Raw genomic sequence first — 43,642 nt, forward strand, 5'->3', positions numbered from 1 at the left:
AGGAAGACGGATCCGCAAACCAAACCGCCGTACCGTCGGCGGCGCTACTTCCGTGTTCAGTGGAAGCCGTCTGCGATTCGGGTTCGGGACGGGAAGCTCATCCTTTCCAATGGTCGCGGCAACGCCCCGCTGGTCGTACCGTGGCGCTGGGAAGCCCCTGTCTTGGTCGAACTGGGATGGACTGATTCCGCTTATGAACTACGGGCTGTATACTCCAGACCTGCGGCAGAACCCGTGTCGGAGGGAGGAACCGCCGGGGTGGACCTGGGAGAGGTTCACCTGGCGGTGGTTCACGACGGGGAGCGGACGCTGATTTACAATGGACGGGAACTTCGGGCCAAACGACAGTATCAGAACAAGCTCAAAGCCCGTCTTGCTGCGAAGCTGTCGCGATTGCAGAAAGGGTCCCGCCGCTGGCGAAAACTGCAGCGAAGCATGCGGAAGCAGTTGCGACAACTGGATCATCAGATTTGGGACATCCTGCATAAGCAGACCACAACACTGGTCTCCACCCTCCACGCGAGCAGGGTGCAGACGGTGGTCATTGGCGATGTACGGGATCTCCGAAAGCGAGTGGATTATGGACCTGCGGCCAATCAGCGAATCCATCAGATGGTCAGCGGTAAAGTTCGCTGGCTAATCACGTACAAGGCTGAGCGTCTCGGAATGCGGGTGGAGCTTCAGGATGAGGCGTATACGTCACAGGAGTGTCCACGATGTGGCTGCCGCCATAAACCGAAAGGACGAGTGTATACCTGTCCGGCCTGTGAGTTCCGCTTTCACCGGGATGGCGTTGGGGCGATCAACATTCGGCGCAGGTATCTGGGCCGAGGCCCAGTAGTTGGGGTGATGGCGTCCCCCACGGGTGTGCGGTGGCATCCGCATCAGTGCACCCGCGTAGCTCGCGATGAGCGAGAAAGAATCCCCGCCGTTTAGGGCTGGGGAGAACGTCAACGCCCTCACAGACTACGAAAAGACGAGTGTTGACTTTCCGGACGCCTATCTGGCCGCAAAGGCAAAGCTCTCCGGGAGACCGGTCTTAACATGGAATCTCAAAGATTTTCGGAAAGTCGGATGTCCGTACGAGCAACCTTAACACTTCCGCTGCCTGTACCTCGGCGTCGCGCCGGATGGGTCCCATTCCGGCGCGTCCGCTGCCATTTTAGGTCCGCGAGGCCTCCCCGGCACCCGGCACCTTCGCGACGCCTCCCGGACCGGCACCCGCGCCTCGCGCATCCGCGAACCCCTGCCACCGCTCGGCGCCGAGCCAGAAGACGAAGACAAAGGCCAGCGCCGCCAACAGGATCGCCCACAAGAAGGTGTGCGTGATGGACGCCGACAGGGCCGAGGTCAGCCGGTCCAGCACCGGCGCCGGGATGTGGGCGCGGACCTCCGGGGCGAGGATGACGTGCGGATCGATCCCGCCGGATCCGCCCACACCCGCACCGCCGCCGAATCCCGTGCCTGCGCCAGCCCCGGCCCCCGCGCCAAATCCATTCCCCGCTCCGGGCATCCCCGCGAACGCCTGCTTCAGGCGTGCGGCGAAGTCGTCCCGCTGGAGGGCGCCGAACACCGTGATCCCGACCGTCATCCCCAACTCGCGGATGAACGAGACCGTGGAGCTGGCCGCACCCCGCTGGTGCGCGTAGAAGTGGTGCATGCTCGCCATGCCCAGCACGGAGAAGGACGGTCCGATGCCGAGACCCACCAAAATCATGTACACCGTCAGCAGCCAGCGCGGCGTCTGTGGCGTCAAGGTCGAGAGCCCGGCGACGCCCGCCAACAGGATGGCGCAGGCGACCCACATGATGGTCCGGTAACGGAAGCGGCTCGCCAACTGTCCGCCGATGGGCGCCGCGAAGGAGCTGCCGAGCATCATCGGCAGCAGCACCAGGCCCGAGTTCGTGGCCGTCCCCCCGCGCACCCCCTGCACGTAGATCGGGATGTACACCACCGCCACGATGAACGCCGCGCTCGCGAACAGGCCTACCCAGATGCTCCCCGCGAACAACCGGTACCGGAACATCCCGTAGTCCACAATCGGCGCCCGGGCCCGCGCCTCCGCCAGGAAGAAGGCGGCGAAGCAGACCAATGCGCCGGCGAACAGCGCCAACTCCGGCCCGTCCGTCCAGCCGTACCGGTTCCCGCCGAACTCCATCGCGAACATCAGGCAGGCCACCGCCGGCACCAAGGTAAGGATACCCATCCAGTCGATGGTTTCCTTCGGGTGGCGGCGCGACTCGTGGTACGCCAGGGCGACCAGTGCGCACGCCACGAGCCCCAGCGGCACGTTGACGTAAAAGACCCAGCGCCAGCCCAGGTGGTCCGTGATGAAGCTGCCCAGCAGCGGGCCCGCGATGCTCGAGACGCCGAACACCGCCCCGATGAGGCCCGAGAACTTGCCCATCAGCTCGGCCGGCGCCACGTCAAAGAGGATGGTGAAAGCAATGGGCATCAGCGCCCCGCCGCCAATCCCCTGGATGGCCCGGTACACCGCCAACTCTGTGATGCTGTGGGCCGTGCCGCACAACACCGAACCCACCAGAAAAGTGAGGATGCCGAACAGGAAAAATCGCTTGCGCCCGTACATGTCAGACAGCTTGCCGAAGATGGGCATCCCCGCCATCTCCGTCGCCATGTACGCCGACGTCACCCACACGAACTGATCCAGCCCGCCCAACTGGCCCACGATGGTGCCGATGGCGGTCGACACGATGGTCTGATCCAGCGCGGAGACGAACGTCCCCAGCAACAACCCGGCCAGGATGAGCCCCAGCCTCTGCTTCTGCTCTTCCATTCATGCTCCTCCTTCGCATTCGATCCCGATGCCACAACGCCCGCATTCGCCCTACACCTTGCGCACCTCGCCCACCTCCGCGCGCAGATCCGCCTCGTACGACTCCCGGTACTCCACCACATCCACGCGGCAGCCCCGGCCAATCGTCACCCGGCCGCCCCGCACCACCTTCGCGGTGGTCCGGTACAACGACACCTGGTCGCCTTCCACCACATCCACCATCAGCTCTCCATCGCCCGCGAACGGCACCCGGTTCGGCCGCACAGTCACCGTTCCGCCGCCAATCTCGCCGGCTCTCGACGGCCCGAACAGCACCAGCTCCAGCGTCTCGGCGTTGACGAGACCGTCCACCGTGATGACCCCCCACACCTCGCACGTCTCGGCCGTCAGATCGCCCTCGACGGTCAGCTCCCCGCGGACATCCAGCCTGTCCACCCGGCATGCCCCGTGCACCGTCAACACCCCGCGGTAGCGGACCAACTCCCACTCGCACGCATCGTGCACCGTGATGACCCCGCGCCCGAGGACCCGGCCTCCGCGCGCACCGCCCGCGACCTCGAGCGTCCCCGTCACGTCCACCACGCGCGCGTCCACGCGTCCCTCCGCCCGGCAGTTGCCGAGCACACACAGCGCCTCGCAGTCCACGTCTCCGTGCAACTCGCCCTCGCCGCGGATGCGCACGCGTCCGTACGCCCCGCCTCCGAGGCTCCCCTCGCCCGTGATGGTCAGGTCGCGCCGCACGCCGTGTTCATTCCTCGTTCCATCCCGCTGTTCCATATTCATCACCCCTCCTCATCATCAGCCCGCCCGGGCCGTCACACCTGCAGCCGTCACACCTGCACGTGCTCGTTCACGCGGGCCCCGTCGTCCTGGCGGAATTCGCTGCGGTACTCCACCCGTTCAATCTCGCACCCCGGCCCGATGTGCACCTTATCGCCGCGCACCACCCGGGCCCGCGTCGCCTCCAGCCGGATGTCGTCGCCCTCCACCGTGTCCACCGTCAGCCGCCGGTAGCGGGAGAAGAAACCCCATCGCCAACTCCGGTGCACCCGGATGCGCGAGCCGCCCAGCTCCCGCACCTTCGATCCGCCGTACAACCGGATCGTCACCTCATCCGCACTGACCAGTCCGTCAATCTCAATGGCCCCCGACACCTCCACCACCTCGGCCGAGCAGTCCCCGTCCACGTGGATCTGCCCGGACAACCGGAGGGTGTGCCCTCGAAGCGCCCCTTCCACCTTCGTCTTCCCGTTTGCCACCAACTCCTTGGCCTCCAGCGTCCCGCGCACCGTCATCACGCCGTCGATGCGGGCGGTCTCGCACACCACGTCGCCCACCACACGGCCCACGCCGCTGATGTGCACCCGCCGGTAGACGCCTCCACCTGCCGTCGCCACCCCGGACATCACCAGGTCCCTTACCGGGTCCGGCCGCTTGCCTTCGTCCGCCGGATGCCGCTTGTCTTCGTTCACCGTTCTCCCTCCTCAGGCCAGTTTCAATTTCAACTGCTCCACACACGCAGGGATGTTGATCCGCGCCACCACCCGCGCACCCTGCTCAAACCGCAGCTCTCCGGGCAGCGTCGCCAGCAGGCACGTCGCGATGCCGAGCTTGCGCACAAACACCAACTCCACCGCCCGCCCCTGCTCGGCCCCGCGCTGCAACTGCGGATACTCGTTCTCCATCAACTGCAGCGCCATCCGGCCCTCGTCCAGGCTCACCTCGCCCGTCTGGAGCGCCGCATCCAGCACGTACAGGCACAGCAGCTCATCGAACGACAGCACCCGCGCCTCCGGGTGCCGCTCCCGGTACACCCGCTGCGCCACCTCCGTAACAATGTGACGTTCCGACACCTCATCCCAGCGCACCGACACCCCCGCCGGGCTCGGCGAGAACACGTCCGCCAGCTCGTCAAGGGACAGGTCGTCCTTCATGTTCTTGATCCGCTCGATGCGCGCCAGGATCTTGTCGCGCGGGAAGAACGTCTCCTGCCCAGTGAACGTAGACTTGCGGATGAACCACTCCTCCGGGATCAGGCGCTTGCGCTTCCACCGGTACAGTTGCCCGTACGAAATGCCGGTGACCTCCAACAGCTCCTTCTTGGAGATCAGGTCTTCCTCCACCAGTGCCATCCCCCTTCGATGGGGAGAGTGTAACATAACAATGTTTCGTTACGCAAGATGCGCAGACGAAAATGGGAAGAAAGAACCAGAGCGAGTTGTGAGGCGGGTACCGCGCTTGTGGAGGCTGGTGTTGGGGCTGGACATGGGAGTGTTACCACATCATTGTTGAGGAGACCAGCATCTAGTCCAGATTTTCGGATAATCTCACTGGTTTCGAGGGCCTTCAGCCAAGTGATCCCCGGGTCTTAGCCAGGTTGTCGGACTAACTCGCCCGCTTCGAACCCCACGAGTGGCATTTTTGTACGAAATCCCGGCTTAACACCCGCACCCGAACGCACCGAACCGCCTCCGATCCAGGAACTTAACCGGTATTTTGCGGCCTATGGGCACGCGGAAACATGACTCGGCTTCAAACAACTCAGACTTGTGTGGAGCGGATGAAGATGGTCGAGCGGAACCATTCGTAGATGCCACGGAATTGGATTGAGACAAATACGAAAGGCGACCCTACGAACGCTTTGGATCATCCTTCGGATGAATCCACGGCCCGCCCAACTGACGAAAATGCTTGTCTCTCGTCAGCACAGGGTAACCTGTCAGTTTGGCCCATGCCGACAAATAAGCGTCCGCAAATTCTTCGATGGGAACGAGTCCTTGTTCAATCGCGTCCAGCGCGATGCGAACCGATTCAATGTCCTGCGTCACGATGTCCTCGTTCTCAACGACCTGTTTCAGCGCTTGCACCACATCCGATGGCGCGTACTGATAGGATTTCGTCAGCACCCATATCGTCTCGGAGATCACCAGCACGGGCAAGTGCCAAATGATTTCACCGCGTTCAACCGCTTCGATCCAGGGAGCGAGTTCTGCCACGTGCTCTTCGGGATAATTTGTAAGCAGGCAAACCAAAATGTTGGTGTCAAGAATTTGATGGCTTGCTCCCATAACATCATTCCTTGTTTAGCTGGTCTTGGTATTCCTCCACCACGCGCCTGGCCCACGCCTCCCGTACAGCCGCCATGTCCAATGGCCTGTTCGGTTTGGGCAAAACCCCAATGATCGACGACAATTTCCGCTTTGGCGCACCCTTTACGACCACTTGATCCCCTTCCACATAAAACAGAATCGCATCCCCCTCTTTCACGCCCAGCGCACTGCGCACCTTCGCCGGCACCGTGATCTGTCCCTGTTTGGAGATTCTCGCTTCCATGACCATCATTTCCATCGCCTCTTTCCATACCCTTCAATTCTCATCGAGTCGCCTTTCAGGACCGTAATCCACGGGCGGTTTACGCGCTACAGGCGGTTTACGCGGCAGCGACAGCCAGTAAGGTACACTTTCATGATACCATGATAAATGATGACTTCAACAAATGCATTCAAAGTAAAGAATTTATCCTAATTCTTTATTCTCCACTCCGACGATATGCTTTATACCCCGGGATTGTGCGGACGTGTACAGATGCCTCCCCACACCCATAGCAGGAACCCCCGCCCCCGCTCGCGAATTCCCTCCCTCGGAGGGGTTCGTCCGTGAAACCTCAACATGAAGCGTATGCCCAGTGGGACCGCCTGCGCCGGGAAGAGACGGTGCGCGAGCACCTGCCGCTCGTGTACCGTCTCGCCCGCCGCGTGGCGAACAGCGTCGAATTGCGCGGCCTCGAGCTGAACGACCTCGTCCACGCAGGCGTCATCGGCCTCTACCAGGCGATGGATCGTTACGATGCCTCCCGCGGCGTCCCGTTCGGCGCCTTCGCCATGCGCCACGTGCGCGGGCGGATGCTCGACGAGATCGCCCGGCATCACCAATTGCCGCGCGGCCTGCGCGAGCGGCAGAACCGCTTGCACGCCGCATACGACCGCCTGTCCCAGCAACTGATGCGGGAGCCCAGCGATGAGGAGCTGGCGGCCGAGCTCCGTATCCCGCTAGACCAGCTCCACGAATGGTGGGTCGATCTCGGTTGGACCGCCGCCTTCTCCCTCGAGGAGCTGGAAACCCAGGGGCAGGCGGACGTGCCCGCTCCCGAAGATACGTTCGATCCCGCCCGGCGCCTCGACCGCCAGGCGGCCCGCGCCCAGCTGGTCCAGGCCCTGCACCGGCTCACGCCGCGTGAGCAGCAGGTGCTGTGGCTGTATTATGAGGAAGAGTTGACCCTGAAGGAGATCGGCGAGGTCCTGGACCTGAGCGAATCGCAGGTGTCGCGTATCCGGTCGAAAGCCATCCTCCGCCTGCGCGGCATGCTGACCGGTCACACCCGGGACGGGTGATCGCGAAACCGCACCGGCAGGTCCGAGATCCACACACACCGCATGTGGCCGCGTCCGCGCGCGCAAACCGGACAATTACGGGTGAAAATCGACGCCTGTTCTGCCCCATCACGTACTACGCCCGAAAATCGTCCATTTCCGGGCGCACGCCGAAAACGCGGATCGCCGATATATTGTTACAGGAGCCTGTCGGCCGCACCAGGTGCTGCCCATGTGTGAGGTGAAACCAGGCCATGCGTATCGACGACCTGAACCGATATACATTCAATCCCGCCAATCCCGCGGATCGCCTCCGCGTCGCCAACCAGACGGCTGCGGCCCAGCCGAATCCGCCTGCGGAGGAAACGCGGCGGCCGAGCGAGTCTGAACGGATTGCGAAACTGAAGGAGGCCATTCGCTCCGGCCAGACCCCTGATCTGCAGAAGCTCGCCGATACCCTGCTCAACACCGGCATCTTCTTCGACGAACGGGCATAGGCGGTGGAGGAAGCGGGTGTACAAAGGAGGACGGGACGTGCACCAGCCGTTGCAGCATTTGGCCACAGTGCTCGACAAGCTGCTCGCCGAGCACGAGCGGTTGCTTCGTCTGAGCCAACGGCAGAAACAGGTCCTCGTCGCGCGGCGGATGAACGAGATTCAGCGCGTCACCGCGGAAATGCAAGCATCCATCACCCGTGTGCACGAGCTGGAAGCCTCGCGACAGGAGATCACCGAAGCTCTGGCTGAATCGTGGGGCCTGTCGGTCGACACCTTGACTCTCACGACGATTGAAGATCGCGTCGGGCGTACGGACCCGCGCCTCGCAGGGCGCTTGGCGCACACCGGCCGGCGCCTGCGCGACACGCTTTCGCTCCTAGCGCAGCAGAACCGTGAAAACCAGCGCCTGACGGAGCAGTGGACACAATACACGACCCAGATGTTCGAGTGGGTGGCCCGCCACACCGGCACCGCCGGATATCATCCGGCACAATCGCCGGACGGGACGCCGCGAAACCTGGTCTTTGATCTGAAGGCATAGAAAGAGCGCCACCTCGGCGAATGGATGAGCCAAGTCCGTCCATCTCGCCTCAGACAAGGAGGACACCTGCGTGCTCGGGACGTTTCTCGGATTGGAAATCGCCAAGCGCGGATTGCAGACGCAACAGGCGGCCATCGAAGTCACCGCCCACAACATCAGCAACGCCAACACCCCCGGCTACACCCGGCAGCGCGTGGACTTGGTGGCCACCCAGCCTTTGGAGGTCCCCGGTCTGACCAGCGCCATCCCGGGACAGGTTGGCACCGGAGTCCAGGTGGACAAAATCGAGCGGCTGCGCGACGACTACTTGGACACGCAGTACCGCCAACAGAATTCATACCTCGGCTCCTGGCAGGCGCAGCAGGACGCCCTGCAGAAAGTGACGGCCATTCTCAATGAGCCGTCCGACACCGGCTTGTCCACAGTGATGCAGAACTTTTGGAACGCGTGGGACAAACTTTCGTCCAACCCGAACGATCTCGCCGCCCGCAACCTGGTCGTGCAGACCTCCGTCACGGTGGCGCAGACACTCAACCAGACCGCGAACCAGCTCTCTCAGTTGCAGGATGATCTCAATGCAAGCCTGTCTGCCACGGTGGACCAAGTCAACTCTTACCTGACGCAAATTGCCCGCCTCAATCAGCAGATTGACAGCGTGCTGGATGACGGCAAGCAGCCGAACGACCTCATGGACCAGCGTGACTACCTGATTGACCAACTCTCCAATCTGGCCGATGTGTCGGTGCAGACGGATACCGCCGGACGCATAACGCTGTCCATCGGCGGCCAGGTGGTGTTGGACGACCAGACCGTCACTCCGGACCCGTCTGACAGCAGCAAGCCGCTGCTCCAAGTGACCACCGATACGACGAATCCAAACTACCCGCTCACCATTGGCGTGACCAGCGGCAAACTTCAGGGTCTGGTCGCGGCGTTGAACACGGTGAAATCCTACCAGTCCGATCTCGACGCATTCGCATACAGCCTTGCAGACGGACCAATCACCGTAACGCTTGCCGGGAACTGGACCATTTACGCCGACGCCACAGGCACCGCGACCCTGCCGGTGGACATCCAGATTGGCAGCGACAAGTACCCGGCAAGCACCCGTCTGGCCGACGTGGCCAAAGACCACCCCGAGCTCGGGATTGCTATCGACCCAGTCAGTGGCGACGCCACAATTCCGCAAGGCAAATCCATCACCGTGTTCGGCCTCAACGGCCTGCTCCAGATGGGATACGATCAAAACGGCTCCCAAGGCAAGCCGCTGTTCGTCATCAATCCGGCCACGACGGACAGCAACGTCACGGCCGCGAACATCACCGTCAACCCAGCCATCAGTCAGGACGTCACGACCCTCGCGGCGTCCTTCACCAAGACCGCGGGCGACGGGACACTCGCCATGACCGTCAGCAGCGTCAAGCTGGCCCAGGTGCAGTTCTCCGACCCAAACGACGCCACCGCATCCATGCCTCTTCGCCAGGGCACCTTCGACAGCTTTTTACAGGCGGTGGTCGGACAGCTCGGCATTCAGGGCCAACAGGCGGACCAACAGGTCTCCAACCAGCAGGCACTGGTCCAGCAGATCGACATGCAGCGCCAGTCCGTCACCGGCGTGTCGCTCAATGAGGAGATGTCCAACCTGATTCAGTACCAGCAGGCGTTCAACGCCTCTGCAAAGGTTGTCCAGGCCGTGAACGACTTGCTGACCACGCTCATCAACAGCGTCCGCTAACGCCGAAAGCGAGGGATATTGTCGTGCGCGTCACGCAGGGCATGCTCAATCAACAGATGTTGTTCGATCTCGAGGCCAATACGGACCGCCTGTTGCGCCTGCAAAACCAGGTGGCAACCGGGAAGCGCATCAACAAGCCAGCCGACGACCCCGTCGGCGTCGGCTTTGTCATGCGCTACAAGAGCGAGATCGCCTACTATCAGCAGTACCAGGACAACGCCAACGCCGCCCAGGGCTGGCTGAATTACACCGATACCGTGATGAGCCAGGCCTACCAGGTCGTGCAGCGGGCGCGCGATCTCGCGGTCCAAGGCGCCTCCGACACGATGTCCCCGGACGACCGCCAAGCGCTCGCCTCCGAGGTGGATCAGCTCTACCAGCAGTTGGTCACCATCGGCAACTCCCAGTACAACGGGCAGTACATTTTCAACGGTCAGCAGACCCAGCAAGCACCCTACGGATCCACCGGCGCAGAAACAGTCACGACCGACAGCGGTGACATTCTGTACGACGTCGGCGACGGCATCCACCTCACGGTGAACACGCCGGGCAACCAGTTCTTCGGAGACGCGAGTGATTCCGACAACGCGTTCGCCCTGCTCAAGAACTTGAGCGACGCCTTGAAGAGCGACGACGGCCAGGCGGTGAACCAACTGCTCGGCCAGTTCGATTCCCGCCTCAATCAGATGTCGGCCGCGCAGGCGGACGTCGGAGCCCGTCTGAACCGCGTTCAGTTCGAGCAGTCCCGCCTCTCGGACCTGTTGAACAATTTCCAAACCCTGCTGGCGGGCGTCCAGGACGCCGACATGGCGAAGGCCATCACGGACCTTACCACCTCCCAATCGGTGCAACAGGCGGCCCTCCAGGTGGGCGCACGCGTCATCGTGCCGACGCTGGTGGATTTCTTGAAGTGAGTGTGTCAGTGCGGTGATTTGGACGTGCGAGGTAAAGAGATCGGATCCTGCCAAGACAGTGATCGGATCTCTTCTTACTTTCACGGTCCGTTGAGCATTTCTATTCGTCAACCAGAAAGGGGTGCCCCTATGGTGATGCCGCAGATCCAGATTGAGCAGAGGTTCGGCCAAATTGGCCTCTCCTACACGCCGCCCCACTTTGACATCCGCACACGGCAGGCGGATCTCACCATCGAGGCACCCGCTGCCGAGTTGTCCATCCACACCACGCCGGGTCGGCTCGACATTGACCAGACCGAGGCCTTCGCAGACGAGGATCTGCGCACTCCGCTCGATTTCTCCAAGCACCAAGCGGCGCTCGCCCGCCAAACCGCCGCCCAAGGCGTGGCCGAGGCTGCACAATGGGGCCAGCGCTTGCTGCACATCGAGCGCGGCGACGCCTTCCCCGCCTGGGTCATGCGCTACCGGGACCACATGCGGCAGTTCGCCCCCGCCCTGGTTCCACGCCCATTTTCGGTACATATCCATTATGAGCCAGGCCGCGTGGACATCCAGGCGCAGGTGCAGCCGGTGCGTGTCCATGCACAGCCCCACCCGGCCGAGATTGAGTTTGTGCCGGGACAGGTGCACACGTACCTCGAACAAAGGCCGGAGATCCGCATCATCCCGCCGCCCGTGGAACACCTGGTGGAAATGCAAGCATGAGGAAGGGTTTCTGAATCAGGAGACGAGAAGGGGGCAACACACACGCGACTCCATGAACAACCGTGACTAGGTTGATGCTTTACACAGCTGAATTCCAAGAGCACCTGGCTTATGTGAGTTATTTCATGATGCTGATGCAAGACCATATTTGTGGAAACGCGTTAGAGAACTTCCGGATAAGAGAATACATATGGAATGGCTCTTGGAAGCAAGTGTACGCCGTCCCGTGCAGCAAACTGTAGCACGCGGATTGTACATGCCACCTGCTTAAAGTCACAATCTCCTCCGTATGCGGACCTCCGTCCGCCAGAACGGAGTACTTGGAGGAAGAACTCCGTATGAAGATCAGCCTGTGTACCATAGTGAAGAATGATGCGATCCTCCTGCCTCGTTTACTGAGCAGTGTGCTTGGGGTCGTGGACGAGATCGTTATCGCGGATACGGGATCGACGGACGCAACCATTGACGTTATTAAGTCGTTTGCAGTGGAACATGAGGGATTGGTGAATTTCCTCCACTACGAGTGGAAGGACGACTTCTCCGCCGCCCGAAATTTTGTCTTAGACCACGCATCCGGCGATTGGGTATTGGTCCTAGATGGTGATGAGTTCTTGGAACCGTGCAACGTTACAGATCTTCGAAGCACTTTAAAGGAGACCCGTCACGATGGTCTGCTCGTCAAAATCCGCAATTATACAGGTAGCATGGCGGACATTCGCGGCGAAGTGGAACTGGATGCGGTCCGCCTGTTCCGCTCCCATTACCGATACGTCGGAATGATACATGAGCAAATTGTCGAGCCGATTCGCCGTGCTGGGGGAACCATCGGACAGTCAAACTTGCTTGTTCACCATCTCGGGTATCTCGATGAATACCGCAAAATAAAGAGGAAAAATGAACGTAATACAGAACTCTTGAAACGACAGATACAGTCCATTCGCCAGCAAGACAAAATTCACCGATGGCATGCTATTACGAACCTCCTGGCAGAATACCAGGTCGCCGGCCGCTGGGAAGAGGTAGCATCTCAATCAAGACTGTTACTTGAGGAAATCCGCGCCAATAAGGCACAGAGGAAACTTCCGTTTCTCAAAAGGATTTACCATCAATGCGTAACCAGCCTACAACGCCTCGGCCGGTTGGAAGAGGCGCTGCGCACGGCCCGCGAGGCAGTTTCGCTCTTTCCCGCGCACACGGATACTCAGTTATTACTGGCGGAAACCTACGTCACGATGCGCCAGTACGCGGAAGCAATGGATGTACTGAAGATCTGTCGCGAGATAGGCGATGTACAGATGGACACAAGCAATTACCTAGTGGGGGCGGGTACATACATCTCTGCTAGGTTGATGGCCTATTGTTGGCTTCAGCTCGGAGATGACCTCTCCGCCCGGGAATGGTTTATGACGTCGTTCTCTGAAAATATGTCCCAGGCTGGGGTGATTGCATGGCTCGTAAGATTGACGCCTGAGCCGCAAGTAGCTCACGAGTTGGAGAGACTCATCCACACTCCACAAAGATACGAAGAGTTCTTGTTACCCTACGTTATCGCTGGACACGATGATGCGCAAGTGTTTATTGAGAGGGCACGTCAACAGTGGGGGGACCAAGCATTTGTTCGTCGTGCTGAGTTCGCATACGCAATCCGTCATGAAAGCAAACCATGTTTACCGAACGTACCTCGGCCAGGGGATTATGTCCGCTGGGGTCTCTGGTTGTTCGAACAAGGTGACGTTTCAATGGCCATCCATGCCTGGCAACAGGCCGGACCGCAAGGAACGTACCTAATCCGGTTAGTCCAAACTGGGGAAGAACATATGAAGTGGGAGGTCGCGACACTGTTGGACGATCTACTGGCAACACGTTCCACTCGCCTACTGTCCCAGTACAGTGCCAGCGCGACAGACTTGTCCCACCATTTCAGCCTTTTTCTTCATACAGACCTTAAAGGTGCGTTCACCACTGAAGCGTTTCTAAACGGCCCAAGTGGCTCCCACCAGGAATGGGAATGGCGCGCCATGCTTCATCTGCACCAGGGTTCTGTGGAACGCGCAAGTGACGCGTTATCGCAAGCTGTTCTGCCGGATGGCCATCTGTCCGTGCGAGGATACCTTCTCGCTGGCGACGTTGAACCCAAGCAAAGAACACGTCGGCTGCAAGACGCGCTCAAGCGATATCCTGACTCCAAACTCCTGCAATACGTGCGCAAACAGCATTTCTCGCACCTTTGACTATGCACAATGGCACACCGTAAACCACCGTCCGCAGCTTATCAGCAAAAATGAATGCAAGTTTTCTCTTCACCTTTCAGATAGTCATAGTGAATCCACTCACACCAGCGGTGAGTTGGATCATCTGCCTAACGGCAAATCTGAAAGAAAGGGTGTATCATCGTGAGCTTCGGTCTCATCATCAACCACAACCTGGGTTCGATGAACGCGCTGTCGGCTCTCAACCAGAACCAGAACAGCTTGCAGAAGGTGTTGCAACAGCTGTCTACGGGCAAGCGGATCAACGGCGCTGCGGACGATGCGGCTGGGTTGGCGATCTCCCAGAAGATGCAGGCCCAGATCAACGGCTTGGACCAGGCCTCCCGCAATGCGCAGGACGGAATTTCGTTGATTCAGACTGCAGAGGGTGCCCTGAACGAGACGCAAAGCATCCTGCAGAGAATGCGTGAATTGGCCGTCCAATCGGCAAACGATACGAACACCGATGCGGATCGTGCGCAGATTCAAAAGGAAGTTGACCAACTTTCTCAGGAAATCTCTCGCATTGGCAATACGACGCAGTTTAACACCAAGAACCTGTTAGACGGTTCTTTCAGCGGTACATTCCAGATTGGGGCGAACCAGGATCAGAACCTGTCTCTCACCATCGGTGATATGCGTGGGTTTGCGCTGGGGGTTGCCGGTGCGGTTGGCGAACAGGTCAGCGCGACAGTTACGAATACCTACGGCACTCTGACGGATGGAACCTACATCGTGGTACAGAGCGGAGCGAATTACAATTTGGTGGACAGCAGCGGGAAAGTGGTTGCCACCAGCACGGATGGTGGTATTACCTACGTTTCAACGGCCGATCCGTCCGGCACCGATCAGTTGGCGTTCAGCGGTGCAACTGAAGCCGTCACCTCTGGCGAAATTACGATCTCGAGCTCGGGTGGCAGCACGACCGCTATTGGGTACCACGACGTTGCCAACACCGGCCTGCAGGCTGGTACGTACACGTTGGATAGCACAAACCAATACTTAAAAGATCTGAACGGTAACATAGTTGCTACATCCACCGATGGAACGACTTACAAAGATGCTGCCGGGAATACACTCTTCAAATTGGATGCTGCACCAGCCAGTGACACAACCATCCAGGTCGGCGGCATCGACGTGTCGAGTCAGTCAGCTGCAAATGCAGCCATAACGACCATCGACAAAGCGATTCAAACGGTGTCAACACAGCGGGACCAGCTGGGCGCATATCAGAATCGCCTCGAGCATACCATCAACAACCTGGACGCTTCGTCCCAAAACCTAACCTCCGCAGAATCCGGCATCACCGACACAGACATGGCCTCTGCGATGGCCGAGTTCACGAAGGACAACGTGCTGCAGCAGGCGGCCGTGGCAATGCTGGCACAGGCGAACCAGCAGCCGCAGTTGGTGCTCAAGCTGCTCGGCTGATTGCTCATCATTCTTCGGGAGGGCCGGCCCCACAGGCCGGTCTTCCGTCTCTTCTACACTGGCGTGTAACTTGTCCAGAACTATGTCAGTCGCGCAATCTGCGCACATCCGCATCCATCCATGACAAGGAGGCATTGTCATGACTTACATCGGAGCCCTGTCGGGGGGTTATTCGGGTGGCGGAAGCTCCGCCAACGGAATAAACCAGATGACGTATACGCCCGGGTCGGGACTCTCAGGCCTGGCATCCGGCATCGACACCGACAGCATAGTCAACGCCATGGTCCAGGCGGCTCAGGTGCCGTTGGTGCAACTTCTGCAGCAGCGGCAGATCCTGCAATGGCAAGAGATGCGCTACCAGCAGGTCAACGCCTCCCTGTCCGACCTGAATAATACCGTCCTTACTATGAAACTGCAGTCGACCTTCATGGCGCACCAGGTCAGTTCCTCCAACAGCGCGGTGGTGACCGGGACGGCATCCACCCTCGCGCCCAACGGCACGTACAGTATCACCGTGCAACAGCTTGCCCAAGGCGCTACCGTGTACTCGTCGAGCCGCCTGTCCACAGATCCGAACTGGGCGACCAACACCACACTCTCCAATCTGGGCTATCCCGACGGAGTGACACTCACCATCAACGGGCAATCCATCACCCTCGGCGGATCGACAACTGTGGCGAGCGTCTTGGCCGCCATCACCTCGAACACGAAGACTGGAGTGGCTGCCTTCTACGACTCCGCATCCGGCAAGGTGGTTATGCAGACCACCAGCACGGGCGCAGGGGCCAAGATCCAGGTGGACGACGCCACCCAGTCATTCCTGTCCACGCTCGGCATCCAAACCGCAGCAGAGGTGACGTCGACCGCCGACCTGTCAGGGGGTCTCGCATCCTCCGCCGTGATCATCATCAACGGTGTACGTATCCCGCTCAATGGTACACCGTCCTCACCGTTGCCGCTCAGTGCACCGGTAGGATCGGACTCCATCGAGGCAGAGATCAACAAGTACAGCGCGCAAACGGGCGTCACGGCCACCGACGACGGGATGGGTCACCTCGTGCTGCAGCCGTCTTACATCGACGGAGACGGGAAGCAATGGGATCTCCTGTCTCCCATCAGCGTCACCACCGAAGACCCGAGCAATGTCCTCGGGCTGGCCGACCCGTACGCCGACACCCCGACGGCCAGTCAGGTGGCGCGGGACGCGGTCTTCACCATCAACGGCTACACGACGACCAGCAGCACCAACCAGGCCAACTACAACGGCCTGACGCTCAATCTGTTGTCGACGACGAGCAGTCCGGTGACGGTGAGCGTCTCCACCGACGTGGACGCCATCGTTAACACCATCACCAACTTCGTTCAGCAATACAACCAGACCTTGCAACTGATGCAGGGGTTATATAATGAACAACGCAACTACGACTACGCGCCGCTGACGCAGCAGCAGGCGTCACAGATGACGCAGGACCAGATTGAGAAGTGGTATCAGAAGGCACAGAGCGGGGTGCTCGCCAACGACTCGCTGTTGGGCAGCATCATGTCGACGATGCAGAGTGACATGAGTATGCGGGTGAGCGGCCAGGCCGCCTCCACCGTAAACGGGCAGAATGTCACGCTCAACTCGCTCGCTGCTATCGGCATCACGCCTATTGATCCCATGACCGGCGTCTCCGCCGGGGCCATCGCCCCGGGCGTCACGACCACCGGATGGAACTCGTACGGGCTGCTGCAGATTGACACGGATAAACTCCGGGCCGCCCTCCAGGCGGATCCACAGGCGGTGATGCGCCTGTTCACCAACGACCCGACCATAGGTGGAAACTCGTCGATGGGCACCGGCATTGCGGTGCAATTGTCGAATGACCTGTACGATAAGATTCAGCAACTCACGGATGAAGCGGGATCGAACCCAGACATCAACAGCCAGATCATCACCAAGTTCTCAAACGGGACGTCTGTGGGCGGGGCAGGACTGCTACCGTACACGCCAATTGACCCGAATGCCGATCTCTCAACCTTGTTCGGTACGGACCCGCTGAATATCAGTTTCTTAGGCCAACAGATCCAAGATATGGACACCCGCGCCGACGATATGCAGCAGCAGATCTCCGACTTGCGTCAACGCTACCTGAATGAGTTCAGCCAGATGGAGCAGGCGATCGCGCAGTTGAGCAGCCAGAGCGGGTTCTTGGCGGGTCTGCTGTCCTCATCCCAAGGAGGTTGATGACACGTGAATCCGGCTTACGCCGCCTACCGTCACACGTCCATCCAAACCGCGTCTCCGGACAGGCTGCTGATCATGCTCTACGATGGCCTCATCAGCGCGCTCGAGCGTGCAAAGGCTGCCATCGAACGAGGGGATGCGGCGGAAGCGCACGGGCAACTCGTGAAGGCGCAGGACATCATCCGCGAGGGCCTGCTGGCGCCGCTCGACATGCGGTACGAGGTTTCCCATTCGCTCGCTCAGCTGTATGAGTATTACCACCGCCGCCTCGTGGAGGCCAATCTGCGCAAGGACGTGGAACCCGTCAACGAGGTGTTGACGCACGTGCGAGGCTGGCGTGAAACCTGGCTGCAGGCGGCGGCGAAGGCTCGCGAAGAGCAAGCGATGTCGGCGGCCAATTCGAGTACTGGCTCCAGCCCGGGTACACAGGTGCAGGACCGTGGATGACGAAGAGATTCTGGCGACCCTTCGCGCCTGCTCCCAGCTGCTGGACCACGTGCTGGCCCTCGGCGACACCTTGCTCCAACACCCGACGTTTTGCGACCCCTACGCCGATGCTTGGCCCGCGTGGTGGACGCTGTGGAAACAGCGGAATGACGCCTTTGACCGGCTTCAAACCGCTCTCCGGGACAGCGAAATGTGGTTCACGGGATCCGCGCCGGGTTGCACAGCCCTGGATGCCAGCGGTCATCCTCTGCAATCGGGTACATCTGCGCGACAATCGGCGTCACAAGCGTTGTCCGCTGATGAAGCGTCATCCGGAGTCAGCGCGGCCCTGCACGAGGTCGCCACAGAAATAGAAGCGAAGGCGCAGCGGGTACTGGCCCAAAACAAGGCGCTGGAAGACAGCCTGTGCCAACGCATGGGAGTGGTACAAAAAGCGCTCCGGCACCTGCGCCACGCCCAGGCGTTTGAGCATACCTACAAGGCGTCGCAGAGCCGCCCGCGGCCTGCCATGCCGCTGATTGACCGGCGCGGCTGAACGAATACCTGCGCAGAGAGGAGTTTGAACCCACGGTGAGCATCGAAGGTGTACATCCCGTCGCCCCCCCGCACGCGGCGCAGCCCAGCGGCGCTCGAATCCCCGCAACCCCCGATGTCGTAACCGCCATCTCCCCAAAGGGGCATGGTGCTCAGGCCAGCGGAGAAACTTCCGGGAACATGTTGGATGCGGATAAACGCGCGAAGGCACTGGAAGACATCAACCGCCGTTTGGCCGAGTCCTCGTTGCGCGTGGAGTTCGACACCACCGCCCCGCCCAACCAACTGTGGTTGAACGTCATTGATCAGGACACCGGCGAAGTCATCCAGAAGATCCCGCCGGAAGGGACGCGGCGGCTGTTGGAGGATCCTGGTGCAAAGGGCATCGTGATCGACAAACCCCGGTGAACCCGTGCCGCTGAAACCTCCTCGCCTCCACCGCGGTGGTGCAGTCTCTTACTCGCCGGCGCCTTCCACCTCCAGCAACGACGTGCAGTGCGGGCAGCGGATGGCCGCCAACGGGATGTCGCTGCAACAGTAGGGACACGGTTTTGTCGTCGGCGCCGCCTCCTTCGGCCGGCGCAGGCGGTTCACCTGCTTGACCACCACGAACAGGACGGCCGTCACGATGAGAAAGTTGATGAGGTTATTGAGAAAGACACCGTAATTGATGGTGGGGACGCCCGCCGCCTGGGCCGCCTGCAAGCTCGGGTAGCGAGTGCGGGACAGGTTGATGTACAGGTCGCTGAAGTGAATGCCCTTCACCAGCAGCCCGATGGGCGGCATGAGGATGTCCTTGACGAGCGAGTTGACGATGCCCGTGAAGGCGCTGCCGAGGATGAGGCCGATGGCAAGATCGAGGACGTTCCCGCGGGCGATGAATTGACGAAGCTGGGGCGTCCACCTCGAACAACGGACCCGCGCCCGAGCGCCCTCCCCCTACGCCCGCTCGCGCAATTCGCGCCGCAACACCTTGCCACTCGGGGTGCGCGGGAAGTCGTCGACGAACAGGTAGCGGCGCGGGCGCTTGTAATCCGCCAGGTGCTGCCGGCACAGCGCCTCCAGCTCCGGCTGCACCGCCTTGGCGTCCGAACCTGAGTCGAGCCGGACGAACGCCACCGGCACCTCGCCCTTGAGCGGATCGGACGCGCCGACCACGTACGCCTCCTCCACGGCCGGGTGCTGGTAGAGGACGGACTCCACCTCCTTCGGATAGATATTGTAGCCGCCGTAGATGATGACGTCCTTCAGGCGATCCACCATGTACAGATACCCATCCGCATCCTGGCGGAACACGTCTCCGGTGTGCAGCCAGCCGTCCGGTTCGATGGCGGCCGCGGTCTCTTCCGGCTGCTTCCAATAGCCTTTCATCACATTGAACCCGCGTACCAACAGTTCTCCCGTCTCGCCGACGGGGACGTCGTGGCCGGCGCGATCGACAATTCGCACCTCAGTGCCCGGGATGGGTACCCCGCACGACCCCAGGCGGCGCTTGTCCGGGTGCGGCGGCTGCAGGCTCGCCAGCGGCGACAGCTCCGTCTGCCCGTAGCCTTCGACGATGATGATGCCGGTCTTCCCCTCGAACTCGCGCACCGTCTCCACCGGCACCGGTGCCCCGCCAACCAGCCCCACGCGCAGCGATGAGACGTCGAACTCACGGCGATCCAAGGCCTCGTTGAGGACCATGAAGATGCTCGGCACCCCACAGATGAACGTGATTCGGTGCCGGGCGATCTCCCCCAGCACCGCCCTCGGAGCGAACCGGCCTGAGCGCAGGTACAGCGTCCCGCCGCTGAGCAGCGCGTGCAGGATCTCGACGCAGATGGAGAAGCAGTGGGTCATCGGCAGGAGATTCAGGATGCGCTCCTCAGGCGTCGATCCGAGAAAGTCACAGATGGCCTGCCCGGTCCGCAGCACGCCTTGGTGGCTAAGCATCGCCCCCTTCGGGCGCCCGGTCGTGCCGGACGTGTACAGGATCATCGCCGTCGTCTCCGGGTCGGCCCCTGGTGGCAGGTCATCGTCCAATTCGTTCCGCTCGATCACGGTGCGGATGGCATTAGTGAGGCCTGCGCCTTCGGGCGACTCATGCGGGCAGCCTCCGGCCGGCCCGGCACCCGCCTCCGCGTCACGGAGGATCTCCGCCTCGGCTCCCGCCTCCACGACCACCTCCGTATCGTCGACCGCCGGGATCCAGTACGCCATCCGCGGCAATCCCCCGCGCTGCCGGAGCGCCCGCAGCACCACCGGGTCCGCGACGACCACCTTTGCTTCAGCGTGATCGATCACATACCGCATTTCCTCCGGCGCCAGGCCGGGATTGACGGGCACGACCACCGCGCCCAGGTACGTGACTGCGCCGTAGAGGACCACCATCTCCGGCGAATTGGATACCGCTGCAACCACGTGATCACCCTGCTGTACGCCCAGCCGGTGCAGGAAAGTCGCGACCACCCCGGCCGCCCGGTGGAACCCCGCGAACGACAGGGATCGCGGCGCATCCTGGCCGATGTCCCACACCAGATAGGGCTTGTCCCCGAACCGATTGGCCTGTGCGGCCATCACATCCGCAAACGTGTAGCGCATGATGTTCCCTCCCCGACTTTCACGGCTCCTGCAAGGAGTGGATGAGTTCATTATACGATTTTGTGAAAGATTGGAGCTGGAGGGGCGGCTGGGCTTTCGGGGGCCGATGGCCGGGGAGGCGCATTGGGCGGTGCCGAGGGCGTGAAGGCACGCCGATTTCCGGTGGTCACTAAGCCTCAACGGTTCGCTGGGATGCCCCATAAGCGCTGTTTTCTGACCATCACTCGTTCTCCAACATCGCTTCAATGCTTGGGTTCAGGCGACGGGGCAATGCCTTCCAACAACGACTATCTCGTCTCTTCCGTAATTCGAATCAACCCATCGCGAAAAGCGCAGAAACTGGTCGACCGGTTCTTCCAAGGATCCATATACCGCGCCACCATCGCTGCGGTTTCCGTTTTTCGCAATCCCTCCGGGTACCCCGATTGACGTAGCAGCCGGTCCAGATGCTCCCATGTTCCTCCCGGAATCCGATCCGGATTGCGGTAGCGTGCCTGTGTGTGAAGCGAAGCGGATAGTTTCGGGTAGACTTTGCGCAAAGCTCCCAGATCGCCAAAAAACCAGGCTTCCAATTCTTCGACCACAATGCGACAGAGCACCTTATCATCAATTCCAGCTCTCTTCGCCATGTCCATAATTTCATTCTTCAGCGCACGGCAGTCTTGACGATCCTCGTCCACCAATACCACGATGCGCGCATCCCAGTCGGACATCATCTTTGCGTAACCACGCAAGCGGCTCTCCAATTTCTTCATGAGTTCATACTTGCTTCCAAAGTCACGGATCGCAAACGTGTGGTCAGGACCGACGATTTTGGGTATGAGTTGTTCGAGGGCGAACTTGGCAGACAGTTCTTCGACCAAAAATTCCAGATGCATCAAAATGGGCCTCCCCCGAAGTATCCCTCGTACCACAGGTCCCCGAGCTTCGCACCCTCACTCATGAACTGTGCGACTCCGCTTTTCTTGTCCGCCCGCTCCACCACGGCGTAACCGTTGGAGTTGCGCTCCATGATCCAAAGCTCCTTGGGATGCAGGGCGTCAATGAAGAAGGGAGAGTGGCTGGAGACAAAAACCTGCGTTCCTCCCCCCGAAGCTCCCATGGCATGCGCACGAAACTCCTCCGCAAGGATGGTCAGCAGTTTGGGATGCAGGCCGTTCTCCGGCTCCTCGATACACAGCAACGGCGGTGGACTGGGATCGTTCAGCAGAATCAGGTAGGCGAACATTTTGATGGTCCCGTCGGACACATGCCGCGCGAGAAACGGCTCCTGAAAGGGCGCATCTTTGAAGCGCAACACCAAGCGTCCATCCACGGTTCGTTCGGACCATATCGATTCCAGACCGGGAATCCGGCGTGAAATACGCTCCAAGATGTTTTGCAACAGGTTGGGATGCTCTTCATCGAGAAACTGAACGACGTTGGGCAAATTGTCACCCGTTCTCGACAGATGCTCGGCAATTCCGCTCTGCGGGATGGTGCGCGCCTGATCAGGAATGAAATACGAGAGGTACCATCCCTCAATGAATCGTCTCAAACTGGCCACACGCGGGTGATCGGCCAATTGGCCCAGTCCCTTGATGGCCAGAATGTCCGGGCTGTCAATCCGCACGGGACGCCGTTCGTCCTTCTCCTCGGGCATCTCGCCGGAGATCACCATGCCCTCTCCATTCTTGACATCCAAGAAGCGATAAGGTTTTCCATACTGCCTCCCGCGTCTCCACTCCAAATACTCCTCCGCCACATAGGGCTTCCCGTCTCGCTCGTCGATGGCCAAATAATACGTGATTGGATTTGACTTTCGGCGCTTATCAAACGTGGACTCACGATACTTCAGCTTGAATGAAATGGGTCCTGTCGAGCCTCTCGATCGCACCTCATGAAAGCGACCACGGGACTCCAACGCCTTGCGAACATTCGTCTGCAAACAGTCAGCCAAGAAACCGAACACATCGAACAACGTCGACTTCCCGCTGCCGTTGGGACCGAGGAACACATTGATGGGCTGCAAATCGGACAAAACCACGTGCTGCAATGTTCTGTAATTGTGGATTTCAATGGCTTCAATAAACGGCAAGGGTATCACCCATCCTTTCAGGCCATCGGGGTCCCTCAGATGGATTTTTGTGAAAATCAATCCGTAAACTTCTTAAGAATTCATTTTAGCAAATGACATTTGTGTCTGAAAGACGTATCATTCATGGGCCGCACAGGAGTGCTCTCCAGCCACTCCACGGTCATGGTGGTGTTCCATAAAAAGCCATCTCAACGGACCTCTATCTCGGATGAAGCAGGTTCCCAAATCCATCGGGCGGATTCCTTTTTTTACATACGCGGTTGCTCCGCACCCCAGCCGAACGCACCGCCACCGCCAACGAAGGGTCCCCGCCAGGTCCCCAAAACGATGACATGTACTGGAAGGGGCGCGGATGGATGGAGCGGGTCCGGGACACGGAGTGGGTGGCTTCAGGCGCACATGGGGCCCCAGGTAAACCACAACAGGCCCGCCTGTGCGGCGGCGGGCGGAAACATCAACTCATGAAACAGTGCTGGGGGCGTCCATTGCGCCTTCATGAAGCCTTCATGAAGCCGGATGCCATGATGAAGCGGCTCGCCGAACAGGGGGTCGGATCGGCACCCATTCATATCCCCCAACCCGTAAACCCCCAACCGAAAATCGAGAAATCGGACAAAAACCCAGGGTCCGGGCGGGATACGAGTGCGATCCGGGCCCTTTTAGGCCGGGTTTCCTGACAAAGTCGCGTGGGTCAACCTCGCCGAGGCGTGAGATAGCACGACAATGCTGGTTATCGGACGGTCTCGATGCCAAAGGAAGGCCGAAATCCACGAAGTTAAGCCGCATTTTTGGACACGGCCATCACACGGCCCCCCGACCCCCCCCCGACCTCCCCCCGACCTCCCCCCCGCCTGCCCACCGCCTCCACCGGCCACACCGTCCGCCGATGTTCGAAACGTGTTTGTGCCAGCGGATGTTGTGGTATAATGTGCATAGAATAACAAACGGAAGAGGGTACTACCCTCTTCCGCGGTTGGTTGAGTGAGGACCCCGTTTGGTGTGGTGGCCGCTGGGGTCCTTTCTCGTTGCCCAAACCAGGGTTGCGACCGCGCGAACCACGGCTGCAATCCCCAGCAGGATGAGATACGCACTCAACCCGTTCCACCTCCTTTCACTAGGAAGTGGACGCGGAGAAGGCTCCCCCTCTCCCACGAATCATTCTATCATGTCCCATGTTAGGGGAACTGCCAAGGCATAGACTTTGTTCCAAAACAGCAAAATTTCACTCTCCACGAAAGGCGGCAACACCGTATGCAAGTTCAAGTCGGCCACGGATCGATCACGCTCGTCCAAGGCGACATCACCCATCAGGATGTGGATGCCATCGTCAACGCGGCCAACAAGACGCTGCTCGGGGGCGGCGGGGTGGACGGAGCCATTCACCAGGCGGCGGGACCAGAGCTGCTCGCCGAATGCAAGCGCATCCGCAAAGAGGTGCTGGGCGGCGCCTACGTGGAGACGGCCCAACCCGTGATGACGAACGGCTACCGGCTCAAGGCCCGGCACGTCATTCATGTGGTGGGGCCCATCTGCGGGATCGATCCGCACCCGGATCGTCTCCTCGCGGCGGCCTACCGGAACTGCCTGCAGTTGGCGGCGGAAGCGGGGTTGAAATCCGTCGCCTTTCCGTCCATCAGCACGGGTGCGTTCGGATGCGATGTGCGCTGGGCATCGCGGATTGCGCTTGGGACCATCGTGGATTTCCTTCGCGGCGTAGATGCGACTGGGGCCGACGACAAAGAGGCGGTGGAGCGGTCCGAGCCGGCAGAAAAGAGCGGGCTAAGAGCACGGGACGCCACTGCGAGCCACCATGGACCTGGCGGGATCGCGGAGGTCCGGATGGTACTGTTCACGCGCGCCGACTACGACGTGTACGTCGAGGCACTGGAGGCGGTGTTGGCGGAGGGCTGAGCAACGCGGCATGCGGAGCCGCTTACACGGCTGAGCCTCTCGGACGGCGGAGCCGCGTGGCAGGCCGAGCTCCCTGGAGAACTGAACCCCGTGCAGAGCCAGGCCCCGTGAGCCAGGCCCCTGTCACGTCTCGAAGACGTCGCGCATGTCCACCGACACGCCGTCCAATGCGCCGACCGGTACCACGTCCGCCGCACCGTAGACTGCCGGCGCTGCCATCGGGCCGCCGGCCGGGCCCTCGAACCGGTAAACCTCCACTGTTTGGAGCATCGGATCGACCAGCCAGTACTCACGCACACCCTTCTCCCGGTACAGGTCGCGCTTGACCGACTTATCCTTGACCGCCGTTGACGGGCTGAGAATTTCAATCACCAGATCCGGCGCCCCCACGCACCCCTTGTGCTGAATCTTCGCCGGATCGCAGATGACCGCGATGTCGGGCTCCACGTAGTCCCCGCTCGCCTCGTCCAGCCAGACGCCGAACGGGGCCACATATGCCCGGCACGTCTTTCCCTTCAGAAACGCATAGAGATGTGCATAGATTGCGCCGACGATCCGCTGGTGCGGCTCGGCGGGCGGCGGGGACATGTCGTACACCTTGCCGCCAATGACCTCGTACCGCTCCGGCAGCGCCTCGCGTACCTGATCTGCGTCCATACGTCCACCCCCATCCAATCCAAGTCTCCGCAAGCTCGCCAGCTCTTGACCAGCTCTTGAGAGGATGCGCCGCAGACCGACACTCCCGCTACCGGCACCCCGCGACTGGCACCCCGCAGACCGGTACGCTACTTGGGGATGCGGATCGAAGGCTCGCGACGCGGGGCCTGTCACCTTGCCACCAGTTTACGGAATCCCTTCCGCCCGTTCCAGACCTGTCTGCAGCGAACGGGGCGTCTGCCATCGGCCATCTGTCCCTGTCAACAAATACCTGTCCACGCATGTCATGATACAAATCAGAGAGGAGGGTGACACTCATGAAACCGTGTCCGCCGATTGTGCGTCCACCGGTGTACGTTTATCATGACTGCTATGTTTGCCGCGAAGTGCCGGTGGTTCAACCGGTGATCCATGTGCGGCGCAACGTCATCGTCAACGTGCCCAGGTACTACACGCAACCTTCCCAGCAGCAGATCACCATCGATCCCGGTTGCCCCGGCTGCCACCCCCCGCATCACCCCTGACCGAGGCTTGACACGCGTCAAGTCCCGCGTCTCGTGAGGCACCCGGGCCCGGCGAACGCAGACCAGCGCGAGGGGACCGTTCCCAACCGACGCCCCTCGCGCGCACGGGCAGCCACGACGAGATCACCTCCGCGGCCGCAGTCCCACCTTGCGCAGGTGGTACTGCAGGTTCTGCCGCGTCGTCCCCAACTCCCGCGCCGCCGCCGAGATATTGCCCCCGTGGCGGGCGAGCACGTCCGCGAGGACCGCCCGTTCATATCCAGCCAGTCGATCCCGCAGGCGCCCGCTGGCATCCTTGGCCGCATCCTGCACGGCAGCCTGAGCCTGTAACTGCGCCGCATCCTGCGCGGCTCCCTGAGCCTGTGCCTGTACCGCGGAGCCGCCGCTTCCCTCCGGCGCGTCTGCCTCCGCCTCGAACCGCCGGCGCAAATACAGGGGCAGGTGGTGCATCTGCAGCCATTCCTCCCCCTGGACCAGGTTCATCGCCCCTTCAACGGTGTGCTCCAGCTCGCGCACGTTGCCCGGCCAATGGTAGCGCAAGAATGCCCGCATCAGGTGGGGCGCCACCCCTTGCACGTGAAGCCCGAACAGGCGGTTGTACTTGCCGATGAACGTGCGCACCAACACCGGCACGTCCTCCATCCGCTCGCGCAGGGGCGGCAGCACCAGCGTCACCACGCTCAGCCGATAGAACAGGTCCCGCCGCAGCCGCCCCGCTGACAGGGCGGCGAGCGGATCGTCGTTCATCGTCGCCACAATCCGCACGTCCACCCGCCGTTCCTTCGTGTCGCCGAGGCGCCGCACCGTGCGCTCCTGCAGGACGCGCAGGAGCTTCGCCTGCAGCGCCGGGCGCATGGCGTTCAGTTCGTCGAGCAGCAGGGTCCCGCCGTGGGCCTGTTCAAACAGGCCGGGCCGATCGATCGCGCCGGTGAACGCGCCCTTCGCGGTCCCGAACAGGATCCCCTCCATCAACGCTTCCGGCAGCGCCGCGCAGTTCTGTGCCACGAATGGCCCCGCCGCCCGCGGGCTGGCCTGGTGGATGCTCTGGGCCAGGAGCTCCTTGCCGGTCCCGGTCTCCCCGACGATGAGGATGGAAGAATCGGTGCGAGCGGCCCGCCGTGCCTGTTCCACCACCTCGTCCATGGCCGCGCTGGCGCGCACGATGGCGTCGAAGGTGTACCGGGCCCCGGTTCCCGCCACCAGGTGCTCCTGCAGCCGCTCCACCCGAGTCACGTCGCGGGCAATTTCCACGGCGCCGACAATGTGATCGCCCAAACGAAGCGGATACGTGTGGTTGATGGTGGTGATGCGCGTCCCGTGGCTGTTGAAGTAGGTCTGGCGCACGTTCCGGGTGACGCGCCCCTCCCGAACCGCCTCGAGGAGCGTGCTCCCGCCCGCCTCCTGGAACCGGAACACTTCCTGGATGGGCCGCCCCAGCACGTCCTCCGGACGCATCTGCTCCATTACCGCCATCTTTGCGTTGTAAAACACCGTCCGCCCCTGTGCGTCGACCACGTGCACCCCTTCTTCCAGGTGATCCAACACCTGCTCCGCCAGGGTTCGCCATGCTTGACGGTCTTCCATCGTCCACCCTCCGTTTTCGGGTCCTCCTTTGAGGATACGCCCGACTGACGCCCGGTGCAAATACTATTTGCGCATATATACTGTTTTGCGCAAAACCGTTTTTCACAACAGACGCCCACGCCCGCCAACGTTGAGTCCCCCGCGTTCGCATCCACCGGGCGCGTTCGAGTCGGCCCGCCGCGCGGATGCCCCTCGCCTCGCGCGCGTCCCCCGTCCGCCCGGGCAAATCCCGTCCCCAGCGCATCCGATGGCCAATGAACGGAGGAATGAGGATGAAGGTGATCTTCCTGTCCATCGCCACCACCGGCAGCGCCGAGGTGGTGGTCACCGCCGGCAGCAGCATGGACCCCGACATCGTGATCGCGGACCTCCTCGGCCGCACCGTCGCATACGCCCTGGAAACCATCCTGGCGCGCGGATACCGCCTGTGTTTCGTCAGCGACCACACCCTCGTATTGGTGACGGACGACCGTCCGTGGCAGGCCCGCCGGCGAGCCCGCTGACCCGGCCGGGGACTGCCGCTTCGTCCGTTTCCTCCGCTTCGTCCGCTTCGCCCTTGGCACATTTCTTGCTGATCCCGTGTGTCCGCGCGCCGCCCTTTGGAATACTATGGGCGGTGGGCTTCATGCAGAGGAGGAATTGGACATGCGGACGCCATCCCCCGCGTTGCGGTTGGAAGAACAGTACGGCGCCAAGAACTATCACCCGCTGCCCGTGGTGCTGGTGCGCGGCGAAGGCGTGTGGGTGTGGGACGACCAGGGCAACCGTTACCTGGACATGCTCAGCGCCTACTCGGCGCTGAACCAGGGCCACCGGCACCCCAAAATCATCCGGGCGCTCAAGGACCAGGCGGATCGCATCACCCTCACCTCGCGCGCCTTCTGCAACGACCAGCTCGGCCGATTTTACGAGAAACTCGCCCAGTTGACCGGCAAGGACATGATCCTGCCGATGAACACCGGCGCCGAGGCGGTGGAAACGGCCATCAAGGCGGTGCGCCGGTGGGCGTATGACGTCAAGGGCGTTCCCGACGGGCAGGCGGAGATCATCGTCTGCCAGGGCAATTTCCACGGCCGCACGACCACCGTCGTCTCCTTCTCGTCGGACCCCGAGTATCAACGCGGCTTCGGTCCGCTCACGCCCGGGTTCAAGGTCATCCCGTACGGCGACATCACAGCCCTCCGCCAAGCCATCACGCCGAACACCGCCGCGTTCCTCGTCGAACCCATCCAGGGCGAGGCCGGCATCGTCATCCCGCCGGACGGCTACCTGCAGCAGGCGTACGACCTGTGCCGCGACCACCGGGTGCTGTTTGTGGCCGACGAGATTCAGACGGGCCTCGGCCGCACCGGCAGGATGTTCGCCTGCGACTGGGAAGGGGTGAAGCCGGACGTGTACATCCTCGGCAAAGCCCTCGGCGGCGGGGTGTTCCCGGTGTCCGCCGTCGCCGCCAGCCAGGAGGTGCTCGGTGTGTTCGAGCCCGGATCGCACGGGTCCACCTTTGGCGGCAACCCGCTCGCATGCGCCGTCGCCATCGCCGCCCTGGAGGTCATCGAAGAGGAGGATCTCCCCGGCCGATCCCGCCGGCTCGGTGAATCCTTCCTGCAGCGACTGCGGACCCTGCACAGCCCCGTCATCCGGGAGATCCGCGGGCGGGGGCTGTTCATCGGGATCGAACTGCACACGAAGGCGAGGCCATACTGCGAGCGGCTGATGAAAGAAGGCCTGCTGTGCAAGGAGACGCATGAACACACCATCCGCTTCGCGCCTCCGCTCGTCATCGACGAGGAGACGCTGGACTGGGCGTTCGAGCGGATACAACGGGTGCTGAATGAGGCGAGCGAGGGAGGGATCCGAGGATGAAACCGATCCGCATCATCGGGGTGCCGTCCGACTACGGCCAGGGCCGGCGCGGCGTCGACATGGGGCCGAGTGCCATCCGCTACGCCGGTCTGCGCGAGAAGTTGCGTGACATGGGCCTCGACGTGACGGACCTCGGCGACGTCCCCGTCCCGACGCCGGAGACGCGCCACATCGACAACGAGAAGCTGAAGTACCTCGACGAGGTGATCGCCGTCTGCACCGCCCTGTGCGAACGGGTGCGGGACGTGGTCGCCGCGGGCCAGATCCCGTTGGTGTTGGGGGGCGATCACAGTGTCGCCATCGGCAGCCTGGCCGGCGTCGCGGCGGCCGGCAAGCGGTTCGGCGTCATCTGGTTCGACGCCCACGGCGACATGAACACGGACGAGACCACCCCGTCCGGCAACATCCACGGCATGCCTTTGGCGGCGAGCCTCGGCCTCGGCCACCCGTCGCTGACGGAGCTCGGCGGCCCCGCGCCGAAGGTGAAGGCGCAACACGTGGTGCTCGTCGGCGCTCGCTCCGTTGATGCCGACGAGGCCCGCCTCATCCGCCAGTCCGGCATCACCGTGTTCACGATGGCGGAGATTGATCGCCTCGGAATGGGCACGGTCATGGAACAGGCCATCCGCATCGCGGGAGACGGCACGGACGGGATTCACCTCAGCCTGGACCTGGACGCGCTCGATCCGATGTTCGCCCCCGGCGTCGGCACCCCGGTCAACGGAGGAGTCACCTACCGGGAGGGCCACCTGGCGATGGAGCTGCTGGCCGACTCCGGGCGCCTCCTGTCCGTCGACGTGGTGGAGGTCAACCCCATCCTCGACCACCGCAATCAGACGGGACGCATGGCCGTGGAGTTGGTGGAGTCGCTACTCGGCAAGCGCGTGATGTGACCTATCCCCGCCCCCTCACCATCTTCCGCCGCACCATCGCTGTGGCGCCCGCGGGTGCTTCAAGAGTGCGGCCGCGCAATCGTGGATCATGGTGGTATCTCTTGTGGTATCTTTTGTGTCGATGGAGCTCAATCGCGCGGAATCCATGAGCCCTCGCCCGGATGAAATCTTCCGTGAGGAGGCGTTGCACCGTGCAAAACCAGGCGATTCTCTTGGCCAAACGTCCGGTCGGTTTGCCGGGTCCGGACACGTTCCAGTTCGTGTCTTCCGACATCCCCGAGCCGCGCGAGGGCCAGGTGTTGATCCGGACCCTGTGGCTCTCGGTCGATCCGTACATGCGCGGCCGCATGAACGACGTCAAGTCGTACACGCCCCCGTTTCCCGTCGGTGAACCCATCCGGGGCGGCGGCATCGGCGAGGTGGTGGCATCCCGCCATCCAGCCTACAGACCGGGAGATCTGATCACTGGCGATCTGCCCTGGCAGCTGTATGCCCTGTCGGACGGCCGCGGCATCCGCCCCGTCGATCCAAACCTCCGCCCGGTGACCGCCGCACTCGGCGTCGTCGGCATGACGGGGCTGACGGCCTACTTCGGCCTCCTGGAAGTCGGCCGGCCCAAGCCGGGGGAGACGGTGGTCGTCTCCGGCGCCGCCGGCGCGGTCGGAAGCGTGGCCGGCCAACTGGCGAAGATGAACGGATGCCGGGTCGTGGGCGTCGCGGGATCGAACGAGAAGATCCGGTATCTGACCGAGGAGCTGGGATTCGACGCGGGGATCAACTATAAGACGGACGACCTCCGATCTGCCCTGCGGGACGCCTGCCCGAACGGCATCGACGTCTACTTTGACAACGTCGGCGGCCCGGTGACCGACGCCGTGCTGTTCCAGATGAACGACTTCGGCCGCATCGTGCTGTGCGGCCAAATCGCGGCGTACAATCTGGAACGCCCCGAGGTGGGCCCGCGCCTGTTCCCGCTGTTCGTGATGCGCCGGTTGTGCGCCCAGGGATTCATCGTCAGCGACTTCGCCCGCCGCTTCGACGAAGGGCTCCGCCGCCTCGCCGCGTGGCACCAGTCGGGGCGGCTGAAGTGCCGCGAGACGGTGGTGGAAGGGTTCGAGCGCCTGCCCGACGCCTTCCTCGGCCTGTTCCGCGGCGACAACATTGGCAAGCTCTTGGTAAAGGTGGCCGAACCGAGTCAACCAGCCAGGGCATGAACCACCGGCACCGGTGTACCGAGCTCCAGCGCATCCGGACCCATCCGGCAGCGATAGGCCAACACGCGCACGCCGCAGTCCGCCGCCTCCTCCAGGGCGCGGGCGAACACCGGATCCATCGCACCATTCTGCGCGAATGCACGGGCGTCCTCGCGTTGGATGAGGAAGAGCACTGCAGCATCGTACCCTTCCCGCACCGCGGCCATCAGCTCGTTCACGTGTTTCGATCCGCGCCCAGCGCGTCGCCCGCCACCCGGTGAGGCGCCTGGGAATCCACATTGACCCATCCGCTCGGAGCCTGAACGGCGATCACCGAGTACCTGGTCGCCCGCATCCCGTCCTTCGCCGGCTCCATGGCCACGGTCGCCCCGGGTACGAACAGCTCCCGCAGCCGGCCGGTGCTCTTCACGTGGACCCGCAGCTCCTCCCCGCCCAGGCGGACCCGCGCCATGAACCGGTTGATCCGTTCGATCCACTGCCCGTACACCACGCCGTCATACGTCACCCGGCTTCCCTCATTTCTGCGGTATGAGTCCTGTCGAAACACCTCGTCACACATCGTCGTGCGGATCTGGAGCTCTGCCGCAATCCCCACGGGAACCGCGGCCACCGTCCGCCGCCTGCAGCGTCTCGTTCAGTGCGTTGGTGAAAAAGGACACGATGTCCGGCACGTTGGGGAAATGGCGGTTCGTCTTGCATGCGCCAAGGGTGTACCGGCCGTCTTGCTCCTGCAGCACACCCGCGCGGACCATGGAGGTGAGCGCACGGTGCACGGCACGGCGCGGGTTGGCGCGAAGATCCGCAGCCGCCTGCACGGACTCCGGCAACTGCGCCAAGAAGTGCATCACGCCCCGTTCCACCTCGGCTCGGGTGAGCCCTGTGGAGGCACCGGCCGCGGGTGTACGGCCGGCCGCCACCAACGCCGGATGCGCCTGGGGTTGGCCCGGGATCTGCGTGGGGCGCGCTTCCTCATCCCCGGAACCGGTATCGCGGTGGCCCCCTGTCGTGAGAACGTGCAGGATCACCTGGCTGACCGTGATCACGCGGTGGGCGCGCAGCATCTGGACGACATCCTGGGCAGGGGGCACGGGCACGATGCGCACCCAAACGCCGAGGCGCCGTCTGTATGCGAACGGATCGTACGAAATGGCAGCGATGTAGTGTTGGCGCGCGGCGCGGAACAGCGGTTCATAGGCCAGCCGGAACCGGTGCAGGAGGCCATCGTCGCTGTACTTGCCCTCCGGCGTGAGGAACAGGGTACCGCCTGTCTCCACTTCCTTCACCAGGCCATTGATCTGTTCCGTCAAGGCGGTGCGCATCGCCTCCCGGACCTGGCTGCGGACCTCCCGCCGCAACGCGGTCAGCGAAGCGGGGCGTTGTGCCGCGTCGAATGCGGCGGCGCTCCACAGGGCGGAGAGCGGGTCCTCCGCACGGAGCCCCAAGGATTGCAGCGCCTGCTCGGTGAACACCTCGCGGAGTGGCCGGTTTCCGGCCGCGCGCAGGGCCTGATAACCGTAACTGGCGAACGGGCGGGAAAGCGGTTGGTTTTCTATGGGGCGCACGCCCACCGCGGCGAACAGGGGGCCGAGGTTCACGCGGCGCAGGAAACGCTTGAGTTTGGGGAACCGCAGCGCCAGGAAGCCCGGCTCAAACAGGCGCTGGGACGCCGCGTAATAGACAGGGTGGCGCCACGGTCCGGCCAACGTCAGCCAGGCGGGCAGGACCATGCCGTCGAGATCGTGCAGGTGGTTGGAGATGACGAGGGTCGACCCGCGCCGCAGCGGCAAACGGCCGTCGACGCGCACACGGCACTGGACGAGCACGGCCGTCGCGACGATGACGGCAATCAACAAGCGCAGCGGGACACCCCAAAGCGGGGACCGCGTCCGCGTCCCGACACGCAGAACAGTCAGGCCGCCCAGTCCCAGACTGACCCCCGCCAGCACAAACAGAACCTGGTACCCGTGACTCGGCTGCGCGAACCGCCCGAGCAGCCACGCACCGACCACAGGCGCGATGACGGCGGGAAGGGTGGACGCGATGCCCCAGATGCCAAGATCGCGGGCGATGCTGCGGGCGTCCGGCAGAACGTCCACCGTGAGCGCCCAACCGGTGGACAGGAAGGCGCCGTAGCCGAGGCCGAACAGCACGGCAAAGGCGTACAGCCACGACGGCGACTGCAGGAACGCAAATCCGATGGCGGCCAGCGCCATCGGAGCACCGGAGAGGGCCACCAGGTTGCGGCGCTGCGTCCGATCCGAGATACGGCCCAGATAGATGCTGGAGAGGACGGCCCCGAACAGCGCCAGGGTGGCGACGCCCGCGGTGCCTGCCGTTGGGTTGTGCATGTGCAGGACGTCTTGGAAGAAGTACATGACAAAGGTCATCAGCAGCGTCATGCCGAAGGTCACAAACGCCTGCGCCCAGAAGACGCTGAAAAAGTCGCGCCGGTTGGCGGCAGGTGGACGCAGCGACAGCGTGATCGACGGCGCCCCCTTCCCCGTATCCGAATGATGGCCCTGCCGCGGTCCGTCCGCGCTTCCCCCTTCGATCCCGTCGGTGTCGGGCTCACGAACCCACAGCACGGTGGCGAGCATCCCCGCCAACATCGCGGCGGCCATGGCGGCGACGACCCGGACCGGTCCCAGTACCCCTGACAGGACCAGCCCGCAGATGTTGCCCAGCAGCGTCGCGACGCCTTGTCCACCGGCCGCCAGGCCGCGAGATTCCGCCGGAACCACGTCCGACCACAGGGCTTGGTATCCCGCGACGGTGATGCCTTGGCCGACAATCGAAAGCAGAAACGAGATCACCCACAGGCCGAAGTGATGGGTATCGTACATGCCAAAGAGCCCGAGGGCATTGAGCAAGCCTCCGTACAGAATGAACGGACGGCGCTTTCCGCCACGCGCTTTGACCGAGTCGGACCAGATTCCGGCGATGAGCGGAAGCAGCATGGAGACGAGGGCGCTGATGGCGGCCAGTTGACCGAGCACCTGGGTGTGCCGGGGCCCCGTTAGGCGATCCAAGGCCGCCGGTACCACGATGGTGAGCAATGCCGAGGTGTGAAAGTTGAGCGAGAACGCATAGAGATTGACAGCATACACGTGGACAGCGATGGATTTTTGTCGCTCCGACAGATGTAACAGCACGGTGCGGCAACCCCCTGGAAAACTTCTCAGCGGTCTTGCAGAACCCAGGAACCGATTCAGCACACCACATACTGCCACAACGTGTTTTTCTTGCTCTGGTATATTATAGGACTCCGTGTGTTTGTAGAACAATCCGTCGTCCATCCGTCCTCCAGCCATCGTTCGCCCGGCGGCCAGGTGCGATGGACATGGACGCCTTGAGGGACCCCTTCCTGTCGCACACGTCACGTGCCCAGTCTCCTCCAGATGTGCTACAGTCGAATGGAATCCCGTTGCATCATGGTCTTGGACAGACACACATGGAGAATCAGGAAGGAGGATCACGGGACATGAGCGTGTACGACTTTACCGTTGAGACGGCGGACGGACAGTTGAAACCGCTGTCGGATTATCGCGGGAAGGTGCTGTTGATTGTCAACACGGCCAGCCGTTGCGGATTCACGCCTCAGTACGCCGGCTTGCAGAAGCTGTATGAGGCGCACCACGAGAAGGGCTTTGAGGTGCTGGCGTTTCCCTGCAACCAGTTTGGTGGTCAGGAACCCGGAACGAATGAGGAGATTCAGACCTTCTGCAAGGTCAACTACCAGGTGACGTTCCCGGTGTTCGCCAAGATTGAGGTGAACGGTGAGCACGCGCACCCCCTGTACAAGTACTTGAAGTCCCAGGAAAAGGGCGTGCTGGGCACGGAGGCTATCAAGTGGAACTTTACCAAGTTCCTGGTGGACCGTCAGGGCAACGTCATCAAGCGGTTCGCGCCAAACGTGCCGCCTGAAGCGTGCGAACCGGACATCGTCGCGGCGCTGAATCAGCCCTGACCAGCGTTTCGCGATCTGGAACGGATGAGCAGCCTCCTCCCCTGACGGCCGGAGGTGCGACGGCGCGGAGGGTATCCCCCATCCGCGCCGCCCCATTCCTGGATGTCCTCTTGCGAAAACCGCACGTCTGCGGTATGAATGGATGTGAGTGATTACTCACTTCAATTCGAGGAGTGAATGGCATGCCCGGCCAGGAAGGTCGCACAGAGGAATGGGGAATCCAGGTCAGCCACGTGGATCGCAGATTTGGCAAGAAAATGGTGCTGCAAGACATCAGCCTCGAGGTCAAGCCGGCGGAGGTCTTCGGACTGTTGGGGCCCAGCGGTTCCGGGAAGACCACCCTCGTCAAAATCATCGCCGGGATTGACGAAGCGACCCGAGGAACCGTCGTCGTGGGCGGCGTCCAGATGCCCCGGATCGACATGTTGGGAAAAATCGGATACATGGCTCAGTCGGACGCCCTGTACACGGATCTGACGGCGAAGGAGAATCTGGACTTTTTCGCATCCTTGTTTGGCCTGCCGAGCAAACAGCGAAAGCGGAGAATCGAGGAAGTCATGGAACTGGTCAACCTCACCGATTCCATGAAGAAGCTGGTCTCCGCTTACTCGGGCGGGATGAAACGGCGGCTTTCCCTCGCCATCGCGCTGCTGCATCGGCCGCGCGTGCTGATTTTGGATGAGCCGACGGTCGGGATCGATCCCGCCCTGCGCGCCTCCATCTGGAATGAATTGCGGGCGATGGGCAGGGCCGGAACCACCATCCTGGTGACGACCCATGTCATGGACGAAGCGGAGAAATGTGACCGTTTGGGCATGCTTCGCGATGGACGGCTGATTGCCGTTGGGACGCCGGACGAACTCAAGGCGCACACGCATTCCGCGACCATCGAAGAAGCATTCCTCGCCTATGGAGGTGTTCGCGGATGAGGATTCGCGCCCTGGCTTTCCGGATTTGGCGTCAATTCCTGCACGACAAGCGCACCTTGATGCTCATGTTGGTGGCACCCCTCCTGATTCTCACACTGGTATCTTTGGTCTTCAACGGAAGCACGTACAGGCCGAAAATCGGCATCGTCGACGTCCCCGCCATGATTACAGAGCGCCTGTCGCAGGAAGACGTCAACCTGATTTCCTATGCCTCGACGACCAGCGCACTCGACGCCCTGAAGACTCAGACCATCGATGCCTACATCAGCATGCAGAACGGAACGCCGGACGTCGTGTTGGAAGGGAGCGATCCCTCCAAGAACAAGGCGATTCTTCTTGACTTGCAGCGGCTCGTTCAGGCTTCGCCGGGATCGCCGGCCGGGTCTGTGCAGCCGAAAATCTCGTATCTGTACGGATCGGCCGACATGTCCTCCTTCGACAACTTCGGCCCGGTCCTCATCGGGTTCTTCGCCTTCTTCTTCGTATTTTTGGTCGCCGGGATCTCGTTCCTGAAGGAACGCACCACAGGCACCCTTGAGCGCCTCGTGGCCACGCCCATCAAACGCTGGGAGATTGTCATCGGCTATGTGATCGGCTTTGGCCTCTTCACCACCATTCAAGCTATTCTGATCACCTGGTTCAGCGTCGACATCTTGGGCATGATGATGAACGGGATGCTCATCAATCTATTGCTGGTCACTTTGCTGCTGTCCATCACCGCCCTCACGCTGGGGATCTTCTTGTCGTCCTTTGCCAACTCAGAGTTCCAAATGATGCAGTTCATCCCGCTCGTCATCGTGCCGCAGGTGTTCTTCTCAGGGCTGTTCAACATCGACACGATGGCGCAGTGGCTGCGCTGGCTGAGCAAAATCATGCCCCTCTACTACGGAGCGGACGCCATGCGCAACGTCATGATCCGAGGCAAGTCGTTTGGCGACATCGCGGTGGATTTGGCCGTGCTTCTCGGGTTCTCCATCGTGTTCATGGTGCTGAACGTGTTGACGCTGCGCAAGTATCGGAAGGTGTAGGAGCATCGTCGTCGGGGCAGTTTTTGACGCGAGGGTTTCGTCCCTGGTCGCGCGAATGGTCTTCTCGCCCACACTGGATCTATCTTGGGAGTGAACCACATGGCCGACGAGATGGAACAGTGGCTGTCGTCACTTCTCCGTCTCATCGATGAAGACGAGAAGATGACCGAAAGGCAGATCCGAATCATCCAAGCCGCGGTGGACACATTTGCGGAAAAGGGATACGCGTCGACGTCGACGGCCGAGATCGCACAGAAAGCCGGCGTGGCCGAGGGTACCATTTTCCGTCACTACAAGACCAAGAAAGACCTCCTGTTGTCGATTGTCACGCCGATGATGTCGAAGCTGGTGGCGCCGTTCGTGCTCCGGGACTTTCTGAAGGTCCTGGACACGGAATACCGACACTTTGAGGATTTCTTGCGCGCCGCCATGCGCAACCGGCTTGAGTTCGTGAAAAAGAATGCACCGATTGTGAAGATCATGCTGCACGAGATCCCGTTTCATCCCGAGTTGCGGGACAAGTTCAAGGAGGAGCTCATCCCTCAGGTGGCCGAACGGCTCAGGCGCATCGTCACGCATTTTCAGGCTCGCGGGGAAATCGTGGAGATGCCCCCGTTCGCGGTCGTGAGAATGAGCGTGTCGGCCGTGCTGGGCTACATTCTGACCCGGTGTTTTCTGTTTCCGGAGTATGACTGGAACGATGAGGAAGAGATTGAGCGTGTGGTCCGTTTTATCATGCACGGATTGACACCCAAGAGCGGTGCGGATTGAGGCCTTGTCGATGGCCGATCCTCGGTTCCGCGCAGCCCTTGTTGCAGCCCTTGCTTCACTGCAGCGGCCCTTGCTTCACTGCAGCAGTCCTTGCTTCACTGCAGCGACCCTTGCCTAAATCGATCATTCTCGATATATTGAAGGCATGGACCTGATGTTGGCATTGAAGGCGTTGGCGAATCCGGTCCGCCTGCAGATCCTGAACTGGCTCAGAGAACCTCGACGCTACTTCTCTGACCAGCAGGTCGGAGATCTCGACGTCGATGGCGTCTGTGTCAGTGTGATCCAACGGCGGGCGGACCTCTCCCAGTCCACCGTATCCCAGTACCTGACGGATCTGCAGCGGGCAGGACTGGTGCAGTCCAAACGGGTGGGCCAGTGGACCTACTACCGCCGGGATGAAGAGGGGATTCGCCGGTTTCTTGAAGAGTTGGAGCGAGCCGTCGGTCCAGGGGAATCGGATTCCTCGTAGTGGCGGCGGCTCGGACCATGAAGGGTGGGTCAATTTTTTGGTCTCTATATCGATATATATCGAATTCCAAATACGATAAGGCGCAATCCGAGGAGGAGTGACTGATGTTTCATCCGCCCATCTCTTCACAGGTGACGGACAACCGGGGCTACCGCCGCATGTTTTCGCCGAAGAAACTCACACTCGGCCTGTTCTTCCCCATCGAAAACTTCTCCGGCGACGAGCCCACCATGCAGGACCAGGAACGGCTTGCCCGCCGCGCAGAGGAACTCGGGTTCGCGGCCCTGTGGGTGCGGGACGTACCGCTGCGCGATCCCAACTTCGGCGACGTGGGCCAAGTGTTCGACCCGTGGGTGTATCTCGGCTGGATCGCGGCGCACACTCGGGAGATCGCCTTGGCCACCGGTTCCATCGTATTGACGCTGCGCCACCCCTTGCACACGGCGAAGGCCGCGGCATCCGTGGATCAACTGTCCGGCGGGCGGTTGGTGCTGGGCGTCGGTTCTGGCGATCGCCCGGTGGAGTTTCCCGCCTTCGGAGTGCCTTTCGACGAGCGAGGGGACCGATTCCGGCACAATCTGCAGATCCTGCGCGAAGCCTGGTCCAAGGAGTTCCCGGTTCTCTCCTCCCCGTATTACGGTCACATGCAGGACGCCGACTTGGTTCCGAAGCCCTCCGCGCAGATTCCCGTCCTGGTCACTGGGCACAGCCAGCAGAGCCTGGATTGGATCGCCAAGGAGGCGGACGGCTGGATCACGTATCCACGGGCACTTTCCATCCAGTCTCAGATCGCCCGACGGTGGCAGGAAGCATTGGCGCAAGCGGCTCCTGGCCAATTCAAGCCGATGGTTCAGTCGTTCTATGTCGATCTCACAGACGATCCCGATATTCCGCCAGAACCCATTCACCTCGGCTTCCGCGGCGGTCGCAAGGCCGTGCTGGCCTATCTGAAAGGGCTGGAGCAGATCGGCGTGAACCACGTCATCCTCAATTTCAAGTACGGTCGACGCCCTGCGGAGGAAGTGTTGGAGGAAATCGGCGAGGAAGTCTTGCCGCTGCTGAAGTGACCCCGCCCCGACAGAAGGGTTCAGCCATCCAGGCCGAACCCTTCACAAACTCTTACCCATGTTTTTGCCGTTTCGCCAGTTTAGGCCTCGTCATATCGCCGCTTCTTCGGGCCTCATTAGAAGTGGATGTGCGCGATCGACATCACCGCGACGATGGCCCCGATTCCGATGCAGTAATAGGCAAAGGGACGGAACGCCCGCACCTCGTGGGTTTTGAAATACTTCATGAGAAATGCGGTGCTCACGTAGGCCACAATACCCGCCAGAATCCCGCCAACCACCCCATACTGCAAGATATGGGTCTCGTGGGTCTTGAGAACCTTCGGCACCTCAAGGATGCCGGCTCCCAAAATGATGGGCGTTGCCAGCAAGAAACTGAATCGAGCCGATTCCTCATAGGACAAACCCGTTCCGAGTCCCGCAGTCATGGTGATTCCAGATCTCGATATCCCCGGAATTAACGCCAACACCTGAGCGCAACCAATCAGGAAGCTCTGAACGTAGCTCATTTTTGCAATCCGCAAATGACCAGGACCCCTCTTGAGCCGATCCGCGATGAGAAGGATGACGCCATTCACCATCAAAAAGATGGCGGCAGATAAGGAAGAAGAGAACAACTCCCTGAATTTATGTTCAAACAATTTGCCGATGATCGCGGCTGGGATGGTCGCCACCACTAGCAACAACAACGTGCGCCTGCGTGCGGCCCGACTGCGATTGGGATGAGCGGTTTGAAAGAGGGCCCCGATGAAGTCCAGCCAGTCCCGGAAGAAATAAATCACAAGCGCTAAGGCCGTGCCGAGATGCAGCATCACAACGAACGGGAGGAACTGGTCCGAATCGAGCATGTCCGACCATCCAGCGAGATACGGCAAGATCACAGCATGTCCGACGCTGCTGATGGGGAAAAGCTCGGTGATGCCTTGAACGAGTGAGGTGATAAGGATTTGTGACCAGTGCATGTCGCTCGACATCGTCCTTTCTTTGCGGATTCCACAGTGCGGCACATGAGGTAATCCCTATTACGGGACATATAGGAACAGGATTGACCTTTGGATTCACCTCACTCGCTGCGCGGCATGGCAAGGCGCGCGAGAGCGGAACCGTGATGACGCAAGATGGCTTTCGAAACAAGTACAAGTATACATGCCGGTTGTTAATCCTCTGTAAAGGTTTCGTGAAGCTATCTGATACGGAGGGCAAAAAGATATGATTCGATTTTCGTGTAACGTTTGTGTGAGGCCTGTCCCCGAGAGGAAGGGGGAATCCAAAAATCGGCAGTTTCTAACTCCAGAAGCTTTGCGGAATAAGAGAAAGGCGTGGGGGGAAGGATGTCGGATTGAATGCACGCCGCCTGCTGTCACAGGCCTTGGAGGCCGTCGATCCACAGCGAATGTGCTATCGGGACAAAGATCGCTGGAGTGGGTGAACCGGAAACAGCGTACCGTTGTGATGTGGTGGAAGATACCGACATCCAGCGGGTGTACCGGATCCCTGCAAGGTGGCCCTATGGAGTGGTGGGAACGCCCCGCAGGGGCACAACCGGCACCGGTTCATCCAACTCCAGCACATCCGGCCCCACCCGGCAGCGGTACGCCAACACGCGAACGCCGCGCTCCGCCGCCTCCTGGAGGGCGCGGGCGAACACAGGATCCATCGCAACATTGGGCGCGAATACCCGAGCGTCCTCACGTTGAATGAGGAAGAGCACCGCGGCCTCGTACCCGTCCCGTACCGCGGCCATCAGCTCGCTTACGTGTTTCGATCCACGCCCCGTCGGCGCATCCGGAAACTTCGCCACACCGTCCTCCACGAGCGTCACACCCTTGACCTCGATGAAGCCGATGCGCTCCGAGGATCGGTACTGCAGATCGAAGCGCGAATGACCATACCGCACTTCCCGGCGAACATCCGTCACCGCGCCGAACTCCGATATTTCGCCTGCGGCCAGCGCGTCACCCGCCACCCGGTGAGGCGCCTGGGAATCCACATTGACCCATCCGCTCGATGTTCGAACCGCGATCACGGAGTACCTGGTCGCCCGCCGCAGGTCCTTCGCCGGCTCCATGGCCACGGTCGCCCCGGGTATGAACAACTCCCGCAGACGGCCGGTGTTCTTCACGTGGACGCGCAGCTCCTCGCCGCCCAGGCGGACCCGTGCGGCAAACCGGTTGATCCGTTCGATCCACTGTCCGTACACCACACCGTCATACGTCACTCAGCTTCCCCCATTTTCGGCGGAATGACTTCCGGTCGAAACGCATTCATTGTCGAACGGATCGGGAGCCCTTCCGCAATCCCACGAAAACTCGGCCATCCCGCCCACATACGTCTCAGTCAATGCGACACGGTTCTGATCAAACCGAAGGACCTCGTCCGTGGCATGACAGGATCGACGATCCAATCCCCGCAAACGAATCGCAACCCCAGACTGCTCATGCAGCCGAAATTTCGTCCTTTGGTCTCTTTCCCGGCTGATCTCTTTCCCGGCCGCCGCAATAGGTACGTATATGGCAAAACCGCCTGAGTGCCATGTCGGCCTCAGGCGGTTTCCATCATTGTGTGGAGCGGGTGAGGGGAATCGAACCCCCGCGGCCAGCTTGGAAGGCTGGAGTTCTACCACTGAACTACACCCGCATGGTTTGACAGTTTAAATGGTAACGAGTCCAGGCCCGAATCCGCCGGCTCTGTTCGGCCGAGTCCCACGTGAAAACCGTGGTGGGCCCACTAGGACTCGAACCTAGAACCAACCGGTTATGAGCCGGCCGCTCTGACCATTGAGCTATGGGCCCAATTCTGGAGCGGTAGACGGGATTTGAACCCGCGACCCCCGCCTTGGCAAGGCGGTGCTCTACCCCTGAGCCACTACCGCACACTCGCCCAATGATGCCTGAGCACGTATTAATATACCACGGATACCCGGTTCAGGCAAGGTGCAAACCTTTCCATGGCCTCTACAGCGTCACCTCCGCCGGACTTCCTCCGCCCCATCGGCCCCTCGGCACACATCGGTATAATGGCGTCCATCCACGTGGGTGCAAGATCCGCACCTTCGCCTGCGAATCCACCCATGCCAGTCCCTTGAGTCCCGTGAGCCGGCCGCAAGTCGGCCGCGTCCCCGCGGGCTGGTCAAATATCATGAGGGACTCCCCTCGGCCCTCCCATCGTCTGCAGTGCTCTGATGTCGGTTACACACGCCGTACGGGTAGATGCCATCGCGAGCGACGTGGAAGGCAGTCCTCATCACACGCACCGCATCATCGGAAGATCTCAGCGCCTTACACACGATACACCAAATGTACGGGCTCCGGAGTGGTTGATCGCGATAATCCTGCATCTCTCATCCCCTTCATCCGTGCCCTCCCGTCGGCACACAGGTACTAACTTATCACGCCCTGTGTGTCGATAGGTGTCAAAATGGCGGTTGGAATGATGGACCTTGATGCCCGTTTTCTTCCCCATCCTGCATTGAATCCACTCCGCCACTTTGAGCAGGCGCAGCCCTCATCCGGTTTACCTGCTAAAAATGTCACCAAACGGTGCCGTCAATGTACTAAATAGGGTCTGCTGAACGAGTCTTTCTGCGAGATTCGACGGCACTTGGTTTGTATGCTGTTGTATGGCGTCTTGGCCTGCCGCCAAACGTCACGCGAGC

41 protein-coding genes, 3 tRNA genes and 1 pseudogene are annotated in these 43,642 nt (G+C 61.4%); 25 read left to right on the top strand and 20 right to left on the bottom strand.

Going from position 1 to position 43,642, the window contains the following annotated elements; genetic code table 11:
* On the top strand, positions 1-936 hold a 936-nt coding region (locus BM357_RS16155), incomplete at its 5' end, for an RNA-guided endonuclease InsQ/TnpB family protein (protein ID WP_074955886.1).
* 226 nt (positions 937-1,162) lie between these two features.
* On the opposite strand, the gene BM357_RS16160 is transcribed toward BM357_RS16155, so the two are convergent.
* The 6 genes from BM357_RS16160 to BM357_RS16185 all read right to left on the bottom strand — a co-directional run bounded on the left by BM357_RS16160 (position 1,163) and on the right by BM357_RS16185 (position 6,139).
* Positions 1,163-2,797, bottom strand: a complete 1,635-nt coding sequence (locus tag BM357_RS16160) for an MDR family MFS transporter (protein WP_074955889.1) — start codon at positions 2,795-2,797, stop codon at positions 1,163-1,165.
* A gap of 51 nt (positions 2,798-2,848) precedes the next feature.
* On the bottom strand, positions 2,849-3,574 hold the full coding sequence (locus BM357_RS16165; RefSeq protein ID WP_074955893.1) for a hypothetical protein: 726 nt from the start codon (positions 3,572-3,574) through the stop codon (positions 2,849-2,851).
* Between the two features lie 53 nt (positions 3,575-3,627).
* Positions 3,628-4,269: a hypothetical protein gene (locus tag BM357_RS16170; RefSeq protein ID WP_074955896.1), complete on the bottom strand. Its 642-nt coding sequence runs from the start codon at positions 4,267-4,269 to the stop codon at positions 3,628-3,630.
* A 12-nt stretch (positions 4,270-4,281) separates the two neighbouring features.
* Complete coding sequence (locus tag BM357_RS16175) at positions 4,282-4,920, bottom strand: YhbD family protein (protein ID WP_074955899.1); 639 nt, start codon at positions 4,918-4,920, stop codon at positions 4,282-4,284.
* A gap of 507 nt (positions 4,921-5,427) precedes the next feature.
* Positions 5,428-5,865: a type II toxin-antitoxin system VapC family toxin gene (locus BM357_RS16180; protein WP_074955902.1), complete on the bottom strand. Its 438-nt coding sequence runs from the start codon at positions 5,863-5,865 to the stop codon at positions 5,428-5,430.
* Positions 5,866-5,869: 4 nt separating this feature from the next.
* The gene (locus tag BM357_RS16185) at positions 5,870-6,139 is read right to left on the bottom strand and encodes an AbrB/MazE/SpoVT family DNA-binding domain-containing protein (RefSeq protein ID WP_074955905.1); all 270 of its coding nucleotides are present in this window, start codon (positions 6,137-6,139) and stop codon (positions 5,870-5,872) included.
* A gap of 314 nt (positions 6,140-6,453) precedes the next feature.
* Between BM357_RS16185 and BM357_RS16190 the strand changes: the two genes are divergently transcribed.
* The 12 genes from BM357_RS16190 (at position 6,454) to BM357_RS20535 (ending at position 18,855) form a co-directional block, all read left to right on the top strand.
* A complete protein-coding gene (locus tag BM357_RS16190; RefSeq protein ID WP_074955908.1) occupies positions 6,454-7,188 on the top strand; it encodes a sigma-70 family RNA polymerase sigma factor in 735 nt (244 codons plus the stop codon).
* A gap of 233 nt (positions 7,189-7,421) precedes the next feature.
* A complete protein-coding gene (locus BM357_RS16195; protein ID WP_074955912.1) occupies positions 7,422-7,664 on the top strand; it encodes a flagellar biosynthesis anti-sigma factor FlgM in 243 nt (80 codons plus the stop codon).
* A gap of 37 nt (positions 7,665-7,701) precedes the next feature.
* Entirely contained in the window at positions 7,702-8,205 is a 504-nt protein-coding gene (gene flgN / locus BM357_RS16200; protein ID WP_074955915.1) for a flagellar export chaperone FlgN, read from the top strand.
* A 70-nt stretch (positions 8,206-8,275) separates the two neighbouring features.
* Entirely contained in the window at positions 8,276-9,940 is a 1,665-nt protein-coding gene (gene flgK, locus BM357_RS16205; RefSeq protein ID WP_074955917.1) for a flagellar hook-associated protein FlgK, read from the top strand.
* Positions 9,941-9,963: 23 nt separating this feature from the next.
* Positions 9,964-10,854: a flagellar hook-associated protein FlgL gene (gene flgL, locus BM357_RS16210; protein WP_074955920.1), complete on the top strand. Its 891-nt coding sequence runs from the start codon at positions 9,964-9,966 to the stop codon at positions 10,852-10,854.
* 129 nt (positions 10,855-10,983) lie between these two features.
* Positions 10,984-11,559 carry a DUF6470 family protein gene (locus tag BM357_RS16215; protein ID WP_074955923.1) on the top strand — a complete coding sequence of 192 codons (576 nt, stop codon included), beginning with the start codon at positions 10,984-10,986 and terminating at the stop codon, positions 11,557-11,559.
* 338 nt (positions 11,560-11,897) lie between these two features.
* Positions 11,898-13,790 carry a glycosyltransferase gene (locus BM357_RS16225; protein ID WP_074955929.1) on the top strand — a complete coding sequence of 631 codons (1,893 nt, stop codon included), beginning with the start codon at positions 11,898-11,900 and terminating at the stop codon, positions 13,788-13,790.
* 162 nt (positions 13,791-13,952) lie between these two features.
* Entirely contained in the window at positions 13,953-15,239 is a 1,287-nt protein-coding gene (locus BM357_RS16230; RefSeq protein WP_245784049.1) for a flagellin N-terminal helical domain-containing protein, read from the top strand.
* 139 nt (positions 15,240-15,378) lie between these two features.
* The gene (gene fliD, locus BM357_RS16235; RefSeq protein WP_074955932.1) at positions 15,379-17,466 is read left to right on the top strand and encodes a flagellar filament capping protein FliD; all 2,088 of its coding nucleotides are present in this window, start codon (positions 15,379-15,381) and stop codon (positions 17,464-17,466) included.
* Between the two features lie 6 nt (positions 17,467-17,472).
* On the top strand, positions 17,473-17,913 hold the full coding sequence (gene fliS / locus BM357_RS16240; protein WP_074955935.1) for a flagellar export chaperone FliS: 441 nt from the start codon (positions 17,473-17,475) through the stop codon (positions 17,911-17,913).
* A complete protein-coding gene (locus tag BM357_RS16245; protein WP_074955938.1) occupies positions 17,906-18,448 on the top strand; it encodes a hypothetical protein in 543 nt (180 codons plus the stop codon). Before fliS ends, BM357_RS16245 begins: the two co-directional genes overlap by 8 nt.
* 35 nt (positions 18,449-18,483) lie before the next feature.
* Positions 18,484-18,855, top strand: a complete 372-nt coding sequence (locus BM357_RS20535; protein WP_281245614.1) for a flagellar protein FlaG — start codon at positions 18,484-18,486, stop codon at positions 18,853-18,855.
* Between the two features lie 48 nt (positions 18,856-18,903).
* Here the strand turns inward: BM357_RS20535 and mscL are convergent.
* From mscL to BM357_RS16270, 4 genes and pseudogenes are all read right to left on the bottom strand, one after another.
* Positions 18,904-19,329: pseudogene (gene mscL / locus BM357_RS16255) on the bottom strand (large conductance mechanosensitive channel protein MscL); the annotation flags it as partial.
* A 57-nt stretch (positions 19,330-19,386) separates the two neighbouring features.
* Positions 19,387-21,030 carry a class I adenylate-forming enzyme family protein gene (locus BM357_RS16260; RefSeq protein WP_245784050.1) on the bottom strand — a complete coding sequence of 548 codons (1,644 nt, stop codon included), beginning with the start codon at positions 21,028-21,030 and terminating at the stop codon, positions 19,387-19,389.
* A gap of 287 nt (positions 21,031-21,317) precedes the next feature.
* Positions 21,318-21,908 (bottom strand): DUF4276 family protein, encoded by a 591-nt coding sequence (locus tag BM357_RS16265; RefSeq protein ID WP_074955945.1) that lies wholly within the window; start codon positions 21,906-21,908, stop codon positions 21,318-21,320.
* Positions 21,908-23,107 carry an AAA family ATPase gene (locus tag BM357_RS16270; RefSeq protein ID WP_217647709.1) on the bottom strand — a complete coding sequence of 400 codons (1,200 nt, stop codon included), beginning with the start codon at positions 23,105-23,107 and terminating at the stop codon, positions 21,908-21,910. Before BM357_RS16270 ends, BM357_RS16265 begins: the two co-directional genes overlap by 1 nt.
* Before the next feature lie 1,251 nt (positions 23,108-24,358).
* Between BM357_RS16270 and BM357_RS16280 the strand changes: the two genes are divergently transcribed.
* Positions 24,359-25,018 carry a macro domain-containing protein gene (locus BM357_RS16280; protein WP_074955951.1) on the top strand — a complete coding sequence of 220 codons (660 nt, stop codon included), beginning with the start codon at positions 24,359-24,361 and terminating at the stop codon, positions 25,016-25,018.
* Between the two features lie 123 nt (positions 25,019-25,141).
* Here the strand turns inward: BM357_RS16280 and BM357_RS16285 are convergent, their stop codons facing one another.
* Positions 25,142-25,675 carry a Uma2 family endonuclease gene (locus BM357_RS16285; RefSeq protein WP_074955954.1) on the bottom strand — a complete coding sequence of 178 codons (534 nt, stop codon included), beginning with the start codon at positions 25,673-25,675 and terminating at the stop codon, positions 25,142-25,144.
* Between the two features lie 317 nt (positions 25,676-25,992).
* On the opposite strand from BM357_RS16285, the gene BM357_RS16290 reads away from it, so the two are divergent.
* Entirely contained in the window at positions 25,993-26,199 is a 207-nt protein-coding gene (locus BM357_RS16290) for a hypothetical protein (protein WP_074955956.1), read from the top strand.
* 123 nt (positions 26,200-26,322) lie between these two features.
* Here BM357_RS16290 and BM357_RS16295 read toward each other — a convergent pair whose 3' ends face one another.
* A complete protein-coding gene (locus tag BM357_RS16295) occupies positions 26,323-27,783 on the bottom strand; it encodes a sigma-54 interaction domain-containing protein (RefSeq protein WP_074955958.1) in 1,461 nt (486 codons plus the stop codon).
* Positions 27,784-28,055: 272 nt separating this feature from the next.
* On the opposite strand from BM357_RS16295, the gene BM357_RS16300 reads away from it, so the two are divergent.
* The 4 genes from BM357_RS16300 to BM357_RS16315 all read left to right on the top strand — a co-directional run bounded on the left by BM357_RS16300 (position 28,056) and on the right by BM357_RS16315 (position 31,753).
* Positions 28,056-28,286 (top strand): hypothetical protein, encoded by a 231-nt coding sequence (locus BM357_RS16300; RefSeq protein ID WP_245784051.1) that lies wholly within the window; start codon positions 28,056-28,058, stop codon positions 28,284-28,286.
* A 142-nt stretch (positions 28,287-28,428) separates the two neighbouring features.
* Complete coding sequence (locus BM357_RS16305; RefSeq protein WP_074955964.1) at positions 28,429-29,646, top strand: ornithine--oxo-acid transaminase; 1,218 nt, start codon at positions 28,429-28,431, stop codon at positions 29,644-29,646.
* Complete coding sequence (rocF, locus tag BM357_RS16310) at positions 29,643-30,539, top strand: arginase (protein ID WP_074955967.1); 897 nt, start codon at positions 29,643-29,645, stop codon at positions 30,537-30,539. The genes BM357_RS16305 and rocF overlap by 4 nt, the downstream gene beginning before the upstream one ends.
* A 161-nt stretch (positions 30,540-30,700) precedes the next feature.
* Positions 30,701-31,753 (top strand): NADP-dependent oxidoreductase, encoded by a 1,053-nt coding sequence (locus BM357_RS16315; RefSeq protein ID WP_074955970.1) that lies wholly within the window; start codon positions 30,701-30,703, stop codon positions 31,751-31,753.
* On the opposite strand, the gene BM357_RS20120 is transcribed toward BM357_RS16315, so the two are convergent.
* Genes BM357_RS20120 through BM357_RS16330 form a run of 3 tightly spaced genes read right to left on the bottom strand, consistent with a single transcriptional unit; the run spans position 31,735 to position 34,905 of the window.
* A complete protein-coding gene (locus BM357_RS20120; RefSeq protein WP_074955973.1) occupies positions 31,735-31,971 on the bottom strand; it encodes a DNA/RNA nuclease SfsA in 237 nt (78 codons plus the stop codon). The two genes, BM357_RS16315 and BM357_RS20120, sit on opposite strands and share 19 nt — an antisense overlap.
* On the bottom strand, positions 31,968-32,258 hold the full coding sequence (locus BM357_RS20125; RefSeq protein ID WP_074955976.1) for a PDDEXK family nuclease: 291 nt from the start codon (positions 32,256-32,258) through the stop codon (positions 31,968-31,970). Before BM357_RS20125 ends, BM357_RS20120 begins: the two co-directional genes overlap by 4 nt.
* Positions 32,259-32,304: 46 nt before the next feature.
* Positions 32,305-34,905, bottom strand: a complete 2,601-nt coding sequence (locus BM357_RS16330; RefSeq protein ID WP_074955980.1) for an MFS transporter — start codon at positions 34,903-34,905, stop codon at positions 32,305-32,307.
* A gap of 329 nt (positions 34,906-35,234) precedes the next feature.
* Between BM357_RS16330 and BM357_RS16335 the strand changes: the two genes are divergently transcribed.
* From BM357_RS16335 to BM357_RS16360, 6 genes are all read left to right on the top strand, one after another.
* Positions 35,235-35,720, top strand: coding sequence for a glutathione peroxidase (locus BM357_RS16335; RefSeq protein WP_074955983.1), 486 nt, complete (start codon positions 35,235-35,237; stop codon positions 35,718-35,720).
* A gap of 182 nt (positions 35,721-35,902) precedes the next feature.
* Positions 35,903-36,649: an ABC transporter ATP-binding protein gene (locus tag BM357_RS16340; protein ID WP_074955986.1), complete on the top strand. Its 747-nt coding sequence runs from the start codon at positions 35,903-35,905 to the stop codon at positions 36,647-36,649.
* Entirely contained in the window at positions 36,646-37,677 is a 1,032-nt protein-coding gene (locus BM357_RS16345; RefSeq protein ID WP_074955990.1) for an ABC transporter permease, read from the top strand. The genes BM357_RS16340 and BM357_RS16345 overlap by 4 nt, the downstream gene beginning before the upstream one ends.
* 99 nt (positions 37,678-37,776) lie before the next feature.
* Positions 37,777-38,448 (top strand): TetR/AcrR family transcriptional regulator, encoded by a 672-nt coding sequence (locus BM357_RS16350; protein WP_074955994.1) that lies wholly within the window; start codon positions 37,777-37,779, stop codon positions 38,446-38,448.
* A gap of 154 nt (positions 38,449-38,602) precedes the next feature.
* Positions 38,603-38,920, top strand: coding sequence for an ArsR/SmtB family transcription factor (locus BM357_RS16355; RefSeq protein ID WP_245784052.1), 318 nt, complete (start codon positions 38,603-38,605; stop codon positions 38,918-38,920).
* A 104-nt stretch (positions 38,921-39,024) separates the two neighbouring features.
* Positions 39,025-39,987, top strand: coding sequence for an LLM class oxidoreductase (locus BM357_RS16360; RefSeq protein ID WP_074956000.1), 963 nt, complete (start codon positions 39,025-39,027; stop codon positions 39,985-39,987).
* 116 nt (positions 39,988-40,103) lie between these two features.
* Here the strand turns inward: BM357_RS16360 and BM357_RS16365 are convergent, their stop codons facing one another.
* The 5 genes from BM357_RS16365 to BM357_RS16385 all read right to left on the bottom strand — a co-directional run bounded on the left by BM357_RS16365 (position 40,104) and on the right by BM357_RS16385 (position 42,859).
* On the bottom strand, positions 40,104-40,961 hold the full coding sequence (locus BM357_RS16365) for an undecaprenyl-diphosphate phosphatase (RefSeq protein WP_245784053.1): 858 nt from the start codon (positions 40,959-40,961) through the stop codon (positions 40,104-40,106).
* A 533-nt stretch (positions 40,962-41,494) separates the two neighbouring features.
* Positions 41,495-42,205, bottom strand: a complete 711-nt coding sequence (sfsA, locus tag BM357_RS16370; protein ID WP_074956006.1) for a DNA/RNA nuclease SfsA — start codon at positions 42,203-42,205, stop codon at positions 41,495-41,497.
* Between the two features lie 345 nt (positions 42,206-42,550).
* Positions 42,551-42,624: transfer RNA gene (locus BM357_RS16375), tRNA-Gly, on the bottom strand.
* A gap of 79 nt (positions 42,625-42,703) precedes the next feature.
* Positions 42,704-42,779 (bottom strand) — tRNA-Ile (locus tag BM357_RS16380).
* A gap of 5 nt (positions 42,780-42,784) precedes the next feature.
* A tRNA-Gly gene (locus BM357_RS16385) sits at positions 42,785-42,859 on the bottom strand.
* Positions 42,860-43,642 lie beyond the last annotated feature (783 nt).

Origin of the sequence: Paenalicyclobacillus macrosporangiidus, from assembly GCF_900116805.1 — a bacterium.
Classification (GTDB): domain Bacteria; phylum Bacillota; class Bacilli; order Alicyclobacillales; family Alicyclobacillaceae; genus Alicyclobacillus_H; species Alicyclobacillus_H macrosporangiidus.

Excerpts from the sequence above, each read along its gene's own strand:
- BM357_RS16350 (WP_074955994.1), top strand. The coding sequence starts at position 37,777 with ATGGCCGACGAGATGGAACAGTGGCTGTCGTCACTTCTCCGTCTCATC.
- BM357_RS16360 (WP_074956000.1), top strand. The coding sequence starts at position 39,025 with ATGTTTCATCCGCCCATCTCTTCACAGGTGACGGACAACCGGGGCTAC.
- BM357_RS16335 (WP_074955983.1), top strand. The coding sequence starts at position 35,235 with ATGAGCGTGTACGACTTTACCGTTGAGACGGCGGACGGACAGTTGAAA.
- BM357_RS16290 (WP_074955956.1), top strand. The coding sequence starts at position 25,993 with ATGAAACCGTGTCCGCCGATTGTGCGTCCACCGGTGTACGTTTATCAT.
- BM357_RS16285 (WP_074955954.1), bottom strand. The coding sequence starts at position 25,675 with ATGGACGCAGATCAGGTACGCGAGGCGCTGCCGGAGCGGTACGAGGTC.
- BM357_RS16215 (WP_074955923.1), top strand. The coding sequence starts at position 10,984 with ATGGTGATGCCGCAGATCCAGATTGAGCAGAGGTTCGGCCAAATTGGC.
- BM357_RS16165 (WP_074955893.1), bottom strand. The coding sequence starts at position 3,574 with ATGGAACAGCGGGATGGAACGAGGAATGAACACGGCGTGCGGCGCGAC.
- BM357_RS16195 (WP_074955912.1), top strand. The coding sequence starts at position 7,422 with ATGCGTATCGACGACCTGAACCGATATACATTCAATCCCGCCAATCCC.
- BM357_RS16365 (WP_245784053.1), bottom strand. The coding sequence starts at position 40,961 with ATGTCGAGCGACATGCACTGGTCACAAATCCTTATCACCTCACTCGTT.
- BM357_RS16185 (WP_074955905.1), bottom strand. The coding sequence starts at position 6,139 with ATGATGGTCATGGAAGCGAGAATCTCCAAACAGGGACAGATCACGGTG.
- BM357_RS16340 (WP_074955986.1), top strand. The coding sequence starts at position 35,903 with ATGCCCGGCCAGGAAGGTCGCACAGAGGAATGGGGAATCCAGGTCAGC.
- BM357_RS16345 (WP_074955990.1), top strand. The coding sequence starts at position 36,646 with ATGAGGATTCGCGCCCTGGCTTTCCGGATTTGGCGTCAATTCCTGCAC.
- fliD (WP_074955932.1), top strand. The coding sequence starts at position 15,379 with ATGACTTACATCGGAGCCCTGTCGGGGGGTTATTCGGGTGGCGGAAGC.
- BM357_RS16315 (WP_074955970.1), top strand. The coding sequence starts at position 30,701 with ATGAAATCTTCCGTGAGGAGGCGTTGCACCGTGCAAAACCAGGCGATT.
- BM357_RS16225 (WP_074955929.1), top strand. The coding sequence starts at position 11,898 with ATGAAGATCAGCCTGTGTACCATAGTGAAGAATGATGCGATCCTCCTG.
- BM357_RS16295 (WP_074955958.1), bottom strand. The coding sequence starts at position 27,783 with ATGGAAGACCGTCAAGCATGGCGAACCCTGGCGGAGCAGGTGTTGGAT.
- BM357_RS16260 (WP_245784050.1), bottom strand. The coding sequence starts at position 21,030 with ATGCGCTACACGTTTGCGGATGTGATGGCCGCACAGGCCAATCGGTTC.
- BM357_RS16160 (WP_074955889.1), bottom strand. The coding sequence starts at position 2,797 with ATGGAAGAGCAGAAGCAGAGGCTGGGGCTCATCCTGGCCGGGTTGTTG.
- BM357_RS16180 (WP_074955902.1), bottom strand. The coding sequence starts at position 5,865 with ATGGGAGCAAGCCATCAAATTCTTGACACCAACATTTTGGTTTGCCTG.
- BM357_RS16280 (WP_074955951.1), top strand. The coding sequence starts at position 24,359 with ATGCAAGTTCAAGTCGGCCACGGATCGATCACGCTCGTCCAAGGCGAC.
- BM357_RS16355 (WP_245784052.1), top strand. The coding sequence starts at position 38,603 with ATGTTGGCATTGAAGGCGTTGGCGAATCCGGTCCGCCTGCAGATCCTG.
- rocF (WP_074955967.1), top strand. The coding sequence starts at position 29,643 with ATGAAACCGATCCGCATCATCGGGGTGCCGTCCGACTACGGCCAGGGC.
- BM357_RS16305 (WP_074955964.1), top strand. The coding sequence starts at position 28,429 with ATGCGGACGCCATCCCCCGCGTTGCGGTTGGAAGAACAGTACGGCGCC.
- BM357_RS16300 (WP_245784051.1), top strand. The coding sequence starts at position 28,056 with ATGAAGGTGATCTTCCTGTCCATCGCCACCACCGGCAGCGCCGAGGTG.
- BM357_RS16265 (WP_074955945.1), bottom strand. The coding sequence starts at position 21,908 with ATGCATCTGGAATTTTTGGTCGAAGAACTGTCTGCCAAGTTCGCCCTC.